Source organism: Mycobacterium sp. NGS26 (assembly GCF_059813025.1).
Genome location: NZ_JCALDU010000001.1, coordinates 1 through 56,701 on the forward strand (window position 1 = coordinate 1; position 56,701 = coordinate 56,701).

Annotated in this window: 54 protein-coding genes, 1 tRNA gene, 3 rRNA genes and 1 pseudogene (1 of these 59 cut by a window edge); 19 read left to right on the plus strand and 40 right to left on the minus strand. The window is 67.2% G+C overall.

From position 1 onward, the window contains the following. Nucleotides 1-57 precede the first annotated feature (57 nt). Nucleotides 58-972, minus strand: a complete 915-nt coding sequence (locus AC5Y6X_RS00005; protein ID WP_499983316.1) for a tetratricopeptide repeat protein — start codon at nt 970-972, stop codon at nt 58-60. A 143-nt stretch (nt 973-1,115) separates the two neighbouring features. Then, the gene (locus AC5Y6X_RS00010; protein WP_499983317.1) at nt 1,116-2,297 is read right to left on the minus strand and encodes an acetyl-CoA C-acetyltransferase; all 1,182 of its coding nucleotides are present in this window, start codon (nt 2,295-2,297) and stop codon (nt 1,116-1,118) included. A gap of 79 nt (nt 2,298-2,376) precedes the next feature. On the opposite strand from AC5Y6X_RS00010, the gene mce reads away from it, so the two are divergent. Then, nucleotides 2,377-2,844 (plus strand): methylmalonyl-CoA epimerase, encoded by a 468-nt coding sequence (gene mce, locus AC5Y6X_RS00015; protein ID WP_324676247.1) that lies wholly within the window; start codon nt 2,377-2,379, stop codon nt 2,842-2,844. Between the two features lie 9 nt (nt 2,845-2,853). On the opposite strand, the gene AC5Y6X_RS00020 is transcribed toward mce, so the two are convergent. Together AC5Y6X_RS00020 and nucS are read right to left on the minus strand one after the other, a co-directional pair. After that, complete coding sequence (locus tag AC5Y6X_RS00020) at nt 2,854-3,141, minus strand: Rv1322 family protein (protein ID WP_499983319.1); 288 nt, start codon at nt 3,139-3,141, stop codon at nt 2,854-2,856. Further along, nucleotides 3,141-3,821 carry an endonuclease NucS gene (gene nucS / locus AC5Y6X_RS00025; protein WP_499983320.1) on the minus strand — a complete coding sequence of 227 codons (681 nt, stop codon included), beginning with the start codon at nt 3,819-3,821 and terminating at the stop codon, nt 3,141-3,143. The genes AC5Y6X_RS00020 and nucS overlap by 1 nt, the downstream gene beginning before the upstream one ends. Nucleotides 3,822-3,865: 44 nt before the next feature. Here nucS and AC5Y6X_RS00030 point away from each other — a divergent pair, with 44 nt between their 5' ends. Next, nucleotides 3,866-5,476 carry an adenylate/guanylate cyclase domain-containing protein gene (locus tag AC5Y6X_RS00030; RefSeq protein ID WP_499983322.1) on the plus strand — a complete coding sequence of 537 codons (1,611 nt, stop codon included), beginning with the start codon at nt 3,866-3,868 and terminating at the stop codon, nt 5,474-5,476. Here AC5Y6X_RS00030 and AC5Y6X_RS00035 read toward each other — a convergent pair. Further along, entirely contained in the window at nt 5,473-5,943 is a 471-nt protein-coding gene (locus AC5Y6X_RS00035) for a VOC family protein (RefSeq protein ID WP_499983323.1), read from the minus strand. The genes AC5Y6X_RS00030 and AC5Y6X_RS00035 overlap by 4 nt on opposite strands. A 77-nt stretch (nt 5,944-6,020) precedes the next feature. Between AC5Y6X_RS00035 and AC5Y6X_RS00040 the strand changes: the two genes are divergently transcribed. Both AC5Y6X_RS00040 and AC5Y6X_RS00045 read left to right on the plus strand, forming a co-directional pair. Then, nucleotides 6,021-7,529 carry an AlkA N-terminal domain-containing protein gene (locus tag AC5Y6X_RS00040; RefSeq protein ID WP_499983325.1) on the plus strand — a complete coding sequence of 503 codons (1,509 nt, stop codon included), beginning with the start codon at nt 6,021-6,023 and terminating at the stop codon, nt 7,527-7,529. Continuing rightward, on the plus strand, nt 7,526-8,023 hold the full coding sequence (locus tag AC5Y6X_RS00045; RefSeq protein WP_499983326.1) for a methylated-DNA--[protein]-cysteine S-methyltransferase: 498 nt from the start codon (nt 7,526-7,528) through the stop codon (nt 8,021-8,023). Before AC5Y6X_RS00040 ends, AC5Y6X_RS00045 begins: the two co-directional genes overlap by 4 nt. 120 nt (nt 8,024-8,143) lie before the next feature. On the opposite strand, the gene rrf is transcribed toward AC5Y6X_RS00045, so the two are convergent. From rrf to murA, 4 genes are all read right to left on the minus strand, one after another. After that, nucleotides 8,144-8,257, minus strand: a 5S ribosomal RNA gene (gene rrf / locus AC5Y6X_RS00050). A gap of 77 nt (nt 8,258-8,334) precedes the next feature. Then, nucleotides 8,335-11,439: ribosomal RNA gene (locus AC5Y6X_RS00055) — 23S ribosomal RNA — on the minus strand. A gap of 286 nt (nt 11,440-11,725) precedes the next feature. Beyond that, nucleotides 11,726-13,256, minus strand: a 16S ribosomal RNA gene (locus AC5Y6X_RS00060). The 16S, 23S and 5S rRNA genes sit together here, the layout of an rRNA operon. Nucleotides 13,257-13,548: 292 nt before the next feature. Further along, complete coding sequence (gene murA / locus AC5Y6X_RS00065; RefSeq protein WP_499983327.1) at nt 13,549-14,802, minus strand: UDP-N-acetylglucosamine 1-carboxyvinyltransferase; 1,254 nt, start codon at nt 14,800-14,802, stop codon at nt 13,549-13,551. A gap of 72 nt (nt 14,803-14,874) precedes the next feature. Between murA and AC5Y6X_RS00070 the strand changes: the two genes are divergently transcribed. Continuing rightward, nucleotides 14,875-15,456 carry a cob(I)yrinic acid a,c-diamide adenosyltransferase gene (locus tag AC5Y6X_RS00070; RefSeq protein ID WP_499983329.1) on the plus strand — a complete coding sequence of 194 codons (582 nt, stop codon included), beginning with the start codon at nt 14,875-14,877 and terminating at the stop codon, nt 15,454-15,456. Nucleotides 15,457-15,471: 15 nt separating this feature from the next. On the opposite strand, the gene AC5Y6X_RS00075 is transcribed toward AC5Y6X_RS00070, so the two are convergent. The 21 genes from AC5Y6X_RS00075 to argS form a co-directional block, all read right to left on the minus strand. Further along, nucleotides 15,472-15,915: a DUF2550 domain-containing protein gene (locus AC5Y6X_RS00075; protein ID WP_324676265.1), complete on the minus strand. Its 444-nt coding sequence runs from the start codon at nt 15,913-15,915 to the stop codon at nt 15,472-15,474. 6 nt (nt 15,916-15,921) lie between these two features. After that, nucleotides 15,922-16,287 (minus strand): F0F1 ATP synthase subunit epsilon, encoded by a 366-nt coding sequence (locus AC5Y6X_RS00080; RefSeq protein WP_324676267.1) that lies wholly within the window; start codon nt 16,285-16,287, stop codon nt 15,922-15,924. Nucleotides 16,288-16,314: 27 nt separating this feature from the next. Beyond that, on the minus strand, nt 16,315-17,766 hold the full coding sequence (atpD, locus tag AC5Y6X_RS00085) for a F0F1 ATP synthase subunit beta (RefSeq protein WP_324676269.1): 1,452 nt from the start codon (nt 17,764-17,766) through the stop codon (nt 16,315-16,317). A 22-nt stretch (nt 17,767-17,788) separates the two neighbouring features. Continuing rightward, a complete protein-coding gene (locus AC5Y6X_RS00090) occupies nt 17,789-18,709 on the minus strand; it encodes a F0F1 ATP synthase subunit gamma (RefSeq protein WP_499983331.1) in 921 nt (306 codons plus the stop codon). Nucleotides 18,710-18,715: 6 nt separating this feature from the next. Next, nucleotides 18,716-20,380 (minus strand): F0F1 ATP synthase subunit alpha, encoded by a 1,665-nt coding sequence (gene atpA / locus AC5Y6X_RS00095; protein WP_499983333.1) that lies wholly within the window; start codon nt 20,378-20,380, stop codon nt 18,716-18,718. A gap of 61 nt (nt 20,381-20,441) precedes the next feature. Continuing rightward, nucleotides 20,442-21,782, minus strand: a complete 1,341-nt coding sequence (locus AC5Y6X_RS00100; protein WP_499983334.1) for a F0F1 ATP synthase subunit B/delta — start codon at nt 21,780-21,782, stop codon at nt 20,442-20,444. 6 nt (nt 21,783-21,788) lie between these two features. Further along, nucleotides 21,789-22,304 carry a F0F1 ATP synthase subunit B gene (locus AC5Y6X_RS00105; protein WP_324676277.1) on the minus strand — a complete coding sequence of 172 codons (516 nt, stop codon included), beginning with the start codon at nt 22,302-22,304 and terminating at the stop codon, nt 21,789-21,791. A gap of 20 nt (nt 22,305-22,324) precedes the next feature. Next, nucleotides 22,325-22,570 (minus strand): F0F1 ATP synthase subunit C, encoded by a 246-nt coding sequence (locus AC5Y6X_RS00110; protein ID WP_066928722.1) that lies wholly within the window; start codon nt 22,568-22,570, stop codon nt 22,325-22,327. A 46-nt stretch (nt 22,571-22,616) separates the two neighbouring features. Further along, complete coding sequence (atpB, locus tag AC5Y6X_RS00115) at nt 22,617-23,372, minus strand: F0F1 ATP synthase subunit A (RefSeq protein WP_324676282.1); 756 nt, start codon at nt 23,370-23,372, stop codon at nt 22,617-22,619. Next, nucleotides 23,365-23,820 (minus strand): ATP synthase subunit I, encoded by a 456-nt coding sequence (locus tag AC5Y6X_RS00120; protein WP_324676284.1) that lies wholly within the window; start codon nt 23,818-23,820, stop codon nt 23,365-23,367. Before AC5Y6X_RS00120 ends, atpB begins: the two co-directional genes overlap by 8 nt. Before the next feature lie 231 nt (nt 23,821-24,051). Then, nucleotides 24,052-25,266, minus strand: coding sequence for a glycosyltransferase family 4 protein (locus tag AC5Y6X_RS00125; protein WP_324676286.1), 1,215 nt, complete (start codon nt 25,264-25,266; stop codon nt 24,052-24,054). Nucleotides 25,267-25,282: 16 nt separating this feature from the next. After that, the gene (locus AC5Y6X_RS00130) at nt 25,283-25,936 is read right to left on the minus strand and encodes an L-threonylcarbamoyladenylate synthase (protein WP_499983336.1); all 654 of its coding nucleotides are present in this window, start codon (nt 25,934-25,936) and stop codon (nt 25,283-25,285) included. Next, the gene (prmC, locus tag AC5Y6X_RS00135) at nt 25,929-26,777 is read right to left on the minus strand and encodes a peptide chain release factor N(5)-glutamine methyltransferase (RefSeq protein WP_499983338.1); all 849 of its coding nucleotides are present in this window, start codon (nt 26,775-26,777) and stop codon (nt 25,929-25,931) included. Before prmC ends, AC5Y6X_RS00130 begins: the two co-directional genes overlap by 8 nt. Next, entirely contained in the window at nt 26,774-27,847 is a 1,074-nt protein-coding gene (gene prfA / locus AC5Y6X_RS00140) for a peptide chain release factor 1 (RefSeq protein ID WP_499983340.1), read from the minus strand. Before prfA ends, prmC begins: the two co-directional genes overlap by 4 nt. 72 nt (nt 27,848-27,919) lie before the next feature. Then, complete coding sequence (gene rpmE / locus AC5Y6X_RS00145; protein ID WP_324676294.1) at nt 27,920-28,171, minus strand: 50S ribosomal protein L31; 252 nt, start codon at nt 28,169-28,171, stop codon at nt 27,920-27,922. A gap of 136 nt (nt 28,172-28,307) precedes the next feature. Beyond that, entirely contained in the window at nt 28,308-30,194 is a 1,887-nt protein-coding gene (gene rho, locus AC5Y6X_RS00150; protein WP_499983341.1) for a transcription termination factor Rho, read from the minus strand. Nucleotides 30,195-30,462: 268 nt separating this feature from the next. Continuing rightward, complete coding sequence (gene thrB / locus AC5Y6X_RS00155; RefSeq protein WP_324676670.1) at nt 30,463-31,398, minus strand: homoserine kinase; 936 nt, start codon at nt 31,396-31,398, stop codon at nt 30,463-30,465. A gap of 22 nt (nt 31,399-31,420) precedes the next feature. Further along, a complete protein-coding gene (gene thrC, locus AC5Y6X_RS00160; protein ID WP_324676672.1) occupies nt 31,421-32,497 on the minus strand; it encodes a threonine synthase in 1,077 nt (358 codons plus the stop codon). Between the two features lie 11 nt (nt 32,498-32,508). Further along, a complete protein-coding gene (locus AC5Y6X_RS00165; protein WP_499983343.1) occupies nt 32,509-33,834 on the minus strand; it encodes a homoserine dehydrogenase in 1,326 nt (441 codons plus the stop codon). Continuing rightward, nucleotides 33,824-35,251, minus strand: a complete 1,428-nt coding sequence (gene lysA, locus AC5Y6X_RS00170) for a diaminopimelate decarboxylase (RefSeq protein WP_499983344.1) — start codon at nt 35,249-35,251, stop codon at nt 33,824-33,826. Before lysA ends, AC5Y6X_RS00165 begins: the two co-directional genes overlap by 11 nt. After that, the gene (gene argS, locus AC5Y6X_RS00175; RefSeq protein WP_324676302.1) at nt 35,248-36,900 is read right to left on the minus strand and encodes an arginine--tRNA ligase; all 1,653 of its coding nucleotides are present in this window, start codon (nt 36,898-36,900) and stop codon (nt 35,248-35,250) included. The genes lysA and argS overlap by 4 nt, the downstream gene beginning before the upstream one ends. Before the next feature lie 114 nt (nt 36,901-37,014). On the opposite strand from argS, the gene AC5Y6X_RS00180 reads away from it, so the two are divergent. From AC5Y6X_RS00180 to AC5Y6X_RS00200, 5 genes are all read left to right on the plus strand, one after another. Then, nucleotides 37,015-37,090: transfer RNA gene (locus AC5Y6X_RS00180), tRNA-Arg, on the plus strand. Between the two features lie 142 nt (nt 37,091-37,232). Next, a complete protein-coding gene (locus AC5Y6X_RS00185; protein ID WP_324676304.1) occupies nt 37,233-37,442 on the plus strand; it encodes a hypothetical protein in 210 nt (69 codons plus the stop codon). 108 nt (nt 37,443-37,550) lie between these two features. Then, nucleotides 37,551-37,946: a hypothetical protein gene (locus tag AC5Y6X_RS00190; protein WP_324676305.1), complete on the plus strand. Its 396-nt coding sequence runs from the start codon at nt 37,551-37,553 to the stop codon at nt 37,944-37,946. Next, nucleotides 37,943-38,623 carry a thioesterase II family protein gene (locus tag AC5Y6X_RS00195; protein WP_499983347.1) on the plus strand — a complete coding sequence of 227 codons (681 nt, stop codon included), beginning with the start codon at nt 37,943-37,945 and terminating at the stop codon, nt 38,621-38,623. Before AC5Y6X_RS00190 ends, AC5Y6X_RS00195 begins: the two co-directional genes overlap by 4 nt. Nucleotides 38,624-38,692: 69 nt before the next feature. Next, nucleotides 38,693-39,508, plus strand: a complete 816-nt coding sequence (locus tag AC5Y6X_RS00200) for a cutinase family protein (RefSeq protein ID WP_324676309.1) — start codon at nt 38,693-38,695, stop codon at nt 39,506-39,508. A gap of 13 nt (nt 39,509-39,521) precedes the next feature. On the opposite strand, the gene AC5Y6X_RS00205 is transcribed toward AC5Y6X_RS00200, so the two are convergent. The 3 genes from AC5Y6X_RS00205 to AC5Y6X_RS00215 form a co-directional block, all read right to left on the minus strand. Continuing rightward, nucleotides 39,522-39,908 (minus strand): DUF4189 domain-containing protein, encoded by a 387-nt coding sequence (locus AC5Y6X_RS00205; protein ID WP_499983349.1) that lies wholly within the window; start codon nt 39,906-39,908, stop codon nt 39,522-39,524. A gap of 64 nt (nt 39,909-39,972) precedes the next feature. Next, the gene (locus AC5Y6X_RS00210; protein ID WP_499983351.1) at nt 39,973-41,481 is read right to left on the minus strand and encodes a glycoside hydrolase family 183 protein; all 1,509 of its coding nucleotides are present in this window, start codon (nt 41,479-41,481) and stop codon (nt 39,973-39,975) included. A gap of 259 nt (nt 41,482-41,740) precedes the next feature. After that, the gene (locus AC5Y6X_RS00215) at nt 41,741-42,307 is read right to left on the minus strand and encodes a carboxymuconolactone decarboxylase family protein (protein WP_499983353.1); all 567 of its coding nucleotides are present in this window, start codon (nt 42,305-42,307) and stop codon (nt 41,741-41,743) included. Nucleotides 42,308-42,364: 57 nt separating this feature from the next. Here AC5Y6X_RS00215 and AC5Y6X_RS00220 point away from each other — a divergent pair, with 57 nt between their 5' ends. Then, on the plus strand, nt 42,365-43,153 hold the full coding sequence (locus AC5Y6X_RS00220; protein ID WP_499983355.1) for an SDR family NAD(P)-dependent oxidoreductase: 789 nt from the start codon (nt 42,365-42,367) through the stop codon (nt 43,151-43,153). Here AC5Y6X_RS00220 and AC5Y6X_RS00225 read toward each other — a convergent pair. Then, complete coding sequence (locus AC5Y6X_RS00225; RefSeq protein ID WP_499983356.1) at nt 43,150-43,962, minus strand: SDR family NAD(P)-dependent oxidoreductase; 813 nt, start codon at nt 43,960-43,962, stop codon at nt 43,150-43,152. The genes AC5Y6X_RS00220 and AC5Y6X_RS00225 overlap by 4 nt on opposite strands. A gap of 83 nt (nt 43,963-44,045) precedes the next feature. Between AC5Y6X_RS00225 and AC5Y6X_RS00230 the strand changes: the two genes are divergently transcribed. Together AC5Y6X_RS00230 and AC5Y6X_RS00235 are read left to right on the plus strand one after the other, a co-directional pair. Further along, nucleotides 44,046-45,035: an NAD-dependent epimerase/dehydratase family protein gene (locus AC5Y6X_RS00230; protein ID WP_499983358.1), complete on the plus strand. Its 990-nt coding sequence runs from the start codon at nt 44,046-44,048 to the stop codon at nt 45,033-45,035. Nucleotides 45,036-45,043: 8 nt separating this feature from the next. After that, the gene (locus AC5Y6X_RS00235; RefSeq protein WP_499983360.1) at nt 45,044-45,586 is read left to right on the plus strand and encodes a TetR/AcrR family transcriptional regulator; all 543 of its coding nucleotides are present in this window, start codon (nt 45,044-45,046) and stop codon (nt 45,584-45,586) included. On the opposite strand, the gene AC5Y6X_RS00240 is transcribed toward AC5Y6X_RS00235, so the two are convergent. Continuing rightward, nucleotides 45,574-46,104: a pyridoxamine 5'-phosphate oxidase family protein gene (locus AC5Y6X_RS00240; protein ID WP_499983363.1), complete on the minus strand. Its 531-nt coding sequence runs from the start codon at nt 46,102-46,104 to the stop codon at nt 45,574-45,576. The two genes, AC5Y6X_RS00235 and AC5Y6X_RS00240, sit on opposite strands and share 13 nt — an antisense overlap. 30 nt (nt 46,105-46,134) lie before the next feature. After that, nucleotides 46,135-46,671, minus strand: coding sequence for an NUDIX domain-containing protein (locus AC5Y6X_RS00245; RefSeq protein WP_499983365.1), 537 nt, complete (start codon nt 46,669-46,671; stop codon nt 46,135-46,137). A gap of 129 nt (nt 46,672-46,800) precedes the next feature. On the opposite strand from AC5Y6X_RS00245, the gene AC5Y6X_RS00250 reads away from it, so the two are divergent. Further along, nucleotides 46,801-48,528 carry a potassium channel family protein gene (locus AC5Y6X_RS00250; protein WP_499983366.1) on the plus strand — a complete coding sequence of 576 codons (1,728 nt, stop codon included), beginning with the start codon at nt 46,801-46,803 and terminating at the stop codon, nt 48,526-48,528. Here the strand turns inward: AC5Y6X_RS00250 and AC5Y6X_RS00255 are convergent. Continuing rightward, nucleotides 48,525-49,403, minus strand: coding sequence for an LLM class flavin-dependent oxidoreductase (locus AC5Y6X_RS00255; protein WP_499985140.1), 879 nt, complete (start codon nt 49,401-49,403; stop codon nt 48,525-48,527). The genes AC5Y6X_RS00250 and AC5Y6X_RS00255 overlap by 4 nt on opposite strands. A gap of 69 nt (nt 49,404-49,472) precedes the next feature. On the opposite strand from AC5Y6X_RS00255, the gene AC5Y6X_RS00260 reads away from it, so the two are divergent. The 3 genes from AC5Y6X_RS00260 (at nt 49,473) to AC5Y6X_RS00270 (ending at nt 51,543) form a co-directional block, all read left to right on the plus strand. Next, complete coding sequence (locus AC5Y6X_RS00260) at nt 49,473-49,886, plus strand: VOC family protein (protein ID WP_499983368.1); 414 nt, start codon at nt 49,473-49,475, stop codon at nt 49,884-49,886. A 9-nt stretch (nt 49,887-49,895) separates the two neighbouring features. Continuing rightward, entirely contained in the window at nt 49,896-51,086 is a 1,191-nt protein-coding gene (locus AC5Y6X_RS00265) for a class I SAM-dependent methyltransferase (RefSeq protein WP_499983370.1), read from the plus strand. Between the two features lie 67 nt (nt 51,087-51,153). After that, entirely contained in the window at nt 51,154-51,543 is a 390-nt protein-coding gene (locus AC5Y6X_RS00270; protein WP_499983371.1) for a VOC family protein, read from the plus strand. 4 nt (nt 51,544-51,547) lie between these two features. Here AC5Y6X_RS00270 and AC5Y6X_RS00275 read toward each other — a convergent pair whose 3' ends face one another. From AC5Y6X_RS00275 to cysD, 3 genes and pseudogenes are all read right to left on the minus strand, one after another. Continuing rightward, a complete protein-coding gene (locus tag AC5Y6X_RS00275; protein ID WP_499983373.1) occupies nt 51,548-52,021 on the minus strand; it encodes an Rrf2 family transcriptional regulator in 474 nt (157 codons plus the stop codon). Nucleotides 52,022-52,064: 43 nt separating this feature from the next. Then, entirely contained in the window at nt 52,065-53,927 is a 1,863-nt protein-coding gene (cysC, locus tag AC5Y6X_RS00280) for an adenylyl-sulfate kinase (RefSeq protein WP_499983374.1), read from the minus strand. Continuing rightward, a pseudogene (gene cysD, locus AC5Y6X_RS00285) lies at nt 53,927-54,924 on the minus strand (sulfate adenylyltransferase subunit CysD). Before cysD ends, cysC begins: the two are co-directional and overlap by 1 nt. Before the next feature lie 104 nt (nt 54,925-55,028). Here cysD and kasB point away from each other — a divergent pair. Then, nucleotides 55,029-56,285 (plus strand): 3-oxoacyl-ACP synthase KasB, encoded by a 1,257-nt coding sequence (gene kasB, locus AC5Y6X_RS00290; protein ID WP_499983379.1) that lies wholly within the window; start codon nt 55,029-55,031, stop codon nt 56,283-56,285. Between the two features lie 9 nt (nt 56,286-56,294). Further along, on the plus strand, nt 56,295-56,701 hold the 5' portion of the coding sequence (locus tag AC5Y6X_RS00295; protein ID WP_499983385.1) for a PaaI family thioesterase. Its footprint extends 1 nt past the window's final position; 407 of the gene's 408 nt are visible here — the first part of the coding sequence; it begins with the start codon at nt 56,295-56,297; the stop codon is cut by the window's right edge — 2 of its three bases fall inside, at nt 56,700-56,701.

The window sequence follows — 56,701 nt, forward strand, 5'->3', positions numbered from 1 at the left end:
CGTAAACGCCCCCGAAAACCATAGGTTTCGGGGGCTTTTACGTCTGCTCGCGAAAGGTCAGTAGAGCGCGTTGGCGAGGTTGCGTCGACCGACGACAACCTCGGGGTCGGCCGGATCGAACAGCTCGAACAGCTCGATCAGCCGGGTGCGCACCGCCGTGCGCTCGTCCCCGGATGTGTTGCGCACCAACGCGATCAGCCGCTCGAACGCGCCACTGACATCCTGGTTGAGGATTTGCACGTCGGCGGCCGCGAACGCGGCCTCGATGTCGCCCGGCGCGGCGTCGGCGACCGCGACGGCGTCCGGGGGTTGCGCCGTTGCGCGAGTGAGGAAGTCGATCTGCCGGATCGCCGCCTTCGCCTCCACGCTGCCGGGATTCGCGTCCAGCAGCGCCTGATACGACGCCCTGGCGGCCTCGAAGTCGCCGGCCTCGAGCTGCTGGCGGGCCTGCGCCAACTCCGGATCGACTTGCTCGGCCTCCTCGGAACCGGCCGCGCCCTTCAGCTTGCCGGCCGTCGCCGAAAGCAACGAGTCCAGCCAGCGACGCAGTTGGTCGGGCGGCTGCACGCCCTGGAAGCTCGAGATCGGCTGCCCGGCGGCCAAAGCCACCACGGTGGGAACCGCCTCGACGCCGAATATCTGGGCCACCCTGGGCGCCACGTCGACGTTCACCGTCGCCAGCGACCACTTGCCACCGTCCTGGGAGGCCAGGCCGGCCAGCGTGTCGACCAGCTGGACGCAGGCGTCGCTGCGCGGTGACCACAGCAGCACGACCACCGGAACTTCGTCGGACCGGATCAGGACTTCGTTCTCGAAGTTGGCCTCGGTGACCTCCGTGGCGCCCGGCGGCGCCGCAGCGGCCTGCCCGCCGGGCCCGCCGGCCGCGGCGTTCTGTTGAGCTCGCTGCTTTAGGCCGGACAGGTCGACTGCGCCGGTCAAGGCGGGTCCGATCGAGGGTCGCGGACGAGTCACGGAGTCAAGTCTGTCATGCGCCGCGGTTACCGATCCACCCGGTGGTTGCCGCGCTCAGCCGCTCAAAATGGCCCTGCTCGGCCCGTATGACGAAGATCACAAACACCCGAGTCCGGTGCGCCCCAGCAACGCCGCCGAGCCGGCTAACCGGCCCGCAGAATCAGCGCGTCGCCCTGCCCGCCGGCCCCACAGAGCGCGGCGACCCCGTAACCCGAGCCGCGGCGCGCCAATTCCAGCGCCGCATGCAGCGTGATCCGGGCACCTGACATGCCGATCGGGTGCCCGACGGCGATCGCGCCCCCGTTGACGTTGACGATCTCGGGGTTCACGCCCAGCTCCCGGGTCGACGCCAGCGCCACCGCCGAGAACGCCTCGTTGATCTCCACCACGTCGAGCTGGTCGACGGTGATGCCCTCACGGGCGAGCGCCTTCTTGATCGCGTTGGCCGGCTGCGACTGCAGCGTCGAGTCGGGCCCGGCCACAACGCCGTGCGCACCGATCTCGACCAGCCAGGTGAGCCCCAGCTGCTGCGCCTTGTCCTTGTTCATCACCACGACCGCGGCCGCCCCGTCGGAGATCTGCGACGCCGAACCGGCGGTGATGGTGCCGTCGCGGCGGAACGCCGGTTTCAGCCCGGCCAGCGACTCGGCGGTGGTGTTGGCGCGAATCCCCTCGTCCTCGGTGAACTGCAGCGGATCACCCTTGCGCTGCGGGATGTTCACCGGCACCACCTCGTCGGCGAAGACACCGTCCTTCCACGCCGCGGCCGCCTTCTGGTGCGACCGGGCGGCGAACTCGTCCTGTTCCTGGCGGGTGAACTTGTCGATGTCGTTGCGCTGCTCGGTGAGCGCGCCCATCGGCTGGTCGGTGAACACGTCGTGCAAGCCGTCGTAGGCCATGTGGTCCAAGACCGTCACATCGCCGTACTTGTAGCCCGAGCGGCTGTCCATCAGCAGGTGCGGGGCCTTGGTCATGGACTCCTGGCCGCCGGCCACCACCACATCGAACTCGCCGGCGCGAATGAGCTGGTCGGCGAGCGCGATGGCGTCGATCCCGGACAGGCACATCTTGTTGATGGTCAGCGCCGGAACGTCCCAGCCGATCCCGGCCGCCACCGCCGCCTGCCGCGCGGGCATCTGGCCGGCCCCGGCCGTCAGCACCTGGCCCATGATCACGTACTCGACCGCCGAGGCGGGCACCTTGGCCTTTTCCAGCGCTCCGGCGATCGCGATGCCGCCCAGGTCAGTGGCCGAGAAATCCTTCAGCGAACCCATCAGCTTGCCGATGGGTGTCCGCGCTCCAGCAACTATCACCGACGTCGTCACAACTACCTCCTGTACCTGCGCGGACGGCCGGTTCGGCCTCCCCGGATATGCGCAATCTTTGCCGTCAGGTTACCGTTGTGTGATGACGACCGATCAAGTCGACGCCCGTCAGGTTTTGTCCACCGCGCTGGTGACGGCGGTCGATCACGTCGGCATCGCGGTCGCCGACCTGGACGCCGCGATCACCTGGTACCACGACCACCTCGGCATGATCCTGGTGCACGAGGAGGTCAACGACGACCAGGGAATCCGCGAGGCGATGCTCTCGGTGCCCGGCGCCCCGAACGGCGGCGCGCAGATCCAGTTGATGGCCCCGATCGACGACTCCTCCACGATCGCGAAGTTCTTGGACAAGCGCGGCCCGGGCATCCAGCAGATGGCCGTCCGCGTGCGCGATCTCGACAGCCTCAGCGAACGACTCCGCTCACAGGGCGTGCGCCTGGTCTACGAAACGCCCAGGCGTGGCACAGCGAACACGCGGATCAATTTCATCCACCCCAAGGACGCCGGCGGGGTGCTGATCGAGTTGGTTGACCAGGCTTCCTAAGCCTGGAAATCAAGACCACCGTCGGGTGGGACCGCGGGTCGCGCGGTTGGTCCAGCACGACGTGTGCCAATGCCGCCGGTCCTCGACACCGCCGGCTGAATCGGTCGGCCACACCACCAGATGTGCCGTGCCGGAACGTATTTCGTGGTCGCAACCGGGGCAGCGGTAGGTCTTGACGGCCCGGGCCCCCGCGACCGGACGCACTTCGTAATCGTGGCCGTCGGGCCCAGTTTCCACCCGGCGCGGCGGCAAAGGCGGCGGAGGCTGCCGACGTCGCGGTTCGCTACGCCTGGGCATCAGAACAGCCGGTACTCGTCGTTGTCCATGCCGCGCATCTTGTCGTAATCCAGTGTCACGCAACGAATCCCGCGGTCACTGGCCAGCGTGCGCGCCTGCGGCTTGATCTGCTGCGCGGCGAGCACCCCCTTCACCGGCGCCAGCAGGCTGTCCCGGTTGAGCAACTCGAGATAGCGGGTGAGCTGCTCCACGCCGTCGATCTCGCCGCGCCGCTTGATCTCCACCGCGACCGAGCCGCCGAGTTCGTCGCGGCACAGCAGGTCGACGGGCCCGATCGCGGTCATGTACTCGCGGCGGACCAACGTGTACCCCTCGCCCAGCAGCTGAACGTGCTCGGCGAGCAACGCCTGCAGGTGAGCCTCGACGCCGTCCTTGACCAGGCCGGGGTCCACACCCAGGTCGTGGGTGGAATCGTGCTCGATGTGCTCGACGGTGATGCGCAGCTGTTCGCCCGCCTTGTTCTCCACCACCCACACCGGCACCTGGTCGCCGGAGCCGCCCTGCTCCTCGCTCAGCCAGCACGGCGGACTCATCCAGTTCAGCGGCTTGTAGGCGCGGTCGTCGGCATGGACGCTGACCGACCCGTCGGCCTTGAACAGCAGCAATCGGCGCGCGGACGGCAGATGCGCGGTGAGTCGGCCGAGGTAGTCGACGGTGCACTGGGCGATCACTAGACGCACCCGATTCACCTTAGAGCGTGACCGACAAATAGGCTGGCGCCACCATGTCGGCCAACATGACCCTGGCAAAACGGATCGGCCGGGTGCTCGAGGCGGTGACCCGTCAGAGCGGCCGGCTGCCGGAGACCCCGGCGTACGGCTCCTTGCTGTTGGGGCGGGTGTCGGAGACCCAGAGCCGCCGGCGAGTCCGCATCCAGGTCATCATGACCGTGCTGGTGCTGGGGGCGAACCTCCTTGGCATCGGCGTCGTGCTGCTGTTGGTGACGGTCGCGATTCCCGAGCCGAGCGTGTTCGACGACGCACCCGCGTGGCTCACGTTCGGGGTCGTGCCGGCCTATGTCGCAAGCGCTTTGGCGGTGGGCGCGTACTGGATCACCCGGCGGACGGTGCTCGCGCTGCGCTGGGCGATCGAGGAGCGCAAACCCGGCCGTGTCGACGAGCGCAACACCTTCCTGGTGCCGTGGCGCATCGCCGCCTTCGACCTCATCCTGTGGGGCATCGGGGCGGTTGTGTCGACGATCCTCTACGGCCTCGTCAACACGGTGTTCATCCCGCGGTTCCTGGTCTGTGTGACCTTTTGCGGGGTGCTGGTGGCGACCGGCAGCTATCTTCTCGCCGAGTTCGCGCTGCGCCCGGTGGCCGCCCAGGCCCTCGAGGCCGGACCGCCGCCACGGCGGCTGACGTCGGGGATCATGGGCCGGACCATGATGGTCTGGTTCCTGGGCTCGGGCGTGCCGGTCATCGGCATCGGCCTGCTGGCGATGTTCCAGATCTTGATGCGCAACCTGACCGAGACCCAGTTCGCGGTCGGCGTGCTGATCGTGTCGTTCGCCACGCTGGTGTTCGGGTGCCTGCTGATGTGGATCCTGGCCTGGCTGACGGCGACACCGGTCCGCGTGGTGCGCGCGGCGCTCCGGCGCGTCGAGGAGGGCAACCTTCGGGGCAACCTGGTGGTCTTCGACGGCACCGAACTCGGTGAGCTGCAGCGCGGTTTCAACGCGATGGTCGACGGTCTGCGTGAGCGCGAACGCGTCCGCGACCTCTTCGGGCGGCATGTCGGGCGCGAGGTCGCCCTGGCCGCGGAACGCGACCGACCGAAGCTCGGCGGCGAAGAACGCCATGTCGCAGTCGTTTTCATCGACATCGTCGGCTCCACGCAATTGGTGACCAGTCAACCCCCCACCGAGGTCGTTGCGGTGCTCAACCGGTTCTTCGCGATCGTCGTCGAGGAGGTGGACCGACACCACGGACTCGTCAACAAGTTCGAAGGCGACGCGTCGCTGGCCATCTTCGGCGCGCCGAATCACCTCGACTGCCCCGAGGACGAGGCGCTGGCCACCGGGCGGGCCATCTGCGAGCGCCTTGCCAGCGAGATGTGCGAGCTCGATGCCGGCATCGGCGTGGCGGCGGGCCAGGTCGTCGCGGGCAACGTCGGCACCCAGGAGCGGTTCGAATACACCGTGATCGGCGAGCCCGTCAACGAGGCCGCGCGGCTGTGCGAACTTGCCAAGTCGCATCCGGGCCGGTTGCTGGCGACCGCCGATGCCGTGCGGGGCGCGAGCGAAACGGAAAGCGCCCGTTGGTCTTTGGGTGACACCGTGACACTGCGCGGGCACGACAGCCCGATCCGGCTGGCCGTTCCCGTCGGCGCCTAGGGCCGCCAAAGCTCCTGGGTGGTGCGCGCGCCCGCGGGCAGCTCGAGCATCTCGATGGGCGTGTCGTCGGGGTCGTAGACGAAGAACATCCGCACACCCCCGATGTCGACCGCCGCGTCGGCACGCACCCCGGGATGGTCACGCCGGAGGGCTTCGTAGGCGTCGTCCAGGTCGGCGACGCGAAACGACACATTGGTATAGCCGAGGTGCGGCCCGCGCGGGCCCGCGGGCAGGTCGCCCAGGAAGAGCAGCTCGACCATCGCGCCGCCGATCAACCCGCCGACCATGCGGCCGTTTTGCGCGGCGCCGCCCGTCACGGCATCGAGCCCGGCGCCCTCCAGTTCGACGTCGAAAACGACGTCCATGCCCAGCACCGCGGTGTAGAACGCCAGCGACCTGTCCATGTCGGAGACGCCGATGCAGACGTGGGAGAAGTTCTCCACGGCGACGGGCTGCGGCTGGGTCATGAGGCTCCTCGCGTTGGGTTTACGACGATGTCGGTTTTCCGCCAGTGTTGTCGGCGGGCTGGTGTAACTGTTGAAGCGTGCACGAAGACTTCGAGCGCTGCTACCGGGCGGTCCAGTCCAAGGACGCCCGGTTCGACGGCTGGTTCGTCACCGCGGTGCTGACGACGCGGATCTATTGCCGGCCCAGCTGCCCGGTGCGGCCTCCCTTCGCTCGTAACGTCAGGTTCTACCCGACCGCGGCGGCCGCACAACGCGCGGGGTTCCGGGCCTGCAAGCGGTGCCGCCCCGACGCCTCCCCGGGCTCGCCCGAGTGGAACGTGCGCGGCGACGTCGTCGCGCGGACGATGCGGCTGATCGCCGACGGCACCGTGGACCGCGAGGGCGTCGCCGGCCTGGCCGCCCACCTCGGCTACACCACCCGCCAGCTGGAGCGGCTGCTGCAGGCCGAGGTCGGCGCGGGTCCGCTCGCGCTGGCCCGCGCGCAGCGGGCGCAGACGGCCCGGCTGCTGATCGAGACCACCCGACTGCCGTTCGGCGACGTCGCCTTCGCCGCCGGGTTCTCCAGCATCCGCCAGTTCAACGACACCGTCCGGCTGGTGTTCGACGGCACCCCGACGGCGCTGCGCAAGCACGCGGCGACGCGGCCCGGATCGCCGAACTCCGGCGCCGCGTCGGCGGGGACGCTCAGCCTTCGCCTCCCGGTCCGCACGCCGTTCGCGTACGACGGCGCCTTCGGTCACCTCGCGGCCGGCGCCGTGCCGGGCTGCGAGGAGGTGCGCGACGGAGCGTACCGGCGCAGCCTGCGGCTGTCCGCCGGGAACGCGGTGGTCAGCCTGACACCGGCCGCCGATCACGTCCGCTGCCTGCTCACGCTCGACGACTTCCGCGACCTCACGACCGCGATCGCCCGCTGCCGCCGGCTGCTGGACCTCGACGCCGATCCCGAAGCGATCGTCGAGGCGCTCGGCCGCGACCCGGACCTGCGCCCGGTGGTGGAAACGGCTCCGGGACAACGCATTCCGCGCACCGTCGACGAGGCCGAACTCGCCGTGCGCGCCGTGCTGGGCCAACAGGTATCGACCAAGGCCGCCCGCACCCACGCCGCTCGGCTGGTCGCCGCGTACGGCCGGCCCGTCGACGATCCCGCGGGCGCGCTGACCCACACCTTCCCGTCCGTCGAAGAGCTCGCCGAGATCGATCCCGCCCATCTGGCCGTGCCCGAGGCGCGGCGGCGGACGCTGAGCGCCCTGATAGCGGGCCTGGCCGACGGAACCGTGGTCCTGGACAGCGGAAGTGACTGGGAAGGCGCGCGAAGGCAATTGCTCGCCCTGCCGGGCGTCGGTCCCTGGACCGCCGAGGTGATCGCGATGCGCGGCCTCGGCGACCCCGACGCGTTTCCGGTCGGCGACCTCGGCCTTCGGCTGGCCGCCGAGCGGCTGGGCCTACCCGCGGACGGACGGAACCTGCTGGATCACGGCGCGCGCTGGCGTCCCTGGCGCTCCTACGCCGTCCAGCATCTGTGGACGACCCTCGAGCATCCGGTGAACCACTGGCCACCTCGGGAGCCGGCAAAGGAGACAGCATGATCCACTACCGCACCATCGACAGCCCGATCGGCCCGTTGACCCTGGCCGGGCACGGCCCGGCGCTGACAAACCTGCGGATGGTCGACCAGACCTACGAGCCCAGCCGCGCCGGCTGGTCGGCCGATCCCGGGGCATTCGGGGACGCCGTCGACCAACTGGGCGCCTATTTCGCCGGCGACCTCACCGACTTCGACATCGAGCTCGACCTGCGCGGCACCGAATTCCAGCGGCGGGTCTGGAAGGCCCTGCTGACGATCCCCTACGGGGAAACCAGGTCGTACGGCGAAATCGCCGAACAGATCGGCGCCCCCGGCGCCGCGCGCGCCGTCGGGCTGGCCAACGGCCATAATCCGATCGCGATCGTCGTTCCCTGCCATCGCGTCATCGGCGCCGGCGGCAGCCTGACCGGATACGGCGGCGGGCTGGACCGGAAGCGAGCCCTGCTGGCCTTGGAAAAAACCTACTCGCCCGCGCATCCGACGCTATTCGACTGAGGTCCCTGTTCGAGCGTGCGCAGTTGTACGCTCGTATCGGCGAGTCACCGTACAAACGCGCACCCTCGCGGGCAATTAGAATGTAAAAACGCCCCCGGTTTCCCGGGGGCGTTTTTGTATGTTCGGCGGTGTCCTACTTTTCCACCCTAACGGGGCAGTATCATCGGCGCTGACAGGCTTAGCTTCCGGGTTCGGGATGGGACCGGGCGTTTCCCTGTCGCTGTGGCCGCCGTAACTCTATGTAATTTGTTCTGGTGGGGGGTGTGGTGCCACGACAATTGCCGTGGGCATGGATTGTGGTTGCGATTTGTGTTGGTAAGTTTTCGGCCGGTTAGTGCCAGTTCCCTGCACCCATTGCTGGGCTTCCAGGTCTGGCCTATCGATCCCGTGTTCTGCGGGGGGCCTTATCCCTCTAAAAGGGTGAGAAACCTGATCTTGGAGAAGGTTTCCCGCTTAGATGCTTTCAGCGGTTATCCTGTCCGAACGTGGCTATCCAGCGGTGCCCCTGGTGGGACAACTGGTGTACCAGAGGTTCGTCCGTCCCGGTCCTCTCGTACTAGGGACAGGTTTCCTCAAGTTTCTGACGCGCGCGGCGGATAGAGACCGAACTGTCTCACGACGTTCTAAACCCAGCTCGCGTGCCGCTTTAATGGGCGAACAGCCCAACCCTTGGGACCTGCTCCAGCCCCAGGATGCGACGAGCCGACATCGAGGTGCCAAACCATCCCGTCGATATGGACTCTTGGGGAAGATCAGCCTGTTATCCCCGGGGTACCTTTTATCCGTTGAGCGACACCCCTTCCACTCGGGGGTGCCGGATCACTAATCCCGACTTTCGTCCCTGCTTGACGTGTCAGTCTCGCAGTCAAGCTCCCTTGTGCATTTACACTCAACACCTGATTGCCGTCCAGGTTGAGGGAACCTTTGGGCGCCTCCGTTACATTTTAGGAGGCAACCGCCCCAGTTAAACTACCCGCCAGGCACTGTCCGTGAACCGGATATACGGTTCGACGTTAGGTGTCCAATACGATCAGAGTGGTATTTCAACAACGACTCCGCCCCAACTGGCGTTGAGGTTTCACAGTCTCCCACCTATCCTACACAAACCGTACCGAACACCAATACCAAGTTGTAGTGAAGGTCCCGGGGTCTTTTCGTCCTGCCGCGCGTAACGAGCATCTTTACTCGTAGTGCAATTTCGCCGAGTCTATGGTTGAGACAGTCGAGAAGTCGTTACGCCATTCGTGCAGGTCGGAACTTACCCGACAAGGAATTTCGCTACCTTAGGATGGTTATAGTTACCACCGCCGTTTACTGGGGCTTAAATTCTCCGCTTCACCCTTGCGGGTTAACGGGTCCTCTTAACCTTCCAGCACCGGGCAGGCGTCAGTCCGTATACATCGTCTTGCGACTTCGCACGGACCTGTGTTTTTAGTAAACAGTCGCTTCTCGCTGGTTTCTGCGACCGGTTCCCGCTCCCAGCGCAAGGCTGTTCACGGTATGCCGGTCCCCCTTCTCCCGAAGTTACGGGGGCATTTTGCCGAGTTCCTTAACCATAGTTATCTCGTACGCCTCGGTATGCTCTACCTGACCACCTGTGTTGGTTTGGGGTACGGGCCGTGTGTGCGCTCGCTAGAGGCTTTTCTTGGCAGCAGAGGATCACCGAATTCACCTCAACCGGCTATGCATCACCTCTCAGGATTAGTGAGCGACGGATTTGCCTATCGCTCTCCCTACGGGCTTGCCCCAGTGTTACCACTGACTGGTACGGCTACCTTCCTGCGTCACCCCATTGCTTGACTACTACCAGCGAAGGTCCCACGCAGCCCCGAACCTCCACGCCCCCGAAGGGGAATGGTCGATCCGGTTTTGGGTGGTTAGTACCGCTGATTCGTCAGGGACGCTCACACACGGGTACGGGAATATCAACCCGTTGTCCATCGACTACGCCTGTCGGCCTCGCCTTAGGTCCCGACTCACCCTGGGCGGACTGGCCTGGCCCAGGAACCCTTGGTCTTACGGCGGGCAAGGTTCTCACTTGCCTTATCGCTACTCATGCCTGCATTCTCACTCCCCCACCCTCCACCACCGGTCACCCGGCGGCTTCGCGGAATGGGGGACGCTCCCCTACCCAACCTTGCGGTTGTCGCGGCTTCGGCGGTGTGCTTGAGCCCCGCTACATTATCGGCGCACAATCACTTGACCAGTGAGCTATTACGCACTCTTTCAAGGGTGGCTGCTTCTAAGCCAACCTCCTGGTTGTCTCTGCGACTGCACATCCTTTTCCACTTAGCACACGCTTAGGGGCCTTAGCCGGCGATCTGGGCTGTTTCCCTTTCGACGTACGGAGCTTATCCCCCGCCGTCTCACTGCCACGCTATACACCACGGCATTCGGAGTTTGGCTGACGTCAGTAACCTAGTAGGGCCCATCGGCCATCCAGTAGCTCTACCTCCGTGGTGAAACACGTAACGCTGCACCTAAATGCATTTCGGGGAGAACCAGCTATCACGGAGTTTGATTGGCCTTTCACCCCTACCCACAACTCATCCCCTCAGTCTTCAACCTAAGTGGGTTCGGGCCTCCACGCGGTCTTACCCGCGCTTCACCCTGGCCATGGGTAGATCACTCCGCTTCGGGTCCAGAACACGCCACTACACCCCTTACGGGGATACGCCCTATTCAGACTCGCTTTCGCTGCGGCTACCCCACACGGGTTAACCTCGCGACATGTCCCTGACTCGCAGGCTCATTCTTCAAAAGGCACGCCATCACCCCACAAGGAGGCTCTGACGGATTGTAGGCACACGGTTTCAGGTACTCTTTCACTCCCCTCCCGGGGTACTTTTCACCATTCCCTCACGGTACTAATCCGCTATCGGTCATCGAGAAGTATTTAGGCTTACCGGGTGGTCCCGGCAGATTCACAGCAGATTCCACGGGCCCGCTGCTACTCGGGAGTCGATACAAGGCAGGCGCCGGGTTTTCGCGTACCGGGCTCTCACCGTCTACGGCGGACCATCCCAGGCCACTTCCGCTAACCACGACACTTTCTGACTGCCCCTCAGCCGGGTAGAGCTGAGACGTATCGATCCCACAACCCCGCACACACAACCCCTACCCGGTTACCCATGCGTGCGGTTTAGCCATGTTCCGCGTTCGCTCGCCACTACTAGCGGAATCACAATTGTTTTCTTCTCCTACGGGTACTGAGATGTTTCACTTCCCCGCGTTCCCTCCCGCACCCTATATATTCAGATGCGGGTAACACGACATAACTCGTGCTGGGTTTCCCCATTCGGAAATCCTCGGATCAACGCTCGGTTGACAGCTCCCCGAGGCATATCGCAGCCTCCCACGTCCTTCATCGGCTCTCGATGCCAAGGCATTCACCATGCGCCCTTAGACACTTACTAACACAAAAACCAAAGATAAAAATTACACATTTAATGGATCCGCCGCCCGACTTTCGAAGAGCAGCGCATCCATTTAGATGCTCGCAACCACTATCCAATACTCAAACACCACACCCCACCACCAAGATGGGGAGACTCCACACGGTCTGGCCGAGTGTTGTCTCAGGGCCCAATAGTGTGTCTGGCGGTCGTTTGCTGTTGCGCACCCGGCCCTCGCCCACTACAGGCGAGAACCCCTCACGGCTCACACCCCACCAATTGGGGTGTTTTTCGTGGTGCTCCTTAGAAAGGAGGTGATCCAGCCGCACCTTCCGGTACGGCTACCTTGTTACGACTTCGTCCCAATCGCCGATCCCACCTTCGACAGCTCCCTCCCGAGGGTTAGGCCACTGGCTTCGGGTGTTACCGACTTTCATGACGTGACGGGCGGTGTGTACAAGGCCCGGGAACGTATTCACCGCAGCGTTGCTGATCTGCGATTACTAGCGACTCCGACTTCATGGGGTCGAGTTGCAGACCCCAATCCGAACTGAGACCGGCTTTAAAAGGATTCGCTTAACCTTACGGCATCGCAGCCCTTTGTACCGGCCATTGTAGCATGTGTGAAGCCCTGGACATAAGGGGCATGATGACTTGACGTCATCCCCACCTTCCTCCGAGTTGACCCCGGCAGTCTCTCACGAGTCCCCGGCATTACCCGCTGGCAACATGAGACAAGGGTTGCGCTCGTTGCGGGACTTAACCCAACATCTCACGACACGAGCTGACGACAGCCATGCACCACCTGCACACAGGCCACAAGGGAACGCCTATCTCTAGACGCGTCCTGTGCATGTCAAACCCAGGTAAGGTTCTTCGCGTTGCATCGAATTAATCCACATGCTCCGCCGCTTGTGCGGGCCCCCGTCAATTCCTTTGAGTTTTAGCCTTGCGGCCGTACTCCCCAGGCGGGGTACTTAATGCGTTAGCTACGGCACGGATCCCAAGGAAGGAAACCCACACCTAGTACCCACCGTTTACGGCGTGGACTACCAGGGTATCTAATCCTGTTCGCTCCCCACGCTTTCGCTCCTCAGCGTCAGTTACTGCCCAGAGACCCGCCTTCGCCACCGGTGTTCCTCCTGATATCTGCGCATTCCACCGCTACACCAGGAATTCCAGTCTCCCCTGCAGTACTCCAGTCTGCCCGTATCGCCCGCACGCTCACAGTTAAGCCGTGAGATTTCACGAACAACGCGACAAACCACCTACGAGCTCTTTACGCCCAGTAATTCCGGACAACGCTCGCACCCTACGTATTACCGCGGCTGCTGGCACGTAGTTGGCCGGTGCTTCTTCTCCACCTACCGTCAATCCGAGAAAACCCGGACCTTCGTCGATGGTGAAAGAGGTTTACAACCCGAAGGCCGTCATCCCCCACGCGGCGTCGCTGCATCAGGCTTGCGCCCATTGTGCAATATTCCCCACTGCTGCCTCCCGTAGGAGTCTGGGCCGTATCTCAGTCCCAGTGTGGCCGGACACCCTCTCAGGCCGGCTACCCGTCGTCGCCTTGGTAGGCCGTCACCCCACCAACAAGCTGATAGGCCGCGGGCCCATCCCACACCGCAAAAGCTTTCCACCACAAGGCATGCGCCTCGTGGTCATATCCGGTATTAGACCCAGTTTCCCAGGCTTATCCCGAAGTGCAGGGCAGATTACCCACGTGTTACTCACCCGTTCGCCACTCGAGTACCCCCGAAGGGGCCTTTCCGTTCGACTTGCATGTGTTAAGCACGCCGCCAGCGTTCGTCCTGAGCCAGGATCAAACTCTCCAAACAAAAACCCCTCGACTAAACGAGGTGAATTTACAATCAGAGATACCTGACAAGACACCAATATCTGGCGTCAAAAAACGACCATACCCACACACGGGGGGTGCAAAGTATGGTCAAAAAAACAACAACAAATTTGAAAACCACCAAACACACTATTGAGTTCTCAAACAACACTCACGCTTGTTTTCGCCCGCTTCGGGGCAACCCTGCCAGCTTAATATAAGTCCGGCAGGCGGTCAAGCCCCGGTTTCGGTCAGCTTGAGGTGCGACCGGGCCCGTCGGGCATTACCTCGCGCTACTCTACCCGCTCGATCTCGGCTCCCAAAATGGCCAGGTTCTCCACGAACAGCGGGTAGCCACGGTCGATGTGGAAGACGTCGTGGACCTCGGTGTCGCCGTCGGCGACCAGCCCCGCGAGCACCAGGCCGGCGCCGGCGCGGATGTCCGAGCACCACACCGGCGCGCTGGAAAGTTGTGGCAGGCCGCGCACCACGGCGTGGTGGCCGTCGGTGCGGGCGTCGGCGCCGAGCCGGATCATCTCCTCGACGAACCGGAAGCGGGCCTCGAACACGTTTTCCGTGATCATCGACGTGCCGTCGGCGATCGATGCCAGGGCGATCGCCATCGGCTGCAGGTCGGTCGGGAAGCCGGGGAACGGCAACGTCGCGACGTTGACCGCCTTGGGCCGCTCGTACTGGGTCACACGGAAGCTGGTGTCCGTCTGGGTGACCGTCGCGCCCGCGTCGTGCAGCTTGTGCAGCACAACCTGAAGATGCGCGGGGTCGACACCCGTCACCGAGATGTCGCCCCGGGTCATGGCGGCGGCGATGCCCCACGTCGCGGCGACGATGCGATCCCCGATCACGCGGTGCTCGGTGGGGTGCAGCCGGGGCACGCCGGTGATGGTCATCGTCGGCGAACCCGCGCCTTCGACCTGCGCGCCCATCTGGTTGAGCATCGTGCACAGATCGACCACGTCGGGTTCGCGCGCCGCGTTGTGAATGGTGGTGACGCCCTCGGCCACGACCGCGGCCATCAGGATGTTCTCGGTGGCACCCACGGAGGGAAACTCCAGCTGGATCTCCGCGCCGCGCAGCCTGTCCGCCTGGGCGACCACGCAGCCGTGCTCGATGTTGCAGTCCGCGCCCAGCTGCCGCAGGCCCGCCTGATGCATGTCCAGCGGGCGCGACCCGATCGCGTCACCGCCGGGCAGCGCCACCCTGGCCCGCTTGCAGCGCCCGACCAGCGGCCCGAGCACGCAGACCGAGGCCCGGAACTGGCGCACCGCCGCGAAGTCGGCGTCGTACTTGGGCTCGTCCGGTGAGGTGATTCGCGCGACGTCGCCGTCGAGTTCGACGGTGGCGCCCAAGCCGCGCAACACCTCCGCCATCAGCGGCACGTCGAGGATGTCGGGGCAATTGGTGATGGTGCTGGTGCCTTCGGCCAGCAGCGTCGCTGCCATCAGTTTCAGCACGCTGTTCTTGGCGCCGGTAACAGCGACTTCGCCTGACAACCGGTTGCCGCCGGTCACCACGAATCGCTCGGACACCCGCGTCAGTGTAGTGAAGCGGGTGGCGGCTTGTCAGTCAGCCGAGGAGGTCAGACGAGTACGGTTTGGCTCATGGCGATACACCTGACCCGCATCTATACCCGAACCGGCGACGACGGCACCACGGGGTTGAGCGACTTCTCGCGGGTCTCGAAAAATGATCCGCGGCTGGTGGCGTACGCGGACTGCGACGAGGCCAATTCCGCGATCGGCGTGGCCATCGCGCTGGGTCAGCCGGACGAGGAACTCGCCGGCGTCTTGCGGCAGATCCAGAACGACCTGTTCGACGCCGGCGCCGATCTGTCCACCCCGGTGGTGGAAAACCCCGAACACCCTCCGCTACGAGTGCCGCAGGCCTACGTCGACCGGCTCGAACGGTGGTGCGACAAATACAACGAGTCGCTGCCGGCGCTGAATTCCTTTGTGCTGCCGGGTGGTTCGCCGTTGTCGGCGTTGTTGCACGTCGCCCGCACGGTGGTGCGTCGGGCCGAGCGGTCGGCCTGGGCGGCCGTCGATTCCCATCCGGAAGGCGTGAGCGTGCTGCCGGCCAAGTATCTCAACCGGCTCTCGGATCTGCTTTTCATCCTGTCGCGGGTGGCCAACCCCGACGGGGATGTGCTGTGGAAACCCGGCGGCGGCGCGAGCGGGAGTTAGCCTGCGCCGCAACGCCTATACGCTGCGGCGGCGTGCGCGCGGTGAGGGACGGGACTCCAGCCACGACAGGAATGCGGTCAGCGCGCCCTGGTCCAGCGCGAGCTCGTAGCCGGACCTGCGGTCCTGCGTCGTGTCGCGCAGTTCCAGGACGACGATCTCGTCGGTCATGATGTCGAACTCGTCGCCGCGCGGCGCCCGTCGGGTCACGATCTCCACACCCCGGCGGCTGAGCCGGCGATCGGGCCACAACCGCAGGCTGGACAACCGGTAGAACGCGGCCTCGCCGCCGCGGTAGCGGATCACGCCGTGCCGCCAGCCATGACCTCCGACCGCGGGGATGTCCCGCATGATCCCCGCCGTTCCGCCCTGGCGCAGCTTCCACAACCGATAACTCAGGGCGAGGACCGCGGCCCCGAGCACGACCACGAGCACGACCATGCCGACCATGGGCGCGCTCATCGGCGGTTAGTCGATCGCGCCGACGGCGCGCAGTCTGGCGCGGCCCCTCGCGGCGATACGGGGATCGTCGGATTCGGAATCCTCTTTGGCGGCGGCCTCGTCGATCTCCGAGGCGAACTCCGCGGATTCGGCCAGGATGCTGACGCTCTCCTCGGTCACCGACAAGAAGCCACCGTCCACCGCGATCCGCAGATCTTCTTCGTCCTCGCGTTCGACGCGCACCATGGCGTCGTCGACCAACTGGGCCACCAACGGGATGTGGCGGGGCAGTATGCCGATCTCGCCGACGGTGGTGCGGGTGAACAGAAACGTCGCCGCACCGGACCAGATCTTGCGGTCGACCGCGACGATCTCGACATTCAATTCCGCCATGTCACACCACCTTTCGACTCCACGCGGTTACAGCTTGGCGCCCAGGCTCTCGGCCTTCTTCGCCAGGTCGTCGAGGCCGCCGATCAAGAAGAAGGCCTGCTCGGGCACGTGGTCGAACTCGCCCTTGGTCAGCCGGTCGAACGCCTCGATGGTCTCCTTGACCGGAACGGTCGAACCCGGCTGGCCGGTGAACTGTTCGGCCGCCATCATGTTCTGCGACAGGAACCGCTCGATGCGCCGCGCCCGGTTCACCAACTGCTTGTCCTCCTCGGACAGCTCGTCGATACCGAGGATGGCGATGATGTCCTGAAGATCCTTGTAGCGCTGCAGGATTCGGATGACCTCCTGCGCCACGCGGTAGTGCTCCTCTCCCACCACACCCGGGTCCAGGATGGTCGAGCTCGACGCCAGCGGGTCCACCGCCGGGAAGATGCCCTTCGAGAACACCGAACGGGACAGCTCCGTGGTGGCGTCCAGGTGCGCGAACGTCGTCGCGGGCGCCGGGTCGGTGTAGTCGTCGGCGGGCACGTAGACCGCTTGCATCGACGTGATGGACCGTCCCCGCGTCGACGTGATGCGCTCCTGCAGCTCGCCCATCTCGTCGGCCAGCGTGGGCTGGTATCCCACCGCCGACGGCATGCGGCCCAGCAGGGTCGACACCTCGGACCCGGCCTGGGTGAACCGGAAGATGTTGTCGATGAACAACAGCACGTCCTGGCCCGCCTCGTCGCGGAACCATTCCGCCATCGTCAGCGCGGACAGCGCCACGCGCATACGCGTGCCGGGCGGCTCGTCCATCTGACCGAACACCAGCGCGGTGTCCTTGAGCACGTTGGCTTCCTGGAGCTCCACCCACAGGTCGTTGCCCTCGCGGGTGCGCTCACCGACGCCGGCGAACACCGAGGTTCCGCCGAAGTTGCGGGCGATGCGGTTGATCATCTCCTGGATCAGCACCGTCTTGCCCACCCCGGCACCGCCGAACAGGGCGATCTTGCCGCCACGCACGTACGGGGTCAGCAGGTCGACCACCTTCAGGCCGGTCTCGAGCATCTCGGTGCGCGGCTCGAGCTCCTCGAAGGCCGGCGGCTTGCGGTGAATCGACCAGTGGTCGAAGTCGGCTCCGTAGCCGGGCTTGTCCAGGCAGTCGCCGAGGGCGTTGAACACGTGGCCCTTGACGTCCTCACCGACCGGCACCGAGATCGAGTCGCCAGTGTCGATGACCTCGACGCCGCGCACCAGGCCGTCGGTGGGCTGCAGCGAGATCGTGCGCACCAGGTTGTCGCCGAGATGCTGCGCCACCTCCAGCGTGAGCTTCTTGGCCAGCGACTCGAAGGTGATCTCGGCGTGCAGGGCGTTGAACAGCTCGGGCACCGAACCGCGCGGGAATTCGACGTCGACGACCGGCCCGGTGACCCGCACCACGCGGCCGTTGGTGTCGGAGTCCGAAGACTTTCGGGCCTTTTCGGCGGTAGCAGTCATATCTCTTCGCTTCCTCGTGGGGCTACTTGGCGGCATCGGCGAGCGCGTTTGCGCCACCGACGATTTCGCTGATTTCCTGGGTGATCTGGGCCTGCCGCTCGCGGTTGGCCTCCAGCGTCAGGGCCTTGATGAGGTCGTCGGCATTGTCGGTGGCCGACTTCATCGCCCGTTGCCGGGACGCCAGCTCCGATGCCGCCGATTCGAGCATCGCGGCATACACGCGGGTGGTCAGGTAGCGCGGCAGCAGGGCGTCGAAAAGCGTTGTGGCATCCGGCTCGAACGAATACAGGGTGCGCACTTCGGGTTCTTCCTCGACGTATTCCACCACCATCGGGGCGATCCGGTGGGCGACCGCCGACTGCGACAGCATCGACTTGAACTCGGTGTAGATGATGTGCAACTCGTCGACGCCGGCGGGGGTGTCGGACTGAAGTTCGTCACCGTCACCGGAGCCCCGCATGAACGTCTCGACCAGTGTCGAGCCGATCTCGGCGGCGTTGTCGTATTTCGGTTGTTCGGAAAAACCCGTCCAGGACTCGGTGATGTCCCAGTTCCGAAACGTGTAGTAGTTCAGCGCCTTACGGCCGACCACGTACAGCACCGGCGTCTTGCCCTCCTCGCGGAGCAGGGAGAACAGCTCCTCGGCGCGGCGGAAGACGCTCGCGTTGTACGCACCGCACAAACCACGGTCGGACGACACCACCAGCACTCCCGCGCGCTTCGGTTCGGCGCGCTCGACGAGCAGGGGATGATCGAGGGCGGCCTCCTCGGACAGCGTGGTGAGCATCCGCGTGATCTCGAAGGCGTACGGCCTGGCGGACTCGAGCCGAGCCTGCGCCCTGCCGATGCGTGACGTCGCGATCAACTCCTGGGCCTTGGTGATCTTCTTGATCGACCCGGCCGAGCGGATTCGCCCGCGTAGTTCGCGAAGTGTGGCAGCCATGGGTTGCTACTTCTTCTCTTTCTTTTCTTTCTTCTCCGGCGCCGGCTTCTTGACCTTCACCGACTCCTTTTCCAGCTCCTCCTCCTCCATGGGCTCGACGTGCTCGTCGGGCACCACCGACGTGCCGTCGCTTGCCGCGAAGCCCTTCTTGAAGTGCTTGATGATCTCGACGAGCTGATTCTCGGCCTCTTCGGAAAGCTTTTGGCTCTCCCGTATCCCGGCCAGCATCTTCTCCTCCGAGGCCCGCATGTGGTCCAGCAGCTCGGATTCGAACCGCTTGACGTCCTGCACCGGAACCGAGTCCAGGTGACCGCCGGTGCCCAGGAAGATCGAGACCACCTGCTCCTCGACGGGCATGGGCTGGTACTGCGGCTGCTTGAGCAGCTCGACCAGCCGCTCGCCGCGCGCCAGCTGCGCCTTGGAGGTGGGGTCCAGATCGGAGGCGAAGGCCGCGAACGCCTCCAGCTCGCGGTACTGCGACAGGTCCAGACGCAGCGAGCCGGCCACCTCCTTCATGGCCTTGATCTGTGCCGCGCCACCCACGCGGGACACCGAGACACCGACGTTGATGGCCGGCCGGACGCCCTGGTTGAACAGGTCGGACTCCAGGAAGCACTGGCCGTCGGTGATCGAGATGACGTTGGTGGGGATGTAGGCCGAGATGTCGTTGGCCTTGGTCTCGATGATCGGCAGACCCGTCAGCGAGCCGCCGCCGAGATCGTCGGAGAGCTTCGCGCAGCGCTCCAGCAAGCGCGAGTGCAGGTAGAACACGTCGCCCGGGTAGGCCTCGCGGCCCGGCGGGCGGCGCAGCAGCAACGAGATCGCGCGGTAGGCCTCGGCCTGCTTGCTCAGGTCGTCGAAGACGATCAGCACATGCTTGCCGTCGTACATCCAGTGCTGGGCGATCGCCGAACCGGTATACGGCGCAAGCCATTTGAAGCCGGCCGAGTCCGACGCGGGCGCCGCGACGATGGTGGTGTAGTCCATGGCGCCGCCCTCTTCCAGCGCGCGCCGGACGGAGGCGATGGTGGTGCCCTTCTGCCCGATGGCCACGTAGACGCAGCGAACCTGCTTCTGCTCGTCGCCGCTCTCCCAGTTCTGCCGCTGGTTGAGGATGGTGTCGACGCACACCGCCGTCTTGCCGGTCTTGCGGTCGCCGATGATCAGCTGGCGCTGGCCGCGGCCGATCGGGGTCATCGCGTCGATGGCCTTGATCCCGGTCTGCAGCGGCTCCTTGACACCCTGCCGCTGCACCACCGAGGGCGCCTGCAGCTCGAGCACGCGCCGCTCGTCGGTCTCGATGTCCCCGCGGCCGTCGATCGGCTGGCCGAGCGGGTTGACCACCCGCCCCAAGAATGCGTCGCCGACGGGCACCGACAGGACGTCGCCGGTGCGCTTGACCTGCTGGCCCTCTTCGATGGTCTCGAAGTCACCCAGGATCACCGCGCCGACGCTGTGCTCGTCGAGGTTGAGGGCGACGCCGAGGACCCCGCCCGGGAACTCGAGCAGCTCCTGGGTCATGACCGACGGCAAGCCCTCGACGTGCGCGATGCCGTCCCCGGCGTCCACGACGGTTCCGACTTCCTCGCGGGCGGTGTCGGCGGTGAAGGAGCCTACGTACTCCTCGATCGCGCTCTGGATGTCATCAGCGGAGATTGTCAACTCGGCCATGGCTTTTCGTCTTCCTACTTGATCTTCGTTCGCGTGGGTCTGGGTTGTGATGGCTAGGTCGTCAGTCGGGCAACTGGGCTCGGGCGGCGGCCAGCCGGGACGCCAGCGTGCCGTCGATCACCTCGTCGGCCACCGCGATCAGCAACCCGCCCAACAATTCCGGGTCGATCTGCAGGTGCACCGAGACCGGATGCCCGTAGATGCGGCGGAGCACTTCGGTGAGGCGGGTGCGCTGGGTGTCGGTGAGTTCGGCTGCGGCACCGACCTGTGCGACGACCTCGCCCCTGCGCGCCACCGCGACCTCCGCCAGGAACTTCATCGCCTCTTCGGCCGGCTCGCCCCGCAGCAGCTCGACGGTCTGGGCCAGCAGTGCGGCCGCGATCGGGTTGACCCGGCCGCTTGCGCCCTCGAGCACCTTGCGCAGCAACCCGACCCGCCCCTCGGCGGGAACGGCGTAGTCGCCCAACAGGATCGCGAGCCGCGGCTGTGCGTCGAGAACGCGGGAGAACCGGAACAGTTGGTCCTCGACCTCGTCGACCTGGTCCTCGCGCTCGGCGACCTCCAGCAGTGCCTGCCGCGACACGTGCTCGATGGCATCGACCAGGTCGGAGTTGGCCGACCAGCGCTCGGAAACGGCCAGCCGCAGCACCTCGAGGGTGGCGTCGCCGACCTTGCCGGACACCAGCCGTTCGATCAGCCGGACCCGGGGGCCCGCGTCTTCGGCGGGCACGGTGAGATACCGGGTGACCACGATTTCGCGATCCAGCATCTTCGCCACCGAGACCAGCTCGCTGGAGAGGGTGGAAAGCGCCTTGTTGTCAAGGCTTTTGGCGACGGTGCCGAACCGATCCGAAAGATCGACCACGGCCCGCCTGCTCGCCGAGCGCATCTTCGTCAGCAGCGGATACTCGACCTCGGCGGGGGCCGGCGCCATGGCCTCCAGTTCGTCCAGGAACCGGTCGACGGTGGCCGACTGCTGCGTCGGGTCGGCGACGTGGTTGCGCACCAATTCGCCCGCCTGGCGTACGGATTCGTGACCCAGCTCCAGGCGAAGCTGGCGGGTCAGCTGGGTGCGCAGCAGCTCGACCTGGCGGGCACCCTGTTCCTTTATGCGTTCCGCCTCGACGCCGGCCTGGGCCTGCAGTTGCTCGGTGATGCGTGCCGCGTCCGTCTGGGCCTCTTCGACGACCTGCTTCGCCTCCGACTTGGCGTTCTCTACCGCCTTGCTGTGCGCCGTGGTCGACTCGGTCAGCCGGTCGGCGGCCGCGGCGGCATCGGCCAACTGCTGGCGCACCAGCTCCTGCCGGGCGGTCATCAAGTTGCGCACCGGCGGCACGACATACCGCACCACCAGGAACACGATGACCGCGAACCCGATTAACTGTCCGATGAAGGTCGACATTGGCGCTTACCTTGTCGCGGCGGAGGTGGTCACGTCGACGCCGAGGATTCGGCTGGCCAGCGTCGCCGACATCGTTGCGACGTTGGCGCGCAGATCCAGTTCCACGGCGTCCCTCTCCCGCTTCAGTTGCTCGGAGGCCACCTGCAACGTCGACATCACCTCTTGCTCGGCACGGGCGCGCGCGTCCTCGACGACCTTACGGCCCTCGGCCCGGGCGTTGTCGCGAAACGACGACGCCTGCACGCGCGCTTCCTTCATGGCCGCTTCGTAATCGGCCTGGGCGGCTTCGAACTGCTCGGCCGACTTCTTGTTGTCGGCGGCGGTCTTGGCGACCATGGCGTCGCGTTCGCGCAGCACCTTCAGGATCGGCGGCACCACGAAGGTGCCGATGACGGCGAGCACGATCAGGAAGATGGCCAGCACGAAGAAGAAAGTGCCGTTGGGGACAAGGAAGTTGCTGCCCCCCTTGCCCTCTGCCATCACCTGGCCGGCCGCCAAAACCATAGGGTTCACGTCACCCATTGCAACCCGTCACAACCGAACTACGTGACGGGGGTGGCGAAGACGAACAACGCCATGAACGCCAGGTTGATGAAGTAGGCCGCCTCGACCAGACCGACGGTGATGAAGAACGGCGTGAACAGGCGGCCCTGCGCCTCGGGTTGCCGGGCGATACCCGAAACCAGCGCGTTACCGGCAATACCGTCACCGATACCGGCTCCGATCGCGCCGCCACCCATGATGATTCCACCGCCGATGAGTGCACCGGCAGCGATAGTGGGGTCCATTCTCTTCTCCTTTATCTCGCGTTATCTGTGGCTTGTCTGGTAGCGGTCAGTCGTGGTGTTCCTCGAGTTCCATGGCCTGGCTGAAGTACAGGATCGTCAGGATCGAGAAGATGAAGGCCTGGATCGCCCCGACGAACAGGTCGAACGATTTCCAGATCGCGTTGGGCGCCCACATGATGTACGGCGGGAACAGCGCGATCAGCGCGACCAGGATGCCGCCGGCGAAGATGTTGCCAAAGAGTCGCAGCGACAACGAGATCGGCTTCGCCAACTCTTCGACCACGTTGATCGGCGCCAGGAACGCCACGTGCCCCTTGAGCACCTTGATCGGGTGCCCGACGATGCCGCGGCGCCAGATCCCGGCCACGTGGTAGCAGACGAACACGAAAAGCGCCAGCGCCAGCACGTAATTGATGTCGGCCGCCGCCGACTTGAGCAACTCGGTGGTGTGCCCGGACTTGTCGGTGTACTGCAGCGGCAGCACCGAGAGCCAGTTGGAGATCAGGATGAACACGAAGATGGTGACCGCCAGCGGCAGCACGAACGGCGCGATGCGCATCCCGATGGCGCTCTCGATCTGGTTGCGCATCTGTATGGTGAGCGCCTCCCAGAACAACTGAACCCCGCTGGGAACACCGCTCGAGGTGATCTTGGCGCGCAGGAAGAAGGCCAGCGCGATCACGATCACCGCGGCGATCGCGGTCGACAGGATGGTGTCGGTGTTGACGGTCATCCCGAGCCACGTCGCCGTGGTGTGCTCGCCGACCTCGATTTGGGCACCGGCCAGGATCGTCTCAGTCATCGCTGGTGCTCCCTTCCTCCGTCACTGCCTGTCCCGCCCCGCCCGCGCGCAGCTTCTTCCAGACCGGCAGCGCGGTCGACGCGACCAACAGCACCTGGAAAAGGGCCAGGCCGAAGACCACGCCCAGCCCCGCGGGCCGGAACAAGTAGGCGATGATCAGCCCGACGACGGTGATGATCGCCAGCCGCGACGCCGAGTTGAGCGCCATCGAGCTTTTCAGCGGGTGATCTTTGGCGGTGATCGAGGCAACCGAACGACGGACCAAGAGGGCGTTGAGCAAACCCAACAGCAGCCCAACGCCAAAGAATGCACCGACCATGAGGTGACCGGCCAATCCGGCGCCGAGCAACGCCAGCGCGGTGATGCCGACGCTGATCACGAACAGCCGAACCGGACGGAAAGCAACAGAGGGAAACACCAACGGCGCGTCCTGCGCTGGTGTCGTCACTGCAGCACCTCAATCCCGGGTTGGTGGAACGGGAACGCCCCGATCGAGTGATCGGTGGCCCGCCGAGCGTATCGCAGTCGTCGCGCTGGAATCACCCAAGGGGTAGCTCCCTATGTCGGTCGTGAATCGGCGCGATCGGACAGGGGTCCGACGGGCCGGGTGGCCGGCAACCCGCGAGGTTGTTTTCGGGGTTCTAGCTGCACCGTACCACAAAAGGGGCCGTCACTACTACTATCTGTCGTAGCTCTCGTCTTCGTAGTCGTCGCGGCGGCGCAGGAGCGGGATCGCGGTCGCGACGCCCGCGATGACGATCGCGGCCAGCATCACCTCGGCGGTGACCCGGGGGTTGAAAAAGATCGTGCTCGCCGCCCCGAAGGCGACGATCCCCACCCATAGATAGATGAGCAGCACTACCCGACGGTGCGAATGGCCGATCTGCAGCAACCGATGATGCAGGTGCATCTTGTCGGGGCTGAACGCGCTGCGGCCGGCGCGGGTGCGACGCACGATCGCCAGCAGCAGGTCGAGCATCGGCACGAACATGACCGCCACCACCAGCAAGAACGGCGACAGCAGAGCAAAGACGTCGCGAGCGCCGTAGGCGTTCTGCGAGACGGGGCCGGCGGCGGTCGTGGACGCGGCGGCCAGCATCAACCCGATCAGCATCGAGCCGGAGTCGCCCATGAAGATCTTGGCGCGGTGGAAATTGTGCGGCAGAAAACCCAGACAGGCCCCGGCGAGCACCACCGAGATCACCGCGGGCGGATAGAACAGCACGTCGCCGCCGTGGTCGCGAAGCAGGCCGACCGAGAACATGCAGATCGCCATCGCCGTGATGAGTCCCAGCCCGGCGGCCAGCCCGTCGAGCCCGTCGACGAAGTTCATTGCGTTGACGATCGACACCGTCAGCGCCAGGGTGAGCAGGATCGACGAGGCTTGGTCCAGCACGATGGTGCCGACGCCGCCCAGCGGGATGTAGATGACGCTCCACGCCACACCCATCGTGACCAGCACGCTGGCCGCGGTGATCTGACCGGCGAACTTGGTCAGCGCGTCCAGCCCCCAGCGGTCGTCGATCAGCCCGATGCCCATGATCACCGCGCCGGCCACCAGCACCGCGGGCATTCCCGTGGAGTACACGAACCCGCGGGTGAGCGCCGGCAGCTGCGACGCCAGAAAGACGGCGGACACCACGCCCAGAAACATCGCCAGTCCGCCCATGCGCGGCGTCGGGGTCACGTGCACGTCGCGTTCGCGCGGATAGGCGACCGCTCCCAATCGGGTCGCCAGCACCCGCACCGGCCCGGTGGCGAAGTAGGTGACGATCGCCGCGGTCAGCCCGACGAGCGCAAGCTCCCGCAGCGGGACACCGGTGCCGCGGTCGGACAGAGCGAGCAAACCACCGGCAAGACTGGCTAGATCGCTGGCTGGGCCGCTGGACACCACGAGACCGTACCGCTTACTACGCGATCAAACTTTCCGGGTCCGTCCCGAGCACTTCCGCGATTCGCTCGGCGCTCACCGGTCCCGCCCGCAGGATGCGCGGGGCCGCCCCGGTCAGGTCGACGATCGTGGACGCGGCCTGCTGCTCCGACGGGCCGGCGTCGAGATAGACGTCGACGAGGTCGCCGAGTTGGTTGCGCGCCTCGTCGGCGTTGACCGCGGGTGAACGGCCCGAGACGTTGGCGCTGGAGACCGCCATCGGCCCGACCTCGCGCAGCAGCTCGATCGCGACGGGGTGCAGCGGCATGCGCAGCATCACGGTGCCGCGCGCATCGCCGAGATCCCATTGCAGCGACGGCGCTTGGGTCACCACCAGGCTCAGCGCGCCCGGCCAGAACGCGCGAATCAGCTCGCGCGCCCCGTCGGGCATCGCGTAGACCAGCCCCTCGATGGTGTGCCACGAACCGACGAGCACGCCGACCGGCATGTCACGGCCGCGTCCCTTCGCCGCGAGCAGCGCGGTCACCGCCGTGCTGTCGAAGGCGTCGGCGCCGATGCCGTACACGGTGTCCGTCGGCATGACGACCAGCCGGCCGCCCTTGAGCGCGCCGACCGCCGAGGAGATTCCCAGCGCGCGCTGGTCGGGGTCGGCGCAGTCGAATATCTCAGCCACCTCTCCCCCTTCTGCGGGCTGTCACGAACCTCGGCCGGCCGGTCAGGTCGTGCCGGGCCCGGACGTCATCGAAAAGCCCTGTGTTCTGGACCAATTCGACAGTACGCGACGACGCGGTGTCGTCGTGTTCGACGGCGAAGAGGCCGCCCGCACGCAGCCAGCGCCCGGCGAGGCGCACCACGGCAATTATCACAGCCATGCCGTCCGGCCCGCCGAACACCGCGTGCGGCGGATCATGTTGGGCCACTTCGGGTTCCAGGACGGCGCTGTCGGGTACGTACGGCGGGTTGGCGACGACCAGGTCGGCCCGTCCGTCCAGCTCGGGAAGCAGGCCCGGGGCGGTGACGTCGGCGCGGACGAGTTCGACCGCGGTGCCTTCGACGTTGCGGCGGGCGTATTCGAGCGCCGCGTCGGAGTCATCGACGCCGATGATCCGGGCGGCCGGCCGGTGCGAGGCCAGCGCGACGGCCAGGGCGCCGGATCCGGTGCACAGGTCGACGATCAGGGGCCTTGTGTCGAGGCGCTGCGCGGTCGCCCAGGCGAACATGGCCTCGGTCTCCGGGCGCGGTATGAACACGCCGGGGCCGACCTGCAGCACCACCGGTCCGAACGCCGCGGTTCCGATGAGGTGCTGCAACGGCACCCGTCGCGAGCGCGCGGCGACGGCGTCGCGGTAACGGCCGAGGAACTCGTCGTCGATCGACTCGACCAGGCTCAGCCGGCCGCGATCGGTGCCCGTCAGGTGGGCGGCCAGCTCCTCGGCGTCGAAACGCGCGGAATCGATTCCCGCTTCGGCCAGTTGCGCCGCAGCAGAGTCGATTGCGCGCCGCAGGACCGTCATGCCTGTTGCAACCGCGCCTGCTTGTCGGCGGCGCTCAGCGCGTCGAACAACGCGTCCAGGTCACCGTCGAGAACCTGGTCCAGGTTGTAGGCCTTGTAACCGATTCGGTGATCGGTGATCCGGTTCTCCGGGAAGTTGTAGGTTCGAATCCGTTCGCTGCGGTCCACGGTGCGAATCTGGCTGGCCCGATCCGCCGACGCGTCGGCCAGCGCCTGCTCCTCGGCCATCGCCTGCAGGCGCGCGGCCAGCACCTGCAGCGCCCGGGTCTTGTTCTGCAACTGTGAGCGTTCGTTTTGACAGGTGACGACGATCCCGGTGGGCAGGTGCGTGATCCGCACCGCGGAGTCGGTGGTGTTGACACCCTGCCCGCCCTTGCCCGACGAGCGGTACACGTCGATGCGCAGGTCCGACTCGTCGATCTGGACCTCGGCGACCTCCTCGGGCTCCGGATAGACCAGCACGCCCGCCGCCGAAGTGTGCACGCGGCCTTGGGATTCCGTCACCGGGACGCGCTGCACCCGATGCACACCGCCCTCGAACTTCATCCGCGCCCAGACACCGTCGGCCGTGTCGCCCTTGCCGGCGATCGCGAGCGTCGCGTCCTTGTAGCCGCCCAGGTCCGACGTGGTCTCGTCCAGGACCGTCACGCTCCAGCCATGCCGCTCGGCGTAGCGGATGTACATCCGGGCCAGGTCCGCGGCGAACAGGGCCGATTCTTCGCCGCCCTCACCGGATTTGACCTCGAGCACGATGTCGTCGGCGTCATGCGGGTCGCGCGGCGCCAGCATGTCGGTGAGCTGGGTGTCCAGGTCTGCGACGCGGGATTCCAGTTCGGTGACCTCGTCGGCGAACGATGCGTCGTCGGCGGCGAGTTCACGCGCGGTCTCCAGATCCCCGCGCGCGGACTCCAGCTTGTGATAGGTGGCGATGATCGGGGCGAGCCGGGCGAAGCGGCGGCCGGCCTTGCGCGCCTCGGCGAGATTGCTGTGCAATTCGGGGTCGGCCAGCCGCTGCTCGAGCGCGGCGTGTTCGGCGAGCAGCACGTCGATGGTCTGTACCGGCTCCGTCATGTCACCTCCTCCCGCAAACACAAACCGACGCCCGGCCCGTGCGGATGCACAGTTCGGGCGTCGGTGAGCCGGCTATTTGTCGGCCTGCTCCTGCGCGGGCGCCTCCGCGGCCCCGCCCTTGCGCTTGCCGTAGCGCTTTTCGAAGCGGGCCACGCGGCCGCCGCTGTCCAGGATCTTCTGCTTGCCGGTGTAGAAGGGATGGCACTGCGAGCAGACCTCGACGGCGATGTGGCCGCCGGGCTTGGTGCTGCGGGTCTCGAAGGTGTTCCCGCACCCGCAGTGCACGGTGGTCGGCTCGTAGGCCGGGTGGATGTCGGTTTTCATGCTGTCCTCTTCGGGTCGTCGATCGTCGATTATGCCAGGTCAACCGCCACCTGCCCAAAACAGCGGGGAGGGTTCGGGCATTCCCGGCGCGCGGATCGCGTCGAGACGTTGGGCGCGGCGTATCGGGCGTTGCGGCTTAGTCGTTGTCCATCGATCCGGGCGTCGTCTTGGACACCTGCACCAGGAACTCGTAGTTGGTCTTCGTCTTGCGCAGCTGCGACATCAGCAGGTCGATGGCCTGGTGGGAATCCAGGCCCGACAGGACGCGGCGCAGCTTGTGCACGATGCCGAACTCGTCCGGCGACAGCAGCAGCTCGTCCTTGCGGGTGCCGGACGGGTTCACGTCGACGGCGGGGAAGACCCGGCGTTCGGAGATCTTGCGGTCCAGCTTGAGCTCGGCGTTGCCGGTGCCCTTGAACTCCTCGAAGATGACCGTGTCACCGGTGGATCCGGTCTCCACCATCGCCGTGGCGATGATGGTCAGCGACCCGCCTTCCTCGATGTTGCGCGCGGCGCCCAGGAAGCGCTTCGGCGGGTACAGCGCGGTGGAGTCGACACCGCCGGACAGGATCCGGCCCGACGCGGGCGACGCGTTGTTGTAGGCGCGCCCCAGGCGGGTGATCGAGTCGAGCAGCACCACGACGTCCTTGCCCTGCTCCACGAGCCGCTTGGCGCGTTCGATCGCCAATTCGGCGGCTTGGGTGTGGTCCGACGGCGGGCGGTCGAAGGTGGAGGCGATGACCTCGCCCTTGACCGAGCGCTGCATGTCGGTGACCTCCTCCGGCCGCTCGTCGACGAGCACGACCATGAGGTGGCATTCCGGGTTGTTCTTGGTGATCGCGTTGGCGATGTCCTGCAGGATCGTCGTCTTGCCGGCCTTGGGCGGCGACACGATCAGCGCGCGCTGCCCCTTGCCGATCGGCATGATCAGGTCGATGACCCGCGTGGTCAGCCGGTCGGGAGTGGTTTCCAGGCGAAGCCGCTGGTTGGGGTACAGCGGCGTCAGCTTGGAAAATTCGGGCCGCTTCTTGGCGTCCTCGACGGATCCGCCGTTGACGGTGTCGAGGCGGACCAGCGGGTTGAACTTCTGCCGCTGGTTGGGCTGCTCGCCCTCGCGGGGCACCCGAACGGCACCGGTCACCGCGTCGCCGCGGCGCAGGCCGTTCTTGCGGACCATGTTCATCGAGACGTAGACGTCGTGCGGGCCGGCCAGGTAGCCGGAGGTGCGCACGAACGCGTAATTGTCGAGGACGTCAAGGATGCCGGCAACCGGCTGGACGACGTCGTCCTCGCGCAATTCGGCGTCGGCGCCGTCGCCGCCTCGTTCACCGCGGCGCCGGCGGTCGCGGTCGCGGAAGCGGCGTCCCCGCCGGCCCTGACGGCCCTCGCCGTCGTCGTCCTGCTGGTTCGAGCCGCCACGACCCTGCTGACCGCCGGAGCCTTGCCGATCGCCGCCGCCCTGGCCGCGTTCCTCGGTCTTGGTGTCCTGCTGGCCGCCCTGGCGGGACTCGCCGGAGGCTTTGCCCTCTCTGGGGCCATCTTTGGCGCCCTCTTTGGCGTCCTCTTTGCCGTCTTTGGCGTCCTTGGCGTCTTTGCGATCCGCCTCCTCGGCGGTGCGGGTGACCGATCCGGCGTCGCGGGAGGCATCACGCCGTTCGCGGCGCGGGGCCTCGTCGGCCGAATCGCCCTGTTCCCCTTGGGCCGCAGGTGCTTCGGCGGTCGCCGTGTCGGATTTGTCGTCGGCGTCAGGCGGGGCGCTGGGGGCCGACGCGCCGTTGGCCTGTCCCCTGATTTCCTGAATCGCCGCGATCAGTTCGTTCTTGCGCATGCCCGACGTCCCCTTGACGCCGGCTCGATTGGCCAGCGCGCGCAGCTCGGGCAGCACCATGGTGGACAGGGAGCCAACCGAGACATCGCTTTTGGCGTCTGGGCTTTTGGCGTCTGGTTTGTCGGTGTTCACGGGGTCCGACGGCCGATCGCCATCGGTACTTTCGCTCGCCGTGAACAGGTCCGTATCAGTCACGGATTTCCTTTCTTCCCCCGCTGATCACGTGATACGGGGGTTCGTTTTGCATTCAGCCAAATTGCCGAGTGCGACCAATCATCGACTCTGCAACGGTGATCGCCTTGATCGGCGGAGTATGCGGCGAACCTCGTTCACGAGAAGAATTGGTGTTGTCCTAGCGGCAAGGCAGTATGTTTGCAGATGCAGATTCTGCGATTGCTGGACGGCTCCGAGGATAACCCGCATCCTTGCCGGAAGCAAGCAAACCCTCCGGCCACGCTGTGGATCAACTGGGAACCGTGACTCCCGGGCTCCAGCGAACTCCTTCGCCGGCGGTCATCTGGGTGACGGTAAATCCATTCGCGGCACCGTACTCCAGCACCTCCGAGGGTAGCTCCGGCTCCGTGCTGAACGCGATGAGCGATGGACCAGCCCCCGAAAGTGTCGCTACCACCTTATTACGCCGGAGCTGGCGCATATATTCCGCCGAGGCGGGCATCGCGGCGGCACGCTGCGGTTGGTGAAGCACGTCTTCGGTGGCCGCCATCAGCAGATCCGGTCGTTCGGTCAGCGCCACCACCAGCAACGCGGCGCGGCTGATGTTGAAAGTCGCGTCGTCGTGGCTGACCTGGGCGGGCAACAGCACCCGGGTCTCCGCGGTCGACGAGCGCTCTTCGGGGATGGCGCAGTACAGACGGATGTCGGGGTGAAGCCGCAGCGGCACCGCCGAGTACCTGGGCTGCGCACCCGTGCGGTCGATCCAGGACACCACCGCGCCACCCAACACCGCGGCGGCCGCATTATCGGGGTGGCCCTCGAACTCCGAGGCCAGCTGGATCAGCTCCGCGTCGCTCAGGGTCTTCGAATCCGTCTGTGCCACAAGGCCGTTCACCGCCGCCAGGCCCCCGACCACCGCCGCCGCGGAAGAACCCAGGCCGCAGCAATGCGGGATGGCGTTGCTGCAGCGCACCACCAGGCCGGCGGCCCTGACCCCGGCGGCCCGCAGCCCTGACTCGACGGCACGCACCACCAGATGCTCGGGACCCATTGGCACCTGACCGGCGCCCTCGCCGTCGACCTCCACGACCAAGCCGGAATCCATTGTCTCCACGACGATCTCGTCGAACAGGCTCAGCGCCAGGCCGAGGCTGTCGAAACCGGGGCCGAGGTTGGCACTGGACGCCGACACCACGGCGCTCGCCACCAGCCCCGCGGGCAGCATCCGGGTCACCGGGAGACTTCCACTACGCCAGCCCCAACTTCTCTACGACGAGCACAGGATCGACGGGCAAGGGGGACACGCTCGGCATGTCCCGCAGCGCCGTGTCGGGATCCTTGAGGCCATTGCCGGTCACCGTACACACCACCGTCGACCCGCGGGCCACCCAACCGTCCTCGACGGCCTTGAGCAGACCCGCGATGCTGGCGGCGGAGGCCGGCTCGACGAACACGCCCTCGCAGCTGGCGACCAGGTGGTACGCCTCGAGGATCTCCTCGTCGGTGGCGGCCAGGAAGCGCCCGTTGGATTGCTGCTGCGCCGCAACCGCGGCCGTCCACGACGCCGGCGCGCCGATGCGGATGGCGGTCGCGATGGTCTCGGGGTGGCTGACCGGGTGGCCCAGTACCAGGGGCGCGGCGCCGGCGGCCTGGGTGCCCAGCATGCGGGGCAGCTTGTCGATCACGCCCTCGTGGTGATACTCGGTGTAGCCCTTCCAGTAGGCGGTGATGTTGCCCGCGTTGCCGACGGGCAGAGCGTGTATGTCCGGTGCGGTGCCCAGCGCGTCGACGATTTCGAACGCCGCCGTCTTCTGCCCCTCGATGCGCACCGGGTTGACCGAGTTGACCAGCGAGATCGTCGGGAAGTCGGCGGCCATCTTGCGGGCGAGCTCCAGGCAGTCGTCGAAGTTGCCGTCGATCTGGATGATCTTGGCGCCGTGCATGACCGCCTGCGCCAGCTTGCCCATCGCGATCTTGCCCTGCGGGATCAGCACCGCGCAGGTGATGCCGGCACGCGCGGCATACGCCGCCGCCGAGGCCGAGGTGTTTCCCGTCGACGCGCACAGGACGGCCTGCTGGCCACGGGCCAACGCGTCGGTGACGGCCATCGTCATGCCGCGGTCCTTGAAGGAGCCGGTGGGGTTGAGCCCCTCGACCTTGAGATGGACGGTGCAGCCGGTCTTTTCCGAGAGACGGGTCGCGGCGATCAGCGGGGTTCCACCCTCGAGCAGCGTGACCGGAGTCCAATCGTCACCGACCGGTAACCGGTCGCGGTACGCCGCGATCACACCCGGCCACGGTTGGTGCGTCGCCGTCCGGGTCATCCGGGGCGTACTCATAGGGTGGTTCCTTCGAGCCGCAGCACGCTGGCCACGCGATAGACGGAGTCCAAATCGGCTAGCGCATCGACGGTTTCGGACAGCGCGGCGTCGGTGGCGGTGTGAGTGACCACCACGATGCGGGCTCCCACCCGTTGCCCGCCCTCATCCACCACTCCCTCCTGGCGGACCTCGGCGATACTCACCTCGCGCTTGGCGAATTCCGCTGCCACCGAGGACAATACGCCGGGCTTGTCGGCGACGTTCATGCTGACATAGTACCGAGTGTTGATGAAACCCATTGGTGCGATGGGTAGTTGGGCATACTTGGACTCCTTCGGGCCGCGGCTGCCCAGCACCCGGTTGCGGGCGGCCATCACCAGGTCACCGGCCACCGCCGATGCGGTGGGAGCGCCCCCCGCCCCCTGGCCGTAGAACATCAGCCGGCCGGCGGCCTCGGCCTCGACGACCACGGCGTTGAACGCCCCGTTCACCGTGGCCAGCGGGTGCGACAGTGGCACCAGCGCGGGGTAGACGCGGGCCGAAACCCGTTGCTGGCCGTCGTCGGTGGTGATGCGCTCGCAGATGGACAGCAGCTTGATGTTGCAGCCCAATGCCCGCGCCGACACGAAGTCGGCCGGGGTGATGTCGGTGATGCCTTCGCGATAGACGTCGTCGGCGGTCACCCGGGTGTGGAAGGCGATGGACGCCAGGATCGCGGCCTTGGCGGCGGCGTCATAGCCCTCGACGTCGGCGGTGGGGTCTGCCTCGGCGTAGCCGAGCGAGCTCGCGTCGGCCAGTGCGCTCTCGTAGTCGGCACCGGTGCTGTCCATCGCGGAAAGGATGTAGTTCGTGGTGCCGTTGACGATGCCGGCCACCCGGTGCACCGTGTCGCCGGCCAGTGACTGGGTGAGCGGGCGGATGACCGGGATGGCGCCCGCGACCGCCGCCTCGAAATAGAGGTCGACGTTGCGGCTTTCGGCCGCCTGCGCCAGCGCCCCGGTGGAGGTGGACAGCAACGCCTTGTTCGCCGTGACGACGGACTTGCCGTGCTCGAGGGCGCGCAAAATCGCCTTGCGCGACGGCTCGACTGGGCCCATCAATTCCACGACGATGTCGACGTCTTCGCGCGAGACGAGTTCCTCGATATCGTTGGTGAGCAGTTCGATCGGAACACCGCGGTCGGCGGCGACGCGGCGCACGCCGATGCCGCGCAGCACCAGCGGCGCGCCGATGCGAGCGGCGAGGTCTTGCGCGCTGTGCTCGATGATCCGGACAACCTCGCTGCCCACGTTGCCCAATCCCAGTACCGCCACGCCGACCGGCTTTTCGTCACCGGGCACGGTTCACCTCCAAACTCAGCAGATCGTCGACCGTCTCGCGGCGCAGGATCAGCCGGGACCGCCCCGCGCGCACGGCCACCACGGCCGGCCGGCCGATCATGTTGTAACGACTCGAGAGCGAATAGCAGTAGGCGCCGGTGGCCGCCACCCCCAGCAGGTCGCCCGGCCGCAGGTCGTCGGGCACCCACGTGTCGCGCACGACGATATCACCGGTCTCACAGTGCTTTCCGACGATGCGGGCCAGCGCGGCCGGCGCATCGCTGACGCGTGAGACCAGCCGGGCATCGTATTGCGCGTCGTACAGCGCGGTGCGGATGTTGTCGCTCATGCCGCCGTCGACGCTCACGTAGCGCCGGTTCGCCGTGGCGCTCACGTCGACGTCCTTGACGGTGCCGACCTCGTACAGGGTGATGGTGCCCGGCCCGGCGATGGCGCGTCCGGGCTCGACGACCAGCCTGGGCGTCGGCAGCCCCACCGCGGCCGACTCGTTGCTGACGACGGTGCTCAGCTTGGCCGCGAGTTCGGCCATCGGCGGCGGGTCGTCGGAGGCCAGGTACGAAATGCCCAGGCCGCCACCGAGATCGACGGTCGAGATCTGTGCCGTCTTGTCGAGCCCGAACTCGTCGGCAACCTGGTGCAGCAGGCCGATGACGCGGTGCGCGGCCAGTTCGAAGCCCGCGACGTCGAAGATCTGCGAACCGATGTGGCTGTGCAGCCCGACCAGGCGCAGGTGGTCGGCGTCGAACACCCGGCCGACCGCCGCCATCGCCGCACCGCTCGCCACCGACAGGCCGAACTTCTGGTCCTCGTGCGCGGTGGAGATGAACTCGTGGGTGTGCGCCTCGACGCCGACGGTGAGGCGAACGAACACGTCCTGGACGGCGCCGGCTTCGGCCGCGATCGCGTCCAGGCGCTCGATCTCGGTCATCGAGTCCAAAACGACATGGCCCACACCGGCTTTCACCGCGGCCGTCAACTCTGCCACGGATTTGTTGTTGCCGTGAAAGGTGATCCGCTCCGGTGGAAAGCCGGCGTGCAGGGCGACCGCCAGCTCACCGCCCGTGCACACGTCGAGCGAGAGTCCCTCCTCGTCGATCCAGCGCGCGATCTCGCTGCACAGGAACGCCTTCGCGGCATAGTGCACATGCTGTCCGCCGCCGAAGGCCGACGCGATCTCGCGGCAGCGGGATCGAAAGTCGTCTTCGTCGATGACGAACAGCGGGGTGCCGTACTCCTGGGCGAGGTCGGTCACCGACACTCCGGCGATGCCGATAACACCGGCTTTGTCGCGAGTTGTGTTGCGCGGCCACACATTCGGCGCCAGCCGCAGCAGCTCCTCGGGGGATTGCGGCCGCGGCGGGCTTTCGGTGTGCCGGGTCTCTTCGGCGTGCCGGGGACCCGCGGGGTGGACGTTCACATTCGCTCCGGGGCGGTGACTCCGAGGATCGCCAGGCCGTTCGCGATGACCTGGCGCGCAGCCTGACACAACGCCAGCCGCGCGGTGTGCAGGTCGGTGGGCTGCTCGTCGCCCTGCGGCAACACCCGGCACGAGTCGTAGAACCGGTGGTAGTCACCGGCGAGGTCCTCCAGATAGCGGCACACCCGGTGTGGTTCACGCAGGGACGCCGCCGTTTTCAGCACCCGCGGGAATTCGCCGATGGTGCGCAGCAGCGTCCCCTCCTTGTCGTGGCTGAGCAGCTCCAGGTGCGCGGTGTCGGGGATGAGCCCCAGTTCGGCGGCGTTGCGGGCCAGCGCGGAAAGCCGCGCGTGCGCGTATTGCACGTAATAGACCGGGTTTTCATTCGACGCTGAGGACCACAGCGCCAGGTCGATGTCGATCGGGGTGTCCACCGACGAGCGGATCAGGCTGTACCGCGCGGCGTCGACCCCGATCGCCTCGACCAGGTCGTCGAGCGTGATCACCGTTCCGGCCCGCTTGCTCATCCGGACCGGCTGGCCGTCGCGGACCAGGTTGACCAGCTGCCCGATGAGCACCTCGACGGTGGCCGGGTCGTCGCCGAAGGCGGCGGCCACGGCCTTGAGCCGGGCGATGTATCCGTGGTGGTCGGCACCGAGCATGTAGATGCACAGGTCGAAGCCGCGCTGCCGCTTGTCCAGGTAGTAGGCGATGTCACCGGCGATATAGGCCGGTTTGCCATCGCTCTTGATCACGACGCGGTCCTTGTCGTCACCAAAAGCGCTGGTGCGCAACCAGGTTGCGCCGTCCTTCTCGTAGATGTTGCCGGTCTCGCGCAGCCGGGCGATGGCCTGGTCGACGCGCCCGCTGGTGTGCATCGACTCTTCGTGGGTGTAGACGTCGAAGTCGGTGCCGAACTCGTGCAACGACTTCTTGATGTGGGTGAACATCAGGTCGACACCGATCGCGCGGAAGGTCTCGCGCAGCTGCGGCTCGGGCAGGGTCAGCGCGTCGGGCGCCTGCTGCAGCACCTGGGCGGCGATGTCGGTGATGTAGGTGCCCGCGTAGCCGTCTGCCGGGGCCGGCTCCCCCTTGGCCGCGGCGATCAGCGAGCTGACGAAGCGGTCGATCTGGGCGCCGTGGTCGTTGAAATAGTATTCGCGCACCACGTCGGCGCCCTGTGTCGTCAGCAACCGGCCCAGCGCGTCGCCGACCGCGGCCCAGCGGGTGCCCCCGATGTGGATGGGTCCGGTCGGGTTGGCCGAGACGAATTCCAGGTTGACCCTGTGGGTGGCCTGCGCGTCCGAATGACCGTAGCTCTCGCCGGCGTCGATGACGTTGTTGACCACCACCGCCTGCGCCGACGCCTCCAGGCGCAGGTTGATGAAGCCCGGCCCGGCCACCTCGGCCGAGGCGATGCCGTCGGCCCGCGCCAGCGCCTCGGCGAGCCATCCGGCCAGCTCACGCGGGTTTGCGCCGACCCGCTTGCCCAGCTGCATCGCCAGGTTGCTGGCGTAATCGCCGTGCTCGGGATTACGCGGCCGCTCCACGGTGACCGTCGGCGGCAGCGCCGCCGTGTCCAGGCCACGCTGCGCCAACACCGCGGAGGCGGTGGTCTTGAGCAGCTCAGCCAGGTCAGCGGGGGTCACGAGCGTCCATCCTATTGGCTGCGCTGGCTACGCCCGAATCCATTGCGGTGACGGGACGGCCGCCGCGATGCGTTAGTCTGTCGGGGCCCGATGGCGCAGCATGGAAGTACCAGCGCCCCCGTAGCTCAGGGGATAGAGCGTCTGCCTCCGGAGCAGAAGGCCGCAGGTTCGAATCCTGCCGGGGGCACCAGCATTTTCGCAGGTCAACTACCATTTTGGCCGAACCGGCAAAGCCGTGTGCGATGTCGCGCCGGATCGCACATGTCTACGATGACACGCGTATCCCCCCAGCGGCCTCACCGTGCTCGCCGAACTCGCAGGAGGCTGTCCGCGTGCCCTTTAAGCGCGTCGACGAATTGAAGCCCGGAGACAAGATCCGCATGAAGATCGGGCACGCCACGGTCATCCGGACCGAACCCCTTGACGACGACCGCACCCTGCTCACCTTCGCCTACGGGACGCAGGGCCCCGCCGACAACGATCTCACCGTGGATGTCCTGGACGACGACGAGTGGGGTTGGGAAGACACGCATCACGAGTGATCCCGAGCTCCCAAAGTTCTTCGGAAAAACCTGTCCGCGTTAGCGGGGTCCGACGCTCCTACCAGTGAACGCGGCCCATTCGGGTCCCACGAAGGTACGGAGCACAGCATGAACACCAACACCAGCCTCGACGTGATCGCGCCCGCGGCCGCCAAACGGAGGGCCACCGGCCGCGCGGCGCTGGTCGAACACTTCCGCCGGCTGCAGACGAACACCGCGCTCTTCCTGGGCCTGGCCCGCGAAGCCGGCATCGACACCGTCGCGGGCGCGGGCGCCCCGGTGATCTGGTGCATCGTCGGCAGCTCGATCAAGGCGCTGCGCCTGTCCGACGCCCTGATCCGGCGTGGCATCAATGCCGACCTGATCGCTTTTCCCGTCGTGCCGGAGGACAAAGCGGGCGTCCGATTCTTTGTCACCAGCTGCCACTCGGAGGAGCAGATCCGGTCCATGGTCGCCGCGCTGGCCGAGGAGCTGGAGCTGCTGAACGCGGGCGGCCAATCGTGAAGTTGTTCTGCTTTCACCACGCCGGGGGCGGCGGGTTGGCATTCAACGCGTGGGACAGGGCGCTGCGGCCGGCCGTCGAGGTGATTCCGGTCGAGATCGCCGACCGGCAGCGCTTCACCACGCTGCGCCAGCTCATCGACGAGGTGAACGGTCAGCTGGAATCCGAACTGGCCCAGCCGCATTCGTTCTTCGGCCACAGCTTCGGGGCCCTGCTCGCGTACCGGTTGGCGTGCGTGCGAGCGGCGCAGGGTTCTCCGCTGCCCCGCGCGGTCTTCCTCTCCGCGTATGGCCCACCGCACCTGCGGCCGCCGCTGCACGTCGTGGATCTGCTCGACGACCACCAGCTCGCGACGCTCCTGTCCGACCTGGGCGGGCTGCCGGCGCAACTGACGCGGTGGCCCACGCTGCACGAGCGAGCCGTCACCGCCACCCGCCACGACTTGCGGCTGTGCATGACGGACGAGGAGGACGCCGCCGCGGAACTGCCCTGCCCGATTCACGTCTTCGGCGGCAGCGAGGATCCGCTGGTCAGCGAATCCGACTTGCACGAATGGCGGTCGCGGACGACCGGGGACTTCTCCGTGCGGATCCTTCGGGGCGGCCACTTCTATATTCGTGATCGGCAGTCGCTGTTCGAGACGCTTCGCCCCCTGATGTCGATGATCGCGGCGGCATGACGCGTTGGCCGAACCGGTCGGTTACTGAAAACCGCGGTTCGCGAATCGCATTTGTGGGCATACTGGCGCATGATCGCGCGTCGGATCCCTCGTTTCCTTGCCTCTGCTGCCGTCGCGGCGTCGGGCGTCAGCGCCGCCGTCCTCGCGTCCGCGATCCCCTCCTCCTCCGCCGATCCGTGTCCCGACGTGCAGGTGGTATTCGCCCGCGGCACCGACGACCCGCCCGGGCTCGGCCCGACCGGGCAGGCGTTCGTCGACTCCCTGCGCCCGCGCATCGGCGCGAAATCGCTCGACGTATATCCGGTCAACTACCCCGCCACCCATGACTGGACGAATGCGGGCGAGGAAGGCATCAGGGACGCGGGTGCGCACGTCGTTTCGATGGCACACGACTGCCCCAATACCAAGATGGTGCTCGGCGGGTATTCGCAGGGCGCGGCCGTGATGGGCTTCGTCACCTCGGCGGCCGTGCCGAACGGGATCGATCCGGCGACCGTGCCCAAACCGCTGGACCCCGAGGTGGCCAACCACATCTCCTCGGTCGTGCTGTTCGCACTGCCCTCCGACAAGGCGATGAACTTCTTCGGCGAGCCGCCCGTCGTCATCGGGCCGCTGTATCAGGCCAAGACCATCAAGGTATGCGCTCCCGGGGACCCGATCTGTTCCGACGGGATGAATTTCGCCGCGCACGACACGTACTCGACCAACGTGGCGATGATCGACACGGGCGCGACCTTTGCGGCCGGTCGCGTTGTGAGCGATCTCGCCGCGCCGCCGACCGCCGTGCCCGGGGCGCCGACTGTTCTTCCCGGGCCGCCCGCCGCTCTTCCCGGCGCGCCGACGACCGCCGTCGGGTCTCCGTTTACGGGAGGCGTTGGCGGTTGATCGAGCGATTCGCTCAGCCCCCGCCGCCCGCCTGATCTCCTTGGCAGTGGCCGTGGCCGGTTTGCACCGTCCCGCCGCCCGCGGTCGCCAGGGCCGCCGCCTCCGCGTCCTCGCGGGTGGGTCCCCAGCCTCCGAAGTATTTGGTCTTCGCGGCGTTCAGGACGAGCGCGATGCAGCCGCCCTGCCCGCTGGCCAGCAGGCGACAGTCGCTGATGGTCTTGCGGCACGCCTCCATCGCCTTCTGCTCCGCTGCGCCCTGACTCTTCCCACCGTCGACGAACTTGATCTGCCCGGTGGAGTCCGACATCGCCATCGCGATCCAGTCGTTGTCGGCATGCGCGAGCGGCGTCGCCACGACCACCGCGCCGACCGCGAACGCTACTGCCGCTTGCCTCTTCATCAGGCAAACACTATCCCACAGACGCGGCATCACCGCAGGTCAAGCAGAAGGCTCAAGCGGAAGGCTATGGCAGCACGGTGTGCATCAACATCACGTCGTACGCCGACCACAGCGACAGGTTGAAGTACAGGTCCCGACCCGACGACCACGGATGGATCATCGGCGCATAGATGCCGCCGGGCATCTGGAACGACGACACCAGTGGCTGCTCGGGGCTCCACGGTCCCTGCGGGGCGGGCGCCGTCCTGGCCACGACGTCGTTGCTGCCACCGTTGGTGTAGAGCACCAGGTATTGCTTGAGATAGCTGTTGTATTGGGCGGACATCTCGCCCACCGGACCCGGGAAGACCGGTGTCGCCGCCCCCGGGTTGTTCGGCACCCAGCGGCCGCCGTTGTCGCCGTTCCAGTACTGGTACTTGGTCAGGTCCGGCAAGGCGTTCGGGGGAACCCGCGACAGGAACGCCGGACCGCCGCGTCCCGACGGGGTGCCGAACGAATAGAGGTAACCGTCGTTACCCTTCATGAACGCCCCCATCTGGAAATTCTCGTTCCCCGGCGTGAACCCGACGCCCGGCACCGCGTCGGCCGAGGCGGTGCGGATCGTGCCGGGGTAGATTCCCCAGTTTTGGCCGTTGTCAATCGATCTCGCGATCGCCGAGTAGTTCGTCGACCATTCGCCGTCGCGGCCCCACCGCTGGATGGACATGTAGTTCATGTATTGGGTTCGCCCGATCGCGATGCCCGAGGTCGGAATGATTCCCGTTTCGTGCGCCGCCTTGTGGATGGTGTTGACGACCTGCTTGGACAGGCCGTTGGTCCACACCGGCGAGCCGGAGTACCGGTCGTTGGGCACGCCGTCGGCGACGTGGATCCCGTGGGACAAGTCGCGGTCGTTACTGCGGAACAGCACGTTGTACCGCCATTCCTGGCCGCGGACCTTGCAGTAGCCGAACGTGTCACCGAAGGCCATCAGAGCCTGGCGGTTGACGGGATCGCCGTTGTCCCAAATGATCCCGAGGTCGGTTCCCGAGATCCCGAAGCGCTGCAACGTTTTGTTGGGACCGTTCGGTCCGGTCACCCAGTCGACCAGCGACGTCGGCGCGCCCGCGATCGAGGCGGGGGGAGCCGGTGCGGGCTGGGGAGCCGGCTGGGGCGCGGGCTGCGGCGGCGGCGCCGGGGCCGCGTTCGGCTGCAGCTGCGTGGCGTTCGGCGACTGCGGGAGGCCCGGCGTCGGAGGATTGGGCCCGGGCGGCGGCACCACCCCCGCTTGCGGCTGCATCGGCGCGGAGTAGCGCTGACCGGGGGCGGTCGGCCTGAGGAAGGACTGGATCAGCGGACCCAACTTCGGCAGCGGCGCCTGGTCGTTCGTATGAGTGGGCCTGCGCCCGGTCGGCGGCACCACGGTCGGCTGCGGCGCGGGCATGGCGGGCGGCGCGGCCGGAGGATCCACGTTCGCCTCGGGCGCGCCGCACGGTGTGGCATTCGCCGATGGTGCGGGGCCCAACGCAGCGATGAATGCTACGGCGGCCGTCGACACCACCCAGAGCGAAGTGCTTCGAAGAATCGCCGACAAGTGTCACACCTTTCGGGGGGCGAGACGTCCATTGACGCCTGCGGCTTGCTCATGTGACGATAGTGATTCCTGGGGCTTTTGAGACCAGTGAGCTGCGAATAGGTATGCTTCCGTGACCGTGTCGCAACCCGCTTCAGCAAATTTGCGGGCGTCGCCCGTGTATACGGTGGGCAGCCGTCATCCGTGCCGCGCAGCAAACGCCGGGGTGCCGCGCAGCGAGCCGTCCGACAGCGGCTGGCGCCGAACGGTTCTCGCGCCGCTACTCGGGCTTGATGCTGTCGACCTGATCCCGGTCGTAGCCGATGACGGGCGGTGAATCGCCGTAGACGTCGAGGGTGTGGATGAACCGGTGCACCCCCATCACCCCGGCGCAGGTGAATCCCAGCTCCACGATCTGCGCCGCGGTGAAATGCTCACCCAACCGCTGGTAGAACTCGTCGTCCATCGCGTGGTGGTCGGTGGCAAGCAGGTCGAGGAATTCGACGGCCATCCGCTCCTGCGGGGTGAGCGCGCCGTGACCGGGCGCGAGCAGGCACGCGACATCCTCGTCGGTGATCGAGTCATGCTTGCGCGACTGGCTGCAGGGCTCGCACTCGCCCAGCTGGGCGCTGCGGATGCGCAGCAGCTCTAGGATCCGGCCGCCGAGCAGGGTCCCGGCACCGAGGTGGGTTCTGGCCATGTTCACCTGATCGAGCTGTGCGCTCCGGTAGGCGAAGATCTGCAAGGGCACCGGGGTCGCATAGAGCCCGGCGGCGACGCCGGCCTCCACGATTTCGCGGGAATGCGGGCTGAGTTCTTCCATCGGAATTGGCGCGATACGCGGCATTTAATGAGGCTAACGTTCTAATGCGCCACCGAAAAGCCCCGATATCTGGAGGACCCGATGCCCCGACTCGCCGGAAAGGTCGCGATAGTCACCGGGGGCGCGGGCGGAATCGGTGCGGCAACCGCGCGCGAATTGGCCCGCGAGGGCGCCGCCGTCGCGGTCGTCGACGTCGACGAGGCGAGGGCCGCCGAGGTCGCCGACGAGATTCGGCGAACCGGGGCGCGGGCGATCGCGCTGGGTGGCGACCTCGCCGAGGAGCACGTGGCGCGCGACGCCGTGCAATCCACGGTCGCGGAATTCGGCCGGGTCGACGTTCTGCACAACAACGCCGCGCTGACCGCCAGCGACTTTTTGTCCCGGGACACGACGGTGTGCGAGATCCCGCTGGACGTCTGGCGGCGGTCCCTGGACGTCAACCTCGGAAGTCAGCTGCTGATGTGCAGGCACGCGATTCCCGAGATGCGCAAGAGCGGCGGCGGTTCGATCGTCAACATGTCGTCCGGAGCGGCGTTGTCGGGTGACCGGACCCGGCTGGCCTATGGGGTGTCGAAGGCCGGGGTGCACACCCTGACGATGTACGTCGCGACCAGCGAGGGCAAGCGCGGCGTGCGGGCCAACACCGTCGTGCCCGGGTTGATCCTCACCGACGCGGTGCGCGCGCACCTGTCCGAGGAGATCATCGGCGGCCTGGGCCGCGCGACCTTGACGCCCTACCTCGGGGAACCGAAGGACGTCGCGGATCTCGTCGTTTTCCTGGCCAGCGAGCAGTCCCGCTACATCACCGGTCAGATGATCTCGATCGACGGCGGGATGTCCGCGCACGTCGGCCTGGACACCGGCGCCTAACCGCTCGTCGGCCCGAGCGCGTACGCGCCGGTCTCCGGGTGGTGGTACCAACCGCTCGCGGCCTGGGTGCCGCCGTCGACGTGGATGGTTTGACCGGTGATGTAGCTGGACATGTCGGAGGCGAGAAAGACTGCCGCGCCGGCCATTTCGTCGACGTGGCCCGCGCGGCCCATCGGGACCGTGAGGCCGAACCGCCGCTCGGAGCCCGGCGGCGCAATCTGCCGGATGCCCTCGGTCAGCGTGATGTCGGGCGCCAGCGCGTTGACCCGGATGCCGTGCGGCGCGAGTTCCAGTGCCGCGGTCTTGGTGTAGTTGATGACGCCGGCCTTGGCCGCCGCGTAGGTCGCGTAGCCCGGCGCGGCGCGCACACCCTCGATCGAGGTGACGCTGATGATGCTGCCCGGCAGCTTCTGCTCGACGAGGGCGCGCGCCACCCGCTGCGTGCACAGGTAGACGTGGCGCAGGTTCGACCTGTACAGCGCGTCCCAACCGTTCTCGCTGGTGTCGAGGATGCCCGACCAGAAGACCCCGCCGGCGTTGTTCACCAGGATCGTCACGGTCCCGAGTTCTTTGCGGGTCTGCGCCAGCGCCGCGTCCACCGCGGCGCTGTCCCGGACGTCGACCGTGATGCCGAGGGCGCCGATCTCCCCGGCGGCGGACGCGCACGAGTCGGGGTTGCGCTCCCAGATCGCCACCCGCGCGCCGAACGCCTTCAGCCCCGCCGCGATGCCGCGGCCGATGCCGGCGCCACCGCCGGTGACGACCGCGACCCGGTCGGTCAGCAGAATGCTCGAGGGATCGAGGGTCATGCAGTTGACTATAGAACAATTGCAGTTCGAGGTTTACAGTCTTCACTAAATCTGTTCGATTTGTAACAACGCGGGAGGCCGCCATGGCCAGCACGATCCTCGTCACCGGCGCGACCGGGCAGACCGGCGGCAACGTGTGCGAGCAGTTGGTCGCGCGGGGCGACCGCGTTCGGGCCCTGGTTCGCAATCCCGACGACGCCGCGCCGCTCGCCGGGATCGGTGTGGAACTGGTCAAGGGCGACATCACCGACGCCGGCGACGTGCTGCGGGCGGCGAAGGGCGCCGAGGCCGCCATTCACTGCGCGGCCCTGCTGGGCGGCGCGAGCCAGGACCTGGAGGACTTCAAGGCCGTCAACCTGGTCGGCACCACCAACGTCCTGGACGCGGCCCGGGCCCACGGCATGCGCCGGGTGGTCGCCCTGAGCACGGCGACCTTCCTCGACCTGAGCACCGGTGCCGACTTCGAGGACGCGCCCGTCCTGAAGAACCCGCCGGGCGACCCCTACACCGTCACCAAGCTCGCCGCCTTTCTGGAGGCGCACCGGCGTGCCGCCGCGGGCGACGACGTGCTGACCTGCCATCCCGGCGCGATCTTCGGGCCGGGCCTGGTCGTCGAACGCGCCCTGCACCGCACCAGCTTCAACCGGGTGCTGTTGGCGGGCATGCGCGGAAAGATCAAGCGCTACTTGGCTTTTCCGGTGACCTGGGTGGCGGGAACGGACGTGGTCAAGGGCGCGATCGCCGCGCTGGACAAGGGGGTTTCCGGCGAGCGGTACCTGCTGATCGGCCGGCCCGAGGACACCTTCAGCACCGCCGGCGGCATCAATCGGGCGTGTGAGATCGCCGGAATAGACCACCGCGTCGAGGATCTCGACTATCGCACGGATCCCGAGGCGCTGACGGAAGAATTCGGGCCCACCCTGATGGCCATCGCGGAGTCCGCCGCCAAGACACGTCGCAAGCCCAGATCCACAGACAACCTGACCACCCGGCGCCTCGGCTACGCGCCCATGTCCTTCGACGACGGGCTGCGCCTGCTGATCTCGTGGCTGCGCGGGCTCGGCAAGCTGTAGGGGCCGTCGTGGTGGATCTGGCCGACCGGATCCTCGACGCGGCCCAGCGGCTCGCGTTCCGGACCGGCGCCCGCAGGTTGTCGCTAACGGACGTCGCGAACCTGGCCGGGGTTTCGCGGCCGACCATCTACCGCTACTTCGCGTCCAAAGAGGAACTCATCGATGCGCTGGGGAAGCGGGAACGCCGGCGCTTCACCGCCGCGATGGACCGGGCGATGTCCGGCGTCGTCGGCGTCGCACGACTCGAAGCCGCCGTCGACGTCATCGCGACCTTCGTCGAGGCGCAGCCGCCCGGTCGGCTGCTCGACCTCGAGCCGGGCTTCGCCCACGAACAGATGGCGCAGGCGCTGCCCATGCTCGCCGAGGGGTTGGTCGCGGTGTTGGCGCGCTGCGCCCGCGAGGGCGCCTTCGCCACACCGGTGAACGCGCGAGACCTGGCCGGCGCCATCGCACGGACCGCGTTGAGCCACTACATATTTCCCGACCCCGACCGCTCCGCGGCGCGCCGCCAGATCCGGGCCGCGGCGGGCCTTCCGGCTCAGTCCAGCTGAAACTTCGTGGCGCCGAACGGCTCCGACGTGCCGAGCGCGACCACCGTCGACGGCGTGACGCGATAGAGATGCCATGGCGCCGGACCCGCCGATTGGGCGCTGTACTCCGCCGTCAGCGCGTCGCCCGCGACCTCGCAAGGCCATCCGTCCCGGACGAAAGCGTCGGCCGCGGAGGCCAATTCACCCGCGTCGGCGACCCGCCCCGCGGTGCCCTCGACCACGAGGTCGAACGGTTCGGTCGCGACGCTGAGCACGCACCTGGGGTCGCGGGCCAGGTTGCGGGATTTCCGGGTCGCCGGCCCGGAGGTGAAGTACCAGCTGCCGCGGCACCCGACCACCCCGACCGCCGTCACGTGCGGGCTGCCGTCGGGATTGATCGTGGTGAGCCACACCGTGTGGCGGTTCGGGCCGCCGCTGCCCGGCGCCTGCGGCAGCGGACCGTCCAGCACCTCCTTGACGCGCGCCCATTCGATCGGCGGCGCGCCGTAGCCGTCGAGGTTGCGTTGTGTGATGGTCATGCCGGTATTGACCGGCGCCGGCCCCGGAAGTCATCGCTCGCGCAGCAGGAACAGGCCGTAGGCGGCGATCGACTGCGCGTCGGCGATCACCCCGGTCCGCATCATCTGCTCGACGTCTTCGCGCGAGAACCATTCGCTGTGCATGTCCTGTTCCTCGTGCTCGCGGTCGGCTTCGCCCTCGACAATGCCGGTGGCCAGGAACGCCCACCCGCGCTGACTGCTCATTCCGGGAGCGACGTCCACCAGGCCGAGCGGCTGCAACGACGTCGCGCGCAGCCCCGTCTCCTCGCGCAACTCCCGCTCGGCCAGCTCACGCGGGTCGGCCTCCGCCAGGTCGGGGGCGCTGCCCTGGGGAAACTCCCAGCGCCGCGCGCCAACGGGATAGCGGAACTGCTCGACCAACCGGAAACGCCGCCCGTCGTAGGGCAGCACCAGCGCATAGGTCGGCTTGTCCACCACGGCGTAGATGCCCGAGCTGCCGTCCGGGCGGCGGATGTCGTCCTCCCGAACCGTCAGCCACCGGTTGCGATAGACCTCGCGCGACGCGACGCATTCGATGAAAGACACGCCGCCAGTATCACGGCCGGCGCGATCGCGGGACCGGTCAGGCGGACGTTTCGGCGGCCCGCGTGATCGGTACGTTGTCCAATAGTCGTAACACCAATAGTCGTAACAACGGCCGAAGCGTGGGTGATCATGCGCCACCACATCATCGTCAGCGGCGACGACGCGCTGGCGACGACGATCGTCGAGGAGCTCAACAGCGCCGGGGTGCACATCGTCAAGGTGGCCACCGCCGCCGAGCTCGCCGGCGCCGGGGTGGCCCGCGCTCGCGCCGTCGTCTGCGCCGGCGACAACGACGCGACCAACCTCGAAATCGCCCTGCTGGCAAGGAAAGCCAACCCGAACGTGCGCGTGGTGGCGCGGCTGGCCAACGACGTGCTGCGGACGGCCCTGACGGCCGACAAACGCCCCGGCGCGATCCTGGACGTTGCGGAGCTCGCGGCGCCGTCGGTCGTCGAGGCGTGCCTGGCGCACACCACGCACCCGTTCGAGGCGGCGGGCATCGAATTCGTCGTCTCGGGCGCCGAGGCGCCGCGGGACGCGACGCTGCGCGAGATCTACGGCGGCCTGGCGCCCGTGGCGGTGATCCACGGCGAGAACTCCCCCACGCCGGGCAAGGTGGAAGCGTGTCCGGGCCGGGATCTGCCGGTGCACGCCGGGGACTGGACGGCGATGATCGGCACCGCCGACGAGTTGGCCGCCCGCGGCATCAGGGTCCCGCGGCCGACCGCGAGCCGCTCACGCCGGCCCCTGCCGCGGCGAATGCTCGACGCCCTGCGCGGCCTGCGTGACGACCTCAACCCGATGTTCCCGCGGGCGCTGATGGCCGCGGCCTGCCTGCTGATCGGGTCGACGATCATATTGCGCCTGTTCTATCAGCCGAACCCGAAGATGACGTGGCTCGACGCCTTGTACTTCAGCACCGAGACGATGGCGACGGTGGGCTACGGCGACTTCAGCTTCCTGTCGCAGCCCACCTGGCTGCGGCTGTTCAGCATCATGCTGATGTTCGCCGGCGTGACCACCACCGCGCTGCTGGTCGCGTTCATCGCCGACCTGCTGCTCTCCCGGCGTTTCGTCCATTCGGCCGGCCGGCGCCGGGCACGGCACCTGCGCAACCACGTCATCGTCGTCGGGCTGGGTTCGTTCGGCAGCCGCGTCGTCGAGGACCTGACCGCCGCCGGGTACGACGTCGCGGTCGTCGAGCGCGACGAGAACAATCGATTCCTGTCGTCGGCGGCCGAGCGCGACGTGCCGGTGATTTTCGGGGACGCGACGCTGCGCCAGACGCTGGAGGCGGCCGGGGTCACCCGGGCGCGGGCGGTGGCGGTGCTGACCCAGGACGACATGGTGAACATCGAGACGGGAATCGTGCTGCGCGAGATGCTGGGGCCCAGGGTGATGCCCGATGTCATCCGGACCGACGTCCCGCTCGTGCTGCGCGTGTACGACCGCGCGCTGGGGGCCGCGGTGGCGCAGCGGTTCGGTTTCGAGAACGTGCGGTCGACGGTCGAGCTGTCCGCGCCGTGGTTCATCGGCGCCGCCATGGGCCTGCAGGTGCTGGGGACGTTTTCGGTGGGGCAGCGCTCGTTCATGGTGGGCGGCATGCACGTGGCGCCCGGCAGCGAGCTCGACGGGCTGAAGATGTTCGAGCTGTCCACGCAGACCCGCGTCATCGCGATCACCCGCGAGGACGCACCCGTCGCGCTGCACCCGCGCCGCGACGCCTGGCTTCGCGGCGGCGACACCGTCTACCTAGTCGGCCCGTACCGCGAGCTGCTGGCGACCCTGCGCAAGGGGCAGCCGCCGCAGGAACCCGCGGCCGGCCCCGATACGGGGAACGAGCGCGCGTCGGCCTAGAGCCGCCCCGCCACCTCCGCGGCGCGCCGCAGCTGGTCGAGATCCGAGCTGGTCGGGATCAGCTGGACCTCGTCGGTGCCGATCGCCTCGAACTTTCGCAGCACCGCCGCCAGCTCGTCCTCGCTGCCGGCCCACCCGGTCATCGGCGCCATCGCGTCGACGTACTCGGGCGGTATCCAGTTCATGTAGCGGCGCAGATGGCGGTGCACCTGGGCGCGGGCCTCCTCCGGCGGGCCGAACGCGAACCAAAACGACGTCATCAGGTGGGGCCTCGGCTTGCCGGCCTCGGCCCAGGCCGCGCGCGCCACGTCGAACAGCTCGTTCTGCTTGGCCTCGTCCAGGTCCAGGGTGGTACCGGCCAGGCCGTCGGCCCAGGCCGCGGCGCTGCGGACGGTCTTGGGTCCGATGGTGCCGACGAACAGCGGCGGGCCGCCGGCCTGGACGGGCGGCGGGCCCACCGGCCGCGCCGACTCGGCGATCCTTTCGCCGGCCCACACCCGCTTCATCACCGCCACGCGGTCGGCCATGGCCCGCATCGTCTGGGTGGCCGGGTCGGCGCCGACGGCGTGGTAGTCCTCGTGCCTGCCGCCCACGCCGAGGCCCGCGGTCAGCCGCCCGCCGCACAGCAGATCGCCCGTGGCCAGCGCCTTGGCCAGCATGACCGGGTCGTGCAGCTGCGGCACGATCACCGTGGTCACCAGCCGTACCCGGCTGGTCCACGCGGCCAGCGCGCCGAGCAGCGTCAGGTTGTCCGGGTTGTCGAACGCGATGCGCTCGCCCCAGCACAGCGACGAGAACGGGCCCTCGTCGACGGCGCGCGCCCAGTTCTCCAGGATTCCGGCGTCCAGGTCCGGCTCCATCACCGGCATCGTCATCGCTATCCGCACGACGGCGATTCTGGCATGCCTTCAACCCGCGGACCCCCGAGTGGCAGCATGGGGCGGGTGGGCATAACCAGCACCTCGATCGCGCATGTCCGCCTCACCGTCACCGACATCGAGCGATCTCGGCAGTTCTACGAGAGCGTCTTCGATTGGCCGGTGTTGCTGGAGGTTCCCGAGAACGCAAACGAAGCGACCCGCAAGCAGCTGAGCTTCCTGTTCGGCGGCGTGATCTACGACCTGGGTGGCACGCTGCTCGGGCTGCGCCCGGTCGCCAACGACCGGTTCCACGAGGACCGCGCCGGACTGGACCACCTCGCGTTCCGGCTGGGCAGCAAGGCCGAATTGGATTCCGCGGCAGCACATCTCGATGAAATCGGGGTCCACCACGAGCCGGTCAAGGACATCGGGCCGTCGTACATCCTCGAGTTCCGCGACCCCGACAACATCGCCCTGGAGCTGACGGCGCCGAAGTAGCCTCGAGCAGTGAACGACCCACCGCGCAGCGACGTTGTCGCCCGGCAATACGATCGCTGGCGCTATCCGCCCCCGATCCAGGATCTCGAGGTCTACTCGAAGACCAACTGGGAGTGGTTCGACCCGTTCCGATCCCATCGAATCCTGTGGCCCGACCGCGAATACCGGCCGGACCTCGACATCCTGATCGCGGGGTGCGGCGCGAATCAGGCGGCGGTGTTCGCCTTCACCAACCGGGCCGCCCGAGTCGTCGGGGTCGACGTCAGTCAATCGGCGCTCGATCATCAGCAGTATCTGAAGGACAAGCACGGGCTGCACAACCTGGAATTGCACCTGCTGCCGATCGAGGAATTGCCGGCGCTGCGACGAGACTTCGACCTGGTGGTGTCCACCGGGGTGCTGCATCACCTGGCGGATCCGTTGGCCGGCATGAAGGCGCTCGCGGGCTGCCTGCGGCGCGACGGAGTCATCGGGGTCATGCTCTACGCCAAATACGGCCGAATCGGGGTGGAACTGCTCGAATCGGTCTTCCGCGACCTGGGGCTCGCCCAGGACGACGCGTCGGTGCGGCTGGTCAAGGACGCGATCGCGATGCTTCCCGCGGAGCATCCCCTCCGCAGCTACCTGAAGGTGGCCCGCGACTTGGTCGACGACGGCGCCGTCGTCGACACGTTCCTGCACGGTCGCCAGCGCAGCTACACCGTCGAGGAGTGCCTGGATCTTGTCGCGTCGGCCGGGCTCGCGTTCCAGGGCTGGTTTCACAAGACGCCGTACTATCCGCACGACATCCTGGGGCCGGTGGGCGGATTTCACGCGGCGCTGGCGAAACTGCCCGACGTCAAACTCTGGTCGGTGATGGAGCGGATCCAAACCCTCAACGCCACGCATTTCTTCATGGCGTGCCGCCCGGACCGCCCGAAAGAGCAATACACGATTGATTTTTCGACGCCCGAGTCCCTCGATTACGTTCCCGTGTTGCGCACCGCGTGCGTCGTGTCCGGAACCGACATCGTCTGGCCCGGCGCCACCAGGCTCACGCTCAGCCCCGTTCAAATGCCCTTCGTGCAACTGGTCGACGGCCGCCGCAGCATCCGTGAGATCGCCGCGACCGTGGCGCAGCCCGCCGAATTGGCTCGCGAGCTCTTTCGGGCGTTGTGGCGTCTGGACTTCCTGGCGATGGCCCGAGCGTGCGCAGAATGACACTCCCCGCGGCGTGGCGCCGTACCAACACGCACGCTCGCGAGAAAAGGGGATACTGGGAAGAACTATGACCATCAGTTTCAACCACACCATCGTCGCCTCGCGGGACAAGCGGGAGTCCGCGGAGTTTCTCGCCGAGCTGTTCGACCTGCCGAGCCCGAAGCCGTTCGGCCACTTCATGGTTGTCGAGCTCGACCACGGCGCCAGCCTCGACTACGCGGACGCCCCCGAGGGCCAGGACATCCGCCGGCAGCACTACGCCTTCCTGGTCTCCGAGCCCGAGTTCGACGCGATCTACGGCAAGATCCAATCGCGCGGCATGGAGCACTGGGCCGACCCCGGGGCGAAGCGGCCCGGCGAGATCAACACCCGGGACGGCGGGCGTGGGGTGTACTTCATGGACCCCTCCGGGCACGCCATGGAGATCCTCACCCGTCCCTACGGCTCGGGCGGGTAGCCGGCTAGTCGACGCCGTGCCGCACGCTCTCCTGCACCCGGTAGTCGTTGGCGAGCTGCGCGACGTGCTTGGGCAGCGCACCGGCCGCGACGTCCGCCAGCGTCGTCTCCTCCAGCACCGAACGCATGCTGGCGCGCAGCGCCCGCCACACGTCGGTCAGCGACGTCGTCGGCCCGGAGTACGGCAGGTCGCCGAGCCCGATGTCGCGGACGCTGGCCAGTGGCCCGTCGATGCAGCGCAGCACGTCGGCAATGCTGATCTCGTTTCCCGGGCGGGCCAGCTCGTAGCCGCCGTCGCGGCCGCGGTGGCTTCGCACCAGCCGGTCGGTGCGCAGGTTGGTCAGGATGTCGACGAGAAACTGCGGCGGGATGCCCTGCGCCTGCGCCAGGTCGTCGGTCTTGACCAGCGAGCCGCTGCTGGCCGTGGCGAGCTGGACCATCGCCCGCACCGCGTACTCGGCCTTGGCTGACATGCGCACCCTGAGGATTGTGCCACCCACCCGCGGAGGGACGCGGTCCGCGCTAGGGCTGGGACTCCCGGGACTCCAGCAGGTCGATGACGCTCTGCGCCAACTCCTCAAGCGGGCGGTCCGAGGACAGCCGCAGGTCGGGATGCTTCGGCCGCTGATACGGGCTGTCGATGCCGGTGAAATGCGTGATCTCACCGGCGCGGGCTTTGGCGTACAGCCCCTTGGGATCACGCTTTTCGCACTCCGCGAGCGGGGTGTCGCAGAACACCTCGATGAAGTCGAAGCCCGCGTCGGTGTGCACCTTCCGCGCCATCTCCCGGTGTTCGGCCAGCGGGCTGATGGCCGGCACCAGCACGATCTGGCCGGAGTCGGCGAGCAGCGTCGCCACATGCGCCAGCCGGCGCAGGTTCTCGGCGCGGTCGGCCATGGAGAAGCCGAGGTCCGCGTTCAGGCCGTGCCGCAGGTTGTCGCCGTCGAGAACGTATGCGGGGATTCCCTTTTCGATCAGCTTTCGCTCGACGAGCATGGCCACCGACGACTTGCCGGCGCCCGACAGGCCGGTGAGCCAGACGGTCCTGCCCCGCACCGCCCGGTCGGCGGCAGTCACCAGTGACGCGTGCCGCACGGTGTTGGGGCTGGCCGTCTGCACCGCGACGTCGCGCAGCACCATGCCCGCGGCCACGGTGCCGTTGGTGTCCGGGTCGATCAGGATGAAGGAGCCGGTGCTGGCGTTACGGGTGTACTCGTCGAGCAGCAGCGGCACCCGCGTGCGCAGCGAGACGCGGCCGAGTTCGTTGAGCTTCAATGCCGTTGCGGACTTGTCGCGGTGCAGGGTGTTGACGTCGAGCCGGTACTCCAGCGCGGTTATCCGCGCGTGGGTGGTGCGGGTGGTGTGCTTGATGACGTACTCGCGGCCCGGCTCCAGCGCCGAGCCGTCCGCCATCCAGCAGACGGTCGCGTCGAATTCCTGTGCGACCCTTGGGTGGTTGTTGGTGCGGGCGATCATGTCGCCACGTGAGATGTCCAGCTCGTCGGTGAGGGTCAGCGAGACGGCCATCGGCGGAAACGCCTCTGCCACAGGGCCGTTCGGCCCGTCGATGGAGGCGATCCGGGTGTTCTTGCCGGTCGGCAGCACCACCACCTCGTCGCCCGGGCGCATCACGCCGCTGGCCACCGTGCCCGCATAGCTGCGGTGGTCCTGGTGCTCGCGGGTGTGTGGCCGAATGACGTATTGCACCGGGAAGCGCACGTCGACCAGGTTGCGGTCACCGGCGATGTAGACCTCCTCGAGGTGCGACAGCAGCGCCGGTCCCTCGTACCACGGCGCCTTGTCCGACTTGGTCACCACGTTGTCGCCGTGCAGCGCGGATATCGGGATGGTCGCCACGTCCTGCACGTCCAGGCGGGCCGCGAAGGCGTGAAACTCGTCTCGGATCCAGTCGAATCTCTCTTTGTCCCAGTCGATCAGGTCCATCTTGTTGACCGCGAGCACGATGTGCTGGATGCCCAGCAGCGAGGCCAGGAAGGCGTGCCGGCGCGACTGCTCGAGCAGGCCTTGGCGGGCGTCGACGAGCACGATCACCAGTTGAGCGGTCGACGCGCCGGTCACCATGTTGCGGGTGTACTGGATGTGGCCCGGGGTGTCGGCGATGATGAATTTCCGCTTGGGAGTGGCGAAGTACCGGTACGCCACGTCGATGGTGATGCCCTGCTCGCGTTCGGCGCGCAGGCCGTCGGTGACCAGCGCCAGGTCGGTGTACTCGTGGCCGCGCTCCTTGGACGTGCGCTCCACCGACGCCCACTGGTCTTCCATCACGGCCTTGGAGTCATACAGCAGGCGCCCGATCAGCGTGGACTTGCCGTCGTCGACGGAGCCGGCGGTCGCGATGCGCAGCAGCGTGGCGGGCGCGGCCATCAGAAGTAGCCCTGCCGCTTGCGGTCTTCCATCCCGGCCTCCGAGATCCGATCGTCGGCCCGGGTCGCGCCCCGCTCGGTCAGCCGGGACACCGCCGTCTCGGCGATCACCTCCGACACGGTGGCGGCCGTCGATTCCACACAGCCGGTACAGGTGACGTCGCCGACGGTGCGGAAACGCACCGTCGCCTCGAACACCGGCTCGTCGGGGCGCGGCTGCATGTGCCGGTGCACCGCCAGCAACATTCCGTCGCGCTGAAACACCTTGCGCCGGTGCGCGAAATAGATCGACGGCAGCTTGATCTTCTCGGCGCCGATGTAGGACCAGACGTCGAACTCGGTCCAGTTGGACAGCGGGAACACCCGAATGTGCTCGCCCTTGTGGTGCCGCCCGTTGTACAGGTTCCACAGCTCGGGGCGCTGGGCCTTCGGGTCCCACTGGCCGAACTCGTCGCGGAAGCTGAACACTCGCTCCTTGGCGCGCGCCTTCTCCTCGTCGCGGCGCGCTCCCCCGAACGCCGCGTCGAACTTGTTCTCCCGGATGGCGCGCAGCAGCGTCACCGTCTGGATCGGGTTGCGCGACGGGATGGTCTCGACGACGCGGCCGGCGTCGATGTCCTCCTGCACGGACGCGACCACGAGGCGCACCCCCGATTCGGCGACCAGTTCGTCGCGGGTGGCGATCACCTCGTCGAAGTTGTGGCCGGTGTCCACGTGCATCACCGGGAACGGCAGCCGTCCCGGCCGGAAGGCCTTGAGCGCCAGGTGCAGCATGACGATGGAGTCCTTGCCGCCCGAGAACAACAGCACCGGCCGCTCGAACTCCGCGGCCACCTCCCGGATGATGTGGATCGCCTCGGCCTCCAGCGAGCGCAGATGGCTCAATTCGTACTGTCCGGGCGTCGGCGCAGCCGTCACTTCGCTGGTCATGGGCCCCCTCTGCGAAATCCCTGTGAAATCCCGATAAACTTGGTAGAGTTTACCAGATTTATGCTTATTGTCGTATATGGAACCAGGCTCCCCCGCCAGTGTCAATGGCGCGACCGCGTGTAACTTGGGGCTGGTCTTAGCCGGACAACGACAGGGAGGTTTCGCGGACCTGATGGCACCGTTGGCTACGGGGAACGGTCTGCCGAATGTGGTCGTCACCGGCATTGCCATGTCGACCGCACTGGCAACCGACGCCGAGAACACCTGGAAGTTGTTGCTGGACGGCCAAAGCGGCATTCGGACCCTGAACGACTCGTTCGTCGAGCACTACGACCTGCCGGTGCGCATCGGCGGGCACCTGCTCGAGGACTTCGACGACGGATGGACGCGCGCCGAGCGGCATCGGATGGGCTATCTGCAGCAGATGTCCACCGTCCTGAGCCGCCGGGTGTGGGACAACGCCGGCTCGCCCGAGGTCGACGGCAACCGGCTGATGGTGTCCATCGGCACCGGCCTGGGCTCCGCCGAACAGATCGTGTTCAGCTACGAAGACCTGCGCGCTCGCGGGAAGAACGCGGTCTCGCCGCTCGCGGTGCAGAAGTACATGCCCAACGGCGCCGCCGCGGCGGTGGGACTGGAGCGGCACGCCCGGGCCGGGGTGATCGCGCCGGTGTCGGCGTGCGCGTCGGGTTCGGAAGGCATCGCCCAGGCATGGCGCAACATTGTGCTGGGTGAGGCGGACATCGCCATTTGCGGCGGCGTCGAGGTCAGGATCGAGGCGGTCGCGATCGCGGCGTTCGCCCAGATGCGCATCGTGATGTCCACGAAGAACGACGACCCCGCGGGGGCGTGTCGCCCGTTCGACAGGGACCGCACCGGGTTCGTGTTCGGCGAGGGCGGTGCCCTGATGGTGATCGAGACCGAGGAGCACGCCAAGGCGCGTGGCGCCAAGATCCTGGCCCGGATCATGGGCGCCGCCATCACCTCCGACGGCTACCACATGGTGGCGCCGGACCCCAACGGCGAGCGCGCCGGGCACGCGATGACGCGGGCGATTCAGCTCGCCGGCATCACGCCCGAGGAAATCGACCACGTCAACGCCCATGCCACCGGCACCTCCGTCGGCGACCTCGCCGAGGGCAAGGCCATCAACAACGCGCTGGGCAGCAACAAGGCCGCGGTGTACGCGCCCAAGGCCGCACTGGGCCACTCGGTCGGCGCGGTGGGCGCGGTGGAGTCGATCCTGACCCTGCTGGCGTTGCGGGACCAGGTGATCCCGCCGACGCTGAACCTGGTCAACCTGGACCCCGAGATCGACCTGGACGTGGTGGCCGGCAAGCCGCGGCCGGGCAACTACCGCTTTGCCATCAACAACTCGTTCGGCTTCGGCGGGCACAACGTCGCGATCGCGTTCGGCCGGTACCCCTAACCTGGACGCATGGCAACCGGCCGCGACGTCATCGCACAGTTCATCCCGCAATCCCCGTTCGTCGCCAAGCTGGGCATCGTCGCCGAGCACTTGGGCGACGACGAGGTGCGGCTGCGGCTGCCGTGGGATCCGTCCAACATCACCATCGGCGACATGGTCCACGGCGGCGCCATCGCCACCCTCGCCGATGTCACCGTCATGGCGGCGGCCTGGTGCGGCGCGGAGGCGCCCCCGGATCTGCGGGGCGTGACGGTGTCGATGACGCTGGACTTCATGGCGCCGGCCCGCGCCACCGACGTGATCGGCGTGGGCCGGGTGCTGCGCCGCGGCCGGTGGCTGACCAACTGCGAGGCCGAGATCCTCGACGCTTCCGGCACGCTGGTCGCCAAGGCCCTGGCGACGTACAAGGTGGGCTG

Coding starts and splice junctions, on each gene's coding strand:
- AC5Y6X_RS00200 (WP_324676309.1), top strand. CDS start 38,693: ATGATCGCGCGTCGGATCCCTCGTTTCCTTGCCTCTGCTGCCGTCGCG.
- kasB (WP_499983379.1), top strand. CDS start 55,029: ATGGCACCGTTGGCTACGGGGAACGGTCTGCCGAATGTGGTCGTCACC.
- AC5Y6X_RS00230 (WP_499983358.1), top strand. CDS start 44,046: ATGGCCAGCACGATCCTCGTCACCGGCGCGACCGGGCAGACCGGCGGC.
- AC5Y6X_RS00110 (WP_066928722.1), bottom strand. CDS start 22,570: ATGGACCCCACTATCGCTGCCGGTGCACTCATCGGCGGTGGAATCATC.
- prmC (WP_499983338.1), bottom strand. CDS start 26,777: ATGACGGTCCTGCGGCGCGCAATCGACTCTGCTGCGGCGCAACTGGCC.
- AC5Y6X_RS00220 (WP_499983355.1), top strand. CDS start 42,365: ATGCCCCGACTCGCCGGAAAGGTCGCGATAGTCACCGGGGGCGCGGGC.
- AC5Y6X_RS00035 (WP_499983323.1), bottom strand. CDS start 5,943: ATGACCCAGCCGCAGCCCGTCGCCGTGGAGAACTTCTCCCACGTCTGC.
- AC5Y6X_RS00100 (WP_499983334.1), bottom strand. CDS start 21,782: ATGTCGACCTTCATCGGACAGTTAATCGGGTTCGCGGTCATCGTGTTC.
- atpA (WP_499983333.1), bottom strand. CDS start 20,380: ATGGCCGAGTTGACAATCTCCGCTGATGACATCCAGAGCGCGATCGAG.
- AC5Y6X_RS00045 (WP_499983326.1), top strand. CDS start 7,526: ATGATCCACTACCGCACCATCGACAGCCCGATCGGCCCGTTGACCCTG.
- thrC (WP_324676672.1), bottom strand. CDS start 32,497: ATGACCCGGACGGCGACGCACCAACCGTGGCCGGGTGTGATCGCGGCG.
- cysC (WP_499983374.1), bottom strand. CDS start 53,927: ATGGCCGCGCCCGCCACGCTGCTGCGCATCGCGACCGCCGGCTCCGTC.
- atpB (WP_324676282.1), bottom strand. CDS start 23,372: ATGACTGAGACGATCCTGGCCGGTGCCCAAATCGAGGTCGGCGAGCAC.
- thrB (WP_324676670.1), bottom strand. CDS start 31,398: ATGCTGCCCGCGGGGCTGGTGGCGAGCGCCGTGGTGTCGGCGTCCAGT.
- AC5Y6X_RS00075 (WP_324676265.1), bottom strand. CDS start 15,915: ATGAGCGCGCCCATGGTCGGCATGGTCGTGCTCGTGGTCGTGCTCGGG.
- AC5Y6X_RS00270 (WP_499983371.1), top strand. CDS start 51,154: ATGACCATCAGTTTCAACCACACCATCGTCGCCTCGCGGGACAAGCGG.
- prfA (WP_499983340.1), bottom strand. CDS start 27,847: ATGACGGAGCCGGTACAGACCATCGACGTGCTGCTCGCCGAACACGCC.
- AC5Y6X_RS00030 (WP_499983322.1), top strand. CDS start 3,866: ATGTCGGCCAACATGACCCTGGCAAAACGGATCGGCCGGGTGCTCGAG.
- AC5Y6X_RS00240 (WP_499983363.1), bottom strand. CDS start 46,104: ATGACCATCACACAACGCAACCTCGACGGCTACGGCGCGCCGCCGATC.
- AC5Y6X_RS00020 (WP_499983319.1), bottom strand. CDS start 3,141: ATGCCCAGGCGTAGCGAACCGCGACGTCGGCAGCCTCCGCCGCCTTTG.
- AC5Y6X_RS00250 (WP_499983366.1), top strand. CDS start 46,801: ATGCGCCACCACATCATCGTCAGCGGCGACGACGCGCTGGCGACGACG.
- AC5Y6X_RS00215 (WP_499983353.1), bottom strand. CDS start 42,307: ATGCCGCGTATCGCGCCAATTCCGATGGAAGAACTCAGCCCGCATTCC.
- AC5Y6X_RS00255 (WP_499985140.1), bottom strand. CDS start 49,403: ATGACGATGCCGGTGATGGAGCCGGACCTGGACGCCGGAATCCTGGAG.
- AC5Y6X_RS00105 (WP_324676277.1), bottom strand. CDS start 22,304: ATGGGTGACGTGAACCCTATGGTTTTGGCGGCCGGCCAGGTGATGGCA.
- atpD (WP_324676269.1), bottom strand. CDS start 17,766: ATGACTGCTACCGCCGAAAAGGCCCGAAAGTCTTCGGACTCCGACACC.
- AC5Y6X_RS00070 (WP_499983329.1), top strand. CDS start 14,875: ATGGCGATACACCTGACCCGCATCTATACCCGAACCGGCGACGACGGC.
- rpmE (WP_324676294.1), bottom strand. CDS start 28,171: ATGAAAACCGACATCCACCCGGCCTACGAGCCGACCACCGTGCACTGC.
- AC5Y6X_RS00080 (WP_324676267.1), bottom strand. CDS start 16,287: ATGGCGGAATTGAATGTCGAGATCGTCGCGGTCGACCGCAAGATCTGG.
- AC5Y6X_RS00090 (WP_499983331.1), bottom strand. CDS start 18,709: ATGGCTGCCACACTTCGCGAACTACGCGGGCGAATCCGCTCGGCCGGG.
- AC5Y6X_RS00190 (WP_324676305.1), top strand. CDS start 37,551: ATGAACACCAACACCAGCCTCGACGTGATCGCGCCCGCGGCCGCCAAA.
- AC5Y6X_RS00205 (WP_499983349.1), bottom strand. CDS start 39,908: ATGAAGAGGCAAGCGGCAGTAGCGTTCGCGGTCGGCGCGGTGGTCGTG.
- AC5Y6X_RS00225 (WP_499983356.1), bottom strand. CDS start 43,962: ATGACCCTCGATCCCTCGAGCATTCTGCTGACCGACCGGGTCGCGGTC.